The sequence below is a fragment of the Allomesorhizobium camelthorni genome (assembly GCF_011045125.1).
Lineage (GTDB): Bacteria > Pseudomonadota > Alphaproteobacteria > Rhizobiales > Rhizobiaceae > Allomesorhizobium > Allomesorhizobium camelthorni.
The window spans coordinates 1-54,881 of the sequence record NZ_JAAKZF010000031.1; the positions used below are offsets into that span (position 1 = coordinate 1).

The following is a 54,881-nucleotide window of genomic DNA, read 5'->3' on the forward strand; positions in this document are numbered from 1 at the left end:
AAGGATTGCCGTATGGCTGCTCAGAAGGAAGGGCCGCTTCGGGTCCGCGAGTTGTCGTTCCGGCTAGAAGCTCGCCCGTAATGGGAGGCGAAACGCGCCGTTGTCCCACATTGATTAATGTAGGACAACGTCAGCATGATAAACGGCACCAGATATTAGACGTCACTAGGAAGACCGCAGCGGGTGTTGATTGACGCATCAGTGTCGCTGTCACTCATCTTCTCACCTCTTACGCAGTGTCGCGACTACGAAATCGTGTTTGGCATTGCGATAGCCGGCAATGTCATCTTTGAACGCGATCGCGAGGGATTTCTTCAAATCCCCATATGCGCTCGCTGCGTCTGGATGGGCGCGCAAATAATCCCGAAACGACAAAAAAGCTTCCCAACGCGGATTGGAAAGTTCCATGACGTGGACGTGGTGCGTCCAAGGGCCGGAAACTCCCTTTCGAAAAAATAGCTCATCCGGCAACCACGACTCGTATTGCGGGATGTAGGTGTAACCCAAAGCCCGAAGTTGTTTGATGCAGTGAGACCGCGCCTCGGTCAATGTGCGAACACCGACCAGCAGATCGATTATCGGTTTGGCTGCTAACCCAGGCACTGCCGTGCTACCCATGTGTTCAATTGCAAGGATAAGGGTGCCGAGAACGGATTGCAGCCTCGCCCGTTCTTGCTTGAACATCGCGGGCCATGCCGGATCGTAATCCGAGACCGAGATCACTCCGCCGCCATACCGCTCCACACAAATCTCCAAGACGGGAAAACAGTCCAGAGTAGCGCCTCACCCGACATTCCCATGGCTCACCAGCAACCGCACGATCTGCACTTCTTTTGGAAGCTCGATCAGGAACTCGGGATCGCGATCGAGATGGTGAATGCGGGTCGGATCGCTTCCGGCAAAAACGCTCATCGCCTCCACGCTCTCCCAGTATGAAATCGTGATGAATTCGCTTTCGCCGTCGCGGTCCTCGCGGAAAGTCTGCACGCCGAGCGCCTTTTCCATCAGAGGCCTGACCCCGGCTTCGTAATTATAGGCTTCGTATTCGTCCGCGCGCTCGAGCCGGGTGCGGCCGCGCCAGATCCGCGCGATCGCCGGACGTTTGGTGGAGGTCTTCTCGGCCATCGTCTGGCCCTCCCGTTCAGTTTCCGCCCACCACCACGTTCAGCACCTCGAAAGGCGTGGTGATGACGATGTCGGCGGCCGAGGTCAGCGTCTGGCCGATGCCGCCGGTAAGCCTGCCGATCCGGTCGGTCACATCCCGATCCTGCGCACCGAGACTGCTGTCCTGTCTAAGTCGTTCGCCGAGCAGCGTCACCAACGTAGGATTGTCGGCGAATTTGGCGTGGTTGAGGCGGTCGCCGGCGTCCACCTTGGTCAGGTCGACGGCCACGACCCCGTAGCTCGCTATGTCGGCTGCGTCCTCGTAGCCGCCGAGGCGCGGCCTGTTGCCGGCGATCAGTCCCGATACCCGCAACGCGCGGTCGTCGCCGGAAAGAAACAGGATGAACGGTTTGTCGGGCTTGCCGTAGCGCCGCATCTGCGTCTTGAACACGTCCACGTCGATATCGGGCGAGGCCAGCACCACGTCGCCGAGTTTGCCGCCGAGATCGCGGTCATTGGTGATGGCGAGCTGCCGCAGCGCCTCCATCGTCACCCAGTTGCCCATGGAGTGCGCGATGATGTCGACGCGCTTCGCGCCGGAGGTGGCGACCAGCCGCAACGTCCGCTCCAATTGGTCGCGGGCAGCCGTCGCGCTGTTGTTGTCATAGACGTAGTCGACCGTCTTGCCGCCCGAAGCCCATGTAAACAGCACCGGCGTGCCGGAATACTTCGCGTCGTGGGCGATCTGCGTCATGCGATAAACCGCGCCGTCGAAGGAGGTGTTGTATCCGTGGATGAACACCAGCGCGCGTCCCTCATGGCTGGCAATGTCGGCGCGCAGCGCTCTGGAGAAAGCCTCTTCGTCCTGGTAGCCAGCGACGTCTGCGGCCACGAAGAACTTGGCCGGATCGGCCCTCTGGTTCTTCTTGCGGCGCTCGATCTCACCCGTCTTGTGGATGGCCGGAACGGTCATGTCGACATGCGCGAAGTGCAGGTCGGGCGATCGGCCGCCGCTGAATACCTCTTGCTTGTTCTCCGCCTCCGCCCGCGTGGTGGCGACGAAGATCCTGTGCCTGCCGGCAATCTCTAATGTGCTTGCCGCGATCGCCGGGCTTGCGATCAGTTCGCGGGTCTGCTGGCCGGCGCAGCCGGTCAGAAGCAGCGCAAGGACGAGTATGCGAAAAGGCGCGGCCGTGAAGATTGTCATGGATTGCAGTCCGTCCAGCCGCCCCCGGGCCGCCTGGCTTGGTGATACTGGCTGGCTGCGCCGCCGTCCAGTCCGCAACTGCGCCCAGTCAGGGGTCCGAACTCGGGTTAACAGGTCGACGAATTGCGCGTGCCTTGCCGTTTGCTGCCCCGTCCCCACCATCGTCGGGGTCGTCGACCCCGTCATGGCTGGGGTCCAGCGTCCCGCGATAGCCGACCGACCGTAGATTCTCGGGACAAGCCCGAGAATGACGGGATAGAGGCTCCGCCTGTTAACCAGAGTTCGGAGTCTTGGCTCATGCGTTGACGCGAGATTCAGGTCAGGCCGAGCCGAAAATGGCGGATTTCGAGAACCGGAGCGGAGCGTACGTTTAGGTACGTGAGCACCGGAAGCGCAGAAAGCCGCCATTTGCAGGCCGGCATCACCTGAATATCGCGTCAACGAGCCCAGAAGGTCGGTGTGAAGATAACCAGCACGGCGAGGATTTCTAGGCGTCCGAGCAGCATCCAGATCGGGAGCAGCCATTTGGCGGCATCGGGAAGGGTCGAGAAATTGCCTGATGGCCCGACGATATCGCCAAGTCCCGGGCCGACATTCGTAAGCGCGGTCAGAACCGAACTCATGGCCGTCATCAAATCGAGCCCCGTGGCGGCGAGCAGGATCGTGCCGATCGCCCAGATCACGAAAAAGGATGAAATGAAAAGCACCACCGCGCGCTGCATGTCGGGGTCGACCGTGCGGTCGCCGTAGCGAACCGGCAGGACCGTGTGTGGATAGACCAGGCGCCGCAGGCCGTTGGACATAAGTTCGAACAGGATCAGGAACCGGTAAGCCTTGATCCCTCCGGCGGTCGATCCCGAACACCCGCCGAGGAATGTGGCGACGAAGAAGCAGGCGACCGCAAATGGCCCCCATTGCAGGTAATCGGCGCTTGCATAGCCGCATGTCGTAATGATCGACACGAAGTTGAACGCGGAATGGGTGAAGGCATCCAGGAACGGCATGTCGGCGTTCACCCGCAGATATATCGCCACGCCGACGATGAAGACGATGCAGTAGCCGGCGAAGACCCGCATTTGCGGGTCGCCCAGCGCGTCGAGGCGACCGCGCACCAGAAAAAGGATCAGTATGGAAAAAGGCAGTCCGCCAATGAACATGAACAGCGTGCCGACCCAAAGCACCGCCGGCTTGTCGACATAGAAGCCAAGCGAGGCGTCGTGTGTGGAAAAGCCGCCGGTCGCCAGCGTCGTCATCGAGTGGTTCAGCGCGTCGAAGCCGGTCATGCCGGCCATGGCGTAGGAAATTGCGCAGGCGAGCGTAAGCCCGGCATAGATGGCGAGGAAGCTCACCGCATAAGTCGAGAAACGCTCGAACGGGCGATCCTCGATGTCCGAGGATTCGATCTTGAAGTAGGACACGCCGCCGACATTGAGAAAAGGCAACACGAACAGGCCGAGCGCGATGACGCCAAGTCCGCCGAACCATTGGAGGATCGATCGCCACAAAAGCAGCCCGGGCGGCATAGTGTCGAGACCGACCAGCACGGTCGAACCGGTTGTGGTGATCGCCGAGACCGATTCGAAGATCGCGTCGGCGATGCTGATGCCGACGGAAGACGCAGCCAGCGGCACCGCTCCCGCAATCGCCATGGTCACCCAAAGCAGGTTGACCAGAAGGAACGCAAAACGCGTCGTCACCGGCGGCGCGCGTCCTTGGGTTGCGAGCGCCACCGCCATGGCGAGCCCGCCCATGAACAGCGCCGAGAAGGCGAAGACTCGCCAGTCATCATGGCCGAAATAGAGATCGACCGCCGCCGGGATCAGCATTGCGGCGGAGAGATAGAGGGCGAAGACGGCTGCAACGTGGATCGCGGCGCGAACGGCAATTCTATTCACGTAGACGGGACCCCAGACGTGACGCGCCGCCGTCGGGCCAGGCCGGACGGGGCATCGGAGCCGAACAGTGGCTTCATCGGCATGAATATGCAATAGGCCTGCCGATCGGCCCACAGCTATTGCCGGTTGCGCTGACGCGGGGAATTTTTAGCGATGACGAACTTCGCCGAGAAAGTTGCGGCAGCCGCGAGCGGCCTGCGCGAACTCTTTCCCGAGACGCCGCTGCAGGAGAACGACTATCTGTCGAAGAAGACCGGCGCGCGCATTCTCCTGAAGCGCGAGGATCTTTCGCCGGTGCGCTCCTACAAGATCCGCGGCGCGTTCAATTTCTTCCGCAAGGCGCTGGTCGCCGGCAACCATGCCGACCTGTTCGTCTGCGCCTCGGCCGGCAACCACGCCCAGGGCTTTGCCTTCGTCTGCCGCCATTTCGGCAAAAAGGGCGTCGTTTTCATGCCGGTGACGACGCCGCAGCAGAAGATCGACAAGACAAAGCTGTTCGGCGGCGAGTTCGTCGAGATCAGGCTGGTCGGAGATTTCTTCGACGACTGCAATCGCGCCGCGCTGGAATTCACCGAAACCGCCGGCGCGCATATGGTGCCGCCCTTCGACCACAAGGACATCATCGAGGGCCAGGCGACGGTGGCTCTGGAGATCGCCGGCCAGATGCCGGACGGGAAGGCGCCCGACATGATCGTGCTGCCGGTCGGCGGCGGCGGGCTCTCTGCCGGAGTGACGCGATATTTCGCCGAGGCGCAGTGGCCGACCCGCTTTGTGTTTTGCGAGCCGTCGGGCGCGCCGAGCCTCAAGCAGAGCCTTGAAGCCGGCAAGCGCGTCAAACTCGGCAAGGTCGACAATTTCGTCGACGGCGCCGCGGTCGCCGAGATCGGCCGCGAAAACTTCCGGCTGCTCAAGGATTTCTCCACTGAGGCGGTCCGCGAAATTCCGGAAAACCGTCTCTGCGCCACGATGATCGAGATGCTGAACGTCGAGGGCGTCGTGCTGGAACCCGCTGGAGCGCTCGCCATCGATGCCCTCAAGGATTTTCCGCGCAAGGAAATCCGGGGCAAGACGATCGTCTGCGTCGTCTCCGGCGGAAATTTCGATTTCGAGCGCCTGCCGGACGTGAAGGAGAGGGCGCTTCGTTTCGAGGGACTGAAGAAATATTTTGTGTTCCGCTTCCCCCAGCGGCCCGGCGCACTGCGCGACTTCCTCGAATTGCTCGGCCCCGACGACGATATCGCCCGCTTCGAATATCTGAAGAAGTCGGCGCGCAATTTCGGCTCGGTGCTGATCGGCATCGAGACCAAGGACCGCAGGAATTTCGAGGTGCTCGCCAGGCGCTTCCATGAGGCCGGCTGGGCCTACCAGGACATCACCGACAACGAGACGATCGCGGGACTGGTGATATGAGCGAAAAACGGCCGGGGGAGGGCTCTGGATTCACGGGTTTGGAGCGATATCGGCGCCCTGACGGTCGTTGTGAACAAATTCTGACGCTGCGCGACGCCCGATTTGTCTGTTATTATTGATTCCAAACAGTTTTTATCGTGCGGGAAAAGACCGGGGAGGCGATTTTGTCCACATACATCATCCTCTTTCGAGGCGTCGGAGGCGCGACGCAGCTACCGACCAAGCCGCTGCGCGAGGCGCTGACCGAGGCCGGATTCGGCAATGTCGCGACCTATATCAACAGCGGCAATGCGGTGCTGAAAAGCGGTATTTCGCGTGAGAAAACAATCGCTTCGGTGGTCGACATCTGCAAGCGCGAGTTCGGTTTCGCCAAGGATATCCATGCGATCACGCTCGACGAATGGTCGGCGCTGATCGACGCAAATCCGTTCCCCGAGGCGGTCGCCGTTCCAAAGTTCCTGCACGCAGCCGTGCTCGCCGCCCAACCAGAAGAGGGAAAAGTCGAGGCATTGCAGGCCTTTGCAGGGAAAGGCGAACGCATCGCTGTAGTCGGCAAGGTCGCTTATCTCCACACGCCCAACGGGTTCGGAACCTCGAAACTCGCCGAAAAATTCGACAAAGGCATCGGCGTCCCCAACACCGCACGCAACTGGAACACGGTGCTGAAGCTCAAGGAACTGGCGGAAAAGGTGGATTCCTGAGCTCCGAGCGCGCAATTGTTGCGCTGCACAAATAATTCGGTTGCTATTTTCACGATTATCCTCCATATGCCGCTTCATAGGCGCTTGGGCCGGGTTTTCCGGCTTTCCCCTCCGATGGGACTGGTTGCGTCTGTTTTCTCCCTCACCGAACGAAACGGTAAGCGGCGAAAGAGCCCTGCGGACATGAGGTCTGCGGGCACGACAGCGCAGCCGAGCGGACAGGAATGTCCGCCGCCTTGTCGTTTCCACAAAGAATTTCGCCGGCAGGTAGCGCCTTGCCGCGAGTGTTGTTGCTGGCCTGGAGTCCGCGTGAAAGATGAATAAATTGACGAATGAAAACAATGCGGACCTTGAAGGTTTCGCCAAACTTGGAATTACCGGTGCGCTTCTGAAGGCCACCCATGCCGCCGGCTTCGACATGCCGAAGCCGGTGCAGGTGCAGGCCATTCCGGCGCATCTCGCCGGCCGCGACGTGCTCGCGGTGGCCCAGACCGGCTCTGGCAAGACGGCGGCTTTCTCGCTGCCGATCCTGACGAAAATCGTCGCGCTCGGCACCAAGCGGCTGCCCAAGACGGCGCGCGCGCTGATCCTCGCACCGACCCGCGAACTCGCGGTGCAGATCGAGGACACCATCCGCGTCCTGGCCAAGGGCCTGCACGTCTCGACCGCGCTCGTGCTCGGCGGCGTGTCGCGTTACAGCCAGGTCAAGAAGATGGCTCCCGGCGTCGACATCCTCGTCGCCACGCCCGGCCGGCTGACCGACCTCGTCCGTGAAGGCGAAGTCAACCTGTCGGATACACGCTGGCTGGTGCTCGACGAGGCCGACCGCATGCTCGACATGGGTTTCATCCATGACGTGAAGCGGCTCGCCAAGGCGACCCACAAGGACCGCCAGACGGCGCTGTTCTCGGCCACCATGCCCGTCGAGATCGAGGGGCTGGCGCGCGGCATCATGAAAGATCCCGTGCATGTCGAAGTCGCGCCGCAAGGCACGACGGCGGTTGAGATCAAGCAGAGCGTCGTGCTCGCCCGCGTCAAGCAGAAGCGCCAGGTCCTGTCGGCGATGCTCGCCGACGAGGCCATGCGTTCGGTGATCGTCTTCACCCGCACCAAGCACGGCGCCGACCGCGTGACTCGTGATCTCGAGCGTGACGGTTTCGATGCGGCGGTCATTCACGGCAACAAGTCGCAGAACGCCCGCCAGAAGGCGCTGAACGGCTTTCGTGACGGCTCGGTGCGCATTCTCGTGGCGACTGACATTGCGGCGCGCGGCATCGACGTGCCGGGTATCAGCCATGTCGTGAACTACGAACTGCCGGACGAAGCAGAAAGCTACGTCCACCGCATCGGCCGCACCGGCCGCAACGGCGCCGACGGCATTGCCGTTACGCTATGCGATCCGGGCGAGAACGCCAAGCTTCGGCAGGTCGAAAGGATCATCCGCATGAAGCTCGACGTGACGGCTGACCATCTCGGCCAGCCCGATCCGAAGGCCGAGCCGCGCAGCAACGATCGCGCGCCGAGGGAAGCGGCCAACGACCGCAACGGCAACAATCGTCCGCGCGGCGAGCAGAAGCCGCGCAACGGCTTCGGCAAGAAGCCGTTCCAGGGCAAGCCCGGCGACGAACGCAAGCCGTTCCGCGGCAAGCGCCGCTCGTTCGGCTCCGGCAAACCGGCGTCGCGCGCGGCATAACGCTGTGCCGCAATTGACCGGATTTGGTCCAATTGCGTGAACCCACATGATGCGATAGGGCGGCCGAGGCGATTGCTTCGGCCGCCCTTGCATTTTGGATGGAACTTCATGGCCGGCATCGCAGCGCTCGCAATCGCCTATGTGCTCTCGCAGTTCTACCGTTCGTTCATGGCGGTGCTGACGCCGGTCCTCACCGTCGAACTCGGCGCCACCAAAGCCGAGCTTTCGCTCGCGTCGGGCGCATTCTTCATCAGCTTCGCGCTCTCGCAATTTGCCATCGGCGTCTCGCTCGACCGGTTCGGTCCGCGGCGCACGGCGGCGGCCTTGCTTGCGTTTGGCGGCGGGGGCGGGGCCTTTCTGTTTGCCGCCGCAACCCAGCCGTGGATGATCACCGCCGCCATGACGCTGATCGGCATCGGCTGCGCGCCGGTGCTGATGGCGTCGCTGTTCATCTTCGCGCGCATCTATTCGACGGCCCGCTTCGCGGTGCTGACCTCGTGGCTGGTGGCGTTCGGCACCGCCGGCAACGTCATAGGCGCTTCGCCGCTCGCCAATGCGGCGGAGGCTTTCGGCTGGCGGCCGGTGATGGCCGCGCTCGGCGTGGTCACGCTGCTGACCGCTGCGGCGATGATGGTCCTGGTGCGCGATCCCGACAGGCCGAAAGGAATGCACATCTCGGGCACGGGCTTTGCCGGCTATGGTGAATTGATGCGCATGCGCGTTTTGTGGCCGATCATTCCACTGACCGCGATCAACTATGCCGCGACAGCCGGCATACGAGGCCTTTGGGCCGGGCCTTATCTCGCCGACGTCTATGGCGCCGACACGCTGGTGATCGGCGAGGTCACCCTCTTCATGGCGCTGGCGATGGTCGCCGGCTCGTTCATCTACGGGCCGCTGGACACGATCTTCCGGACCCGCAAATGGGTGGCTGTCGGCGGCAATTTCATCAGCCTGCTGGCGATCGTCTATCTCGCGGTGAACACCGTCACCGGCATCCCGTCGACCACGCTCGTGCTTGTCGTGATCGGCGTCTGCGGCATGGGCTACGGCCTCTTGATGGCTCACGCGCGCGCCTTCCTGCCGCCGCATCTGGTCGGGCGCGGCGTGACCCTGATGAACTTCTTCTCGATCGGCGGCGTCGGCCTGATGCAGTTCGCGACGGGCGGCGTGGTCACCGCCTCGATCGTACCTGGCGAGCCGGCAGCCGCCTACACCGCGCTGTTCACCTTCTATGCAGTGGTGCTCGGCCTCGCGCTCGCGATCTATCTGCTGGCGCGCGACGCCAAGCCGGAGAAGCACTGACAAGCTTCGCGATCAGACGCCCGAAACGACGGCCCTTATCCATCGCCGCGCCGTCCTGCCCGTGGCCTTTCAGGCGAGTGTAGAACAGGTTGGCGCCGAGTTCTTCCGCCACCTGATCGGGGAGGGGCCTGACCTCGCCCTTCGATGCCGAAAAGCCGTGGATATAGATGATGGAGATGGGCGTTTTGACATGGGTCATCGGGTCGGCCCAGACGATCTCCTTCTCCAGCCCATCGCGTATGCCCGGAACACGGCTTTCGGAACGGTCGAGATAGCCGGCTGGGTCGTCGCCGATCACTGAAGCATCGAAGGTGATGCGTGTGTCGACGGGAACGCGCGGCCCCGCGGCGTAGAGCACTGCGAGCGAAACGGCCAATACGACAAGAGCGGTCAAAATCCGGCGCCTCACGTAGTTCTCCGACAGCAACGATGGTTGGCGCTGCGGATCTCCCGAAGCACAAGCGCAACGCGCTGAAGGACCTACAGGCTTCCGCATTTCCCGCCAAGCGTCCGGTGGATTTTTCTCCCGTTCTGCGTGTGGCCGGACCAGGCTTGACGTGCAGTTTAAGACGGAGTATTTAACCAATAGGATAATTAACCGAACGGTATATGACGTCATGCCCCCGGACCAACTCGACGCCACCTTTGCCGCTTTGGCCGACCCGACGAGGCGGGCGATCCTGGCGCGCCTCGCTTCGGGGGAGGCCTCCGTCAACGAACTTGCCCAGCCTTTCGCCATGAGCCTGCCGGCGGTTTCCAAGCATCTCAAGGTCTTGGAGCGCGCCGGACTGATCTCTCGCGGCCGCGAGGCGCAGTGGCGGCCCTGCCGGCTCGAGGCCGGTCCGCTCAAGGAGGTTTCCGATTGGGTCGAGAATTACCGCCGTTTTTGGGACGACAGTTTTGATCGTCTCGGCGACTATCTGCATGAACTGCAAACCAGGGAGAAGCCTGATGGCCCAAGCAAATAAGAAAGCCGGGCAAGCCGAATTCGAGCTTGCCATCACCCGCATCTTCAACGCGCCACGCAGCCTGGTGTTCAAGGTATGGAGCGCGCCGGAGCACCTGATGCGCTGGTGGGGTCCGAAGGATTTTACCTGCACGCTGGCCAGGACGGATTTCCGGCCGGGCGGCGCATGGCGCACCTCCATCCGCTCGCCCGAGGGGACCGATCACGGCGCCCGTGGCGTCTATCGCGAAATCGTTGAGCCGGAACGCCTTGTCTTCACTTTCGCCTGGGACGACGGCAGCGAAACGCTGGTCACGGTGACATTCGAAGACCACAACGGCCGAACCAAGCTGACTTTCCGTCAGGCGCCGTTCGAAACGGTCGAAAGCCGCGATTCGCATCAGGAAGGCTGGGGCGAATGCCTCGACCGGCTGGAAGCATACCTGGCGTCCGCGCCCGCAACTTGACGCAACCCATGGGAGGAACCGCAATGTCGCAACCGCTTCGTTCAACTCCTGTCCCGGAACTGCCGCGCCGGATCTTTGACTACTATTCGCGGCCGGAAGGCATGTCGGACGCCGGCAGGCATTCCGGGCTGCTCCAAAACCTGCCGAGTAATGTCGCCGCGCTGACCGAAATCGTCCAGGGACTGGCAATCCATCAATACGCCGTGTCCTACTACGGGGTGACCGTGCCAGAGGCTCGGAAGCGCGAATCCCATATTCGCCCGGTCGAGGCGATCCTGGATGAAATCCTGGCTTTGGACGGTCGGCCGCTCGCCGAGGCGCGGCCGCCCGAAAAGCGCATCGTTGGTGTTTGCCATCACTTCGCGCTGCTGCTCGTAGCCATGCTACGCGCCCACGGGATTCCCGCGCGCTACCGCTCCGGCTTCGGTTCCTATTTCAACGCGCCGTATTTCGAGGATCATGTGGTTTGCGAATACTGGAGTGCCGAGAAGGGACGCTGGGCGTTGGCCGATCCGCAATTCGACGAGAAATGGCGTGCAGGCGCGAAGATCGATCACGACGTGCTCGACGTGCCGCGCAACCGCTTCCTGATTGCCGCCGACGCGTGGTCGCAGTGCCGCGCGGGTAAGGCAGATCCGTCGAAATTCGGCATATTCGCGGGCGACCTGCGCGGCCTCTGGTTCATCGCCGGAAGTCTGGTGCGCGACATTGCCGGCCTCAACAAGGTCGAGATGCTGCCCTGGGATTGCTGGGGCGCGGTGCCGCGGCCCAGGGAGCTTTCCGAGGATCAGTTCGCCTTCTTCGATCGGCTCGCCGAACTGACGCAGGATCCGGACGCGTCATTCGACGACCTGCGCCGGGTCTATGAAAGCGACGAGCGCCTGCGCGTGCCGAAAACCGTGTTCAACGCCGTGTTGCAGCGACCGGAAGCCATGGAAGCTGCATGAACGAGACGACAAGCAAGGACAAAGCGAGATGAAGAAGACCTATCACGGCAGTTGCCACTGCGGCGCGGTGCGCTTCGAATGCAAGCTCGACCTGGCGCCGGCCGGCCGCCGTTCCGAGCCCGAATTGCCGGGCGTGTGGTGGACATCGACCTTCCGCTGCAACTGCTCTTCCTGCATGAAGACCCGGCTGTGGAAGGGTTTTGCCCGTGCGGGCGATTTCCGCCTGATCGAGGGGCAGGATGCGCTTGCCGACTACCGGTATGCCAGCAGGCAAATCCACCATTTCTTCTGCCGGAACTGCGGGGTCCACACGTTCGGCAACGCCAGTTTCGAGCAGATGGGTGGAGCGTTCTATGCGGTGAACATCTACTGCCTCGACGACGCCAGCGACGCCGAACTTGCCGAAGCGCCGATCATCTATGAGAATGGCCGTGACGACGACTGGGAGCATCCGCCCGCCGAAACGCGATATTTCTGAGCCGGCGGCTCCGGTGAACCGTGGGGGCAGCATGAACGACGAAGCGCTCGCCAGGACCTTGCCCCGCGCGCTGCTGGTTCTTCGGATCACGCTCGGCCTCTTCCTGCTGCAATGGGGCGTCGAAAAGTTCATCGTGCCGGAAAACACCGTCGGCATCTGGGGCTTCTTCTACGGCATCAGCGTGCCGCAGATGTCGGCCTATGTTTTCGGCGTCGTCGAGATCGCCATTGCGATCTGCCTGTTCCTCGGCCTGTTCCGCACAGTCGCCTATGGTGCGGCGATGATCCTGCATGCCATCAGCGTCGCCGTTTCCTGGCCGGTCCTGATCCAGCCATGGGCCGATCCGGCAAACCATCTGTTTATCGCCGGAGTGCCGGTTCTGGGCGGCTTCGTCGCGCTGTTCCTCCTGCGCCGTTGGGATCGCGGGCTGCTCGATCGCTGAGCGCCGCCCGCAGCAACAAGCCTTTGTCGGGGATTTTCGTCGCGCGCCCTGCGCCGGTTCGGCTATAAGCCTTGCACGGCGCATCCGGATTCGGCCGTGGGCGCCCGGAAAACTGTTGAAGGACGTTGCGTGACGCACGAGGTGACGAACCAGCCCCCGCCGCTGACGGGAAGCAACGCCTGGCGTGGCGATCCGCTGCTGGTGCAACTGGCCGAGGATTTTTCCGAACCGGTGCGCAAGGAACTCGACCAGATCGGCCGCTTCGTCCTCACGCACGAGGCGCAGGAACTGGCTCGACTCGCCAACACCGAAACGCCCAAGCTCAGAACGCACGACCGGCAGGGCAGGCGCCTCGACATCGTTGAAGCCCATCCGGCCTATCATGCGCTGCTACGCCGCTCTGTGGCCAATGGGCTGCATTCTTCGATCTGGGAGAACGGCAGCGCCGAAACCGGCAAGCGCCATCAGGTGCGCGCCGCGCGCTTCTATCTGACCGCCGAGTTGGAGACCGGCCATCTCTGCCCGATCACGATGACCAGCGCCTCGCTGGCCGCATTGATGGCCAGCCCAAAACTGTTTCGCGAATGGGCTCCGCGCGTCACCACCCGCAAATACGACCAGAGCCAGAAGCCGCCGGTAGAAAAGACCGGGCTGACGCTCGGCATGGGCATGACCGAGAAGCAGGGCGGCACCGATGTGCGGGCCAACACCACCCGCGCCGAACGCGCCGGCAGCGGCTTCTATCGCCTGACCGGGCACAAATGGTTTATGTCGGCGCCGATGTCGGATGCGTTCCTGGTGCTGGCGCAGGCGAGTGAAGGCCTGTCGTGCTTTTTGGTGCCGCGTCTTCTGGGCGACGGTTCCGGCAACGGCTTCCGCTTCCAGCGCCTCAAGGACAAGCTCGGCAACCGTTCGAATGCCTCATCGGAAGTGGAGTTCGTCAACGCCATTGGCGAAATGGTCGGCGAACCCGGGGCAGGGGTGAAGACGATCATGGACATGGTCACCCTGACCCGGCTTGATTGCGCCGTCGCTTCGTCGGCGATCATGCGCGCCGGCCTTGCCGAAGCGGTGCACCACACGCGCCACCGCCAGGTTTTCGGCGCGGTCCTTATCGATCAGCCGCTGATGCAACGGGTTCTGGCCGACATGGCGCTCGACGTCGCCGGCGCGACCGCGCTGTCGCTGCGGCTTGCACGCTCCTTCGACGAGGCCGCCAACGACCGCGGCGAGGCGGCTTTCGCCCGCGCCATGACGCCGGTGGTCAAATACTGGGTGTGCAAGACCGCGCCGGCGCTGCTCTACGAGGCGATGGAGTGCCTCGGCGGCAATGGCTATGTCGAGGAAGCTCCGCTCGCCCGCTATTATCGCGAAGCCCCGGTCAACGCCATTTGGGAAGGCTCGGGCAACGTCATGGCGCTCGACGTGCTGCGGGTTCTCGGCCGCGCGCCGGGTCTTTTCGACGATGTGCTTTCAGGCATAGAGCGCGACCTTGGAGCGAGCGGGCACGGTACGATCGGCGTGCTGCGCGCAGCCATGCAGGTCGCATCCTCGGACGAGGGCTCTGCCCGCATCCTGACCGAGCAGCTGGCGCTGTCGGCCGCCGCGGCCGAGCTACGGCGGCTGGGGGCAGGTCGCATCGCCGACGCCTTCATCGAAACCCGGCTCGCCGGCCAGTGGCGCGGCACTTACGGCATGATCGACGCGCGTCACGATGCGCGCATGATCATCGATACGCTCTATCCCGCCAACTGAGCCGTAATCGCCAAAACCATCGGTATCGTGAAGAAGGCGATGACGGTCTGTATGGTAGTGGCTGCGGCGTAGAGCTCGGCGTCGCCGCCAAGTTGGCGCGCCAGCAGATAGCCGTTCATCGCGGTCGGCACCGCCGCGCAGAGAGCCAGATAAAGGAGCTCCTGGCCTTCGACGCCGAATGTGGTTGCCATCGCGACCAGCAGCGCCGGGAAAAATGCAAGCTTCAGTACCACCGGAACGATGATCGGCGCTCGCGGCCGCAACAGGTCGTGCACCCGCAGCCCGGCGCCGATCGTCACCAGCCCCATACCGAGTGCGGCGCGGCCGAGCAGATCGAGCGTCTCGTTGAGCGGTCCGTAAAGCCCGAAGGGCGATGCGCGCATCAATATCGCCGAGAGCGAGGCTAGGATGAGCGGGTTGGTGGCAATGCCGCGGCCGATCTTCGCCCAGTTTGCCGAGCGGTCGGCGAAGCGCGTCACCACGAACACCGACGCCAGATTGATCGGGATGATGATCACCGCCATCACCAGCGCGACGACCGCCATGCCGGCCGGCGGAAATATCTTCTGCGCTATTGCCAGCGCGATGAAGCCGTTCCAGCGAACGGAGGTCTGGAAGATCGAGGAAAACTCGCTGGCCTTGGCCAGGCCGACCCGTTCGAGCAGCGGCCACAGGCAGAACGTGAAGGCGCACATGGCAAGCACGGCCACGAGCAGCGCTGCGATCATCGCGTTGAGGCCGAGCCCGGAAAAATCCGCGTTGAGGATCGTGATGAACAGCAGCGCCGGATAGAGCACCCAGTAGCCGAGCTGTTCGAGGCCGCTCCATGCCGCCGGATCGACCAGCGGCAGCCGCCGCACGATGTTTCCCGCCAGGATGAGCAGGAAGACCGGCAGGATGCTCTCGAAGATGGCCAGCATTCGGGATTGTTCCGGTGGGGAGAACGAGGGAGGGGTGACGGAACGCCTATAGGACGGATGTGTTTGGCTTATCAACAGAGGAGTCCGTCGCGTTAACCTTAATGAATGGTTTCCATTGCGGGCGACGCCGGCAAGTCCCACTGTCTTCCGGACCAAGCAGGATTCCCATGCCGCGTGTTCTGACATCCTTTCTGACCTTCCACTGGGCCGCCGCTTTCGCCCTTCTGGCGATGGCATGCGTCATGGGCGGTGACGGCGGCGCGGCGCGGGCGCTGGCTATGCTGGGGTTGACCGAGAGCGGTCTGCCCGATTTCGCCAGTGGCTCCGCCTCGATATTTCTCCCGCTGGCCTCGGCCATCTGCGCGATGCTTTTCTTTTGGGCCTTCGCTACATGCATGTTCAGCGACCCGGATGCCGAAGGCGACGGCGATGTCCTGCGCATGGCCTTCGCATCGGCAGCCTTGCTGATCTCGCTGCTGATGATCTGCGGATCGGTGAATTTCGCCGCCGGGCTCTACCCGGCCATCGCCGTTCATCTCGCGGCGCTGCTCGCCTCGTATCTGGCGATACAGGCCGAGCGCCTTGCGGCGATGATGTCGGCGTCTCCAAGCCAAGGCGACATCCGCGCCGCCGCCCGCCTCATGGCGCTCGGCGCCGCCCATATTTCCACGCTGTCGCGCCTCTCTGGACGCGCCGACGCAAATTTCGGCGGAGGCCGCTGATGCGCTACGTGCTCGCGCTCTGGGCCGCGCCGCTGCTCATATTCTGGGGCTGGTACGGCCTTTCCTACAACAACATCCATTTCGGCTATGTCATGCTGACCCGCCAGGCCCATGACCTCGTGTTCCAGCTCTACGGCGAGATGCTTGGCATCGACCCCGAAATCATTCCGGGCATGGTGGCGAAAGCCTGTGTCGTCGACACGCTGTTCCTGCTCGCCATCTACGCATTTCGCCGCCGTCGGCAACTCGCCGTCTGGGCAAAGATCCGCCGTGCGCGTTATCTTGGCGTGATTTCCTCACCAAGCGCGTGAAGCCGATCCAGCACGCCTTGCAGGATGAAGGCGGCCGCCGCCGAATCGATCTTCGTCTTCCGCTTGGCGCGCGACATGTCCATCTCGATCAGCGTGCGTTCGGCCGCGACGGTCGACAGCCTCTCGTCCCAGAAGGCGAAGGGCAAGTCGGTCATCCTTGCGATGTTGCGGACGAAGGCGCGCGAAGCCTGGGCGCGCGGTCCCTCGCTGCCGTCCATGTTGACCGGCAGGCCGATCGCCACCGCACCGGCATTCTCCCGCCTAAGCAGGTCGAGCAGGGCCGCCGCGTCGGCTGAAAACTTCTTTCGGACGATGACCGGGCGCGGATGCGCGAAGGAAAGGCCGCGGTCCGATACCGCCACGCCTATGGTCTTGTCGCCGAGGTCGAGCCCGGCCAGTGTCTTGCCGCCGGCCAGGTGGGCGGGTAGTTCCTCGATTGTCGAGATGCTCAAGGCGCTGTGGCTTTCCTTTGACTTGGATCGCCCGCGTTCTATCCTTTCGGCGAGGAAAAATCGAGGAGACGCCCTGCCATGAAACTCACCTGGTTCGGACATTCGGCCTTTCGCGTGGAGGCCGGCGGCGCCAAGATCCTGATCGATCCTTTCCTTACCGAGAATCCGTCGTGGAAAAAGCCGTGGCAGGGTGCGGCCGAAGGCATAACCCATGTCCTGCTTACCCATGGCCACAGCGATCATATCGGCGACGCCGCGGAGATCCTGAAGGCGACAGGCGCAATGCTCGTCGCCAATTTCGAGGTCTGCATGTTTCTGGTTGGCAAGGGCGTCAGCGGCGACAGGATAAATCCTGGCAATCTCGGCGGCACGGTCGATTGCGGCGGCTTCACCACCACCTTCGTCCAGGCGTTGCATTCCTCCTCATTTCCGGGCGAGGGCGGCCAGAACACCTATCTCGGCAATCCTGGCGGCCTCGTTCTGCATTTCCCGGACGAGCGCACGCTCTACCACATGGGCGATACCGACATCTTCTCCGATATGGCGTTGATCAGTGAGTTGCACGAGCCGAAGATCGGCATCGTGCCGATCGGCGACCGCTTCACCATGGGCGGCGCGGTAGCGGCGCTCGCCTGCCGCCGCTTCTTCAAGTTCGAGACCGTGATTCCCTGCCACTACGCCTCCTTCGGCATGATCGACCAGACCGCCGAAAAATTCACGACCGGCATGGAAGGCTCGGGCGTCGACGTCGTATTGCCGAAGATCGGTGAGGCGCGGGACATTTAGCTCCGAACAGACTGAAACCGGACATCATTGTTGCGCTCCGTTTGCCACGCCGGTATAGCGCGGGCGACCGATCCCCTTCTTGCCCGAGGCACGAATGTCCGTTGATCTTCAGACAGTGAAGCGCGTTGCGCATCTCGCCCGCATTGCGGTGACCAACGAAGACGCCGAGCGCATGACCGGCGAACTCAACGCCATACTGGGTTTCGTCGAGCAACTGAACGAGGTTGACGTGACCGGGGTCGAGCCGATGACTTCGGTCACGCCGATGGAGATGAAGAAACGCGCCGACATAGTCACCGATGGCGGCAAAGCCGGCGACATCGTTGCCAACGCGCCTGCCACTGACGAGAACTTTTTCCTCGTGCCCAAGGTCGTGGAGTAGCGCCGTGTCACTGTCCATCGCGGTCGAGACCCCGCTGCAGGACGACGTGCGCATGCTCGTCGCCGAACTCAACGCTTATCTAATCCCGCTGACGCCGCGCGAGTTTCAGTTCCAGCTGACCGTCGAGCAGATGGACGATCCGACGGTGACGCTGTTCGTCGCGCGCGACGAGAACGGTCGTCCGGTTGGAATGGGCGCTCTCAAGGAGCATGGCGATGGGCTGGGCGAGCTCAAGCGCATGTACACGTTGCCTTCGGTGCGCGGTCAGCGTGTCGGGTCGGAGCTCTTGCAGCGTATCGAGCAGCTTGCGTGTGAAGAGGGAATAACCCGGCTCGTTCTTGAAACCGGCGAAGCCGAAGGTTTTGAGCCGGCCTACCGTGTCTATGAGCGCGGCGGATTTACAGTTTGCGGCGCAGTTTTGGACTATCCAGATTCCGGCTTTTCTCGCTTTTACGAAAAGAAGATTGCCTAATGACCGATCTGACGAGACTGACCATAGCCGAGGGGCGCGAAAAACTTCGCGACAGGGAAATTTCGGCCGTGGAACTGACCAATGCTTATCTTGCCGCGATCGACGCCGCTAATCCCACCTTCAACGCCTATGTCGCCGTCACCCACGAGAAGGCGCGGGACATGGCAAAGGCTTCCGATGAAAAGCTTGGCCGGGGCGAGGGCGGGGCGCTCGAAGGCATCCCGCTCGGCATCAAGGATCTGTTCGGTACCGAAGGCGTGCACACGCAGGCCTGCAGCCATGTTCTGGACGGCTTCAAACCGCGCTACGAATCGACCGTGACGGCCAATCTCTGGGCCGACGGCGCGGTCATGCTGGGCAAGCTCAACATGGACGAGTTTGCCATGGGCTCGTCCAACGAGACTTCCTACTACGGACCTGTGGTGAATCCCTGGCGCCGCTCGCGCGTCGACACTGTGGTCATGCCGACGACCCATCAGGGCGACGGTGGATTCGTCTCCCCGGGCGGTGCGTCGAAGACCCGCACACTCGATAATGCTCAACTCGTGCCCGGCGGCTCGTCGGGCGGCTCAGCGACTGCTGTCTCGGCATGGCTCTGCGCCGGCGCCACCGCAACCGACACCGGTGGCTCGATCCGCCAGCCGGCGGCCTTCACCGGCACTGTCGGCATCAAGCCGACCTATGGCCGCGTCTCGCGCTGGGGCGTCGTCGCCTTCGCTTCTTCGCTCGACCAGGCAGGGCCGATCGCGCGCGACGTGCGCGACGCAGCCATCATGCTAAAGTCCATGGCCTCGACCGACCCTAAGGACACGACTTCGGCCGATCTGCCGGTGCCCGACTACGAAGCCGCCATCGGCCGGCCGATTCGCGGCATGAAGGTTGGAATCCCGAAGGAATACCGCGTCGACGGCATGCCGGAAGAGATTGAGGCGCTCTGGCAGAAGGGCATCGCCTGGTTGAAGGATGCCGGAGCGGAGATCGTCGACATTTCGCTGCCGCACACCAAATACGCACTGCCGGCCTACTATATCGTGGCGCCGGCGGAAGCCTCGTCCAACCTTGCCCGCTATGACGGCGTCCGCTACGGCCTGCGCATTCCCGGCAAGGACATCACCGACATGTACGAGCAGACCCGCGCCGCCGGTTTCGGCCGCGAGGTCAAGCGCCGCATCATGATCGGAACCTATGTGCTGTCGGCCGGCTATTACGATGCCTACTATCTGCGGGCGCAGAAGGTCCGCACGCTGATCAAGCGCGACTTCGAAAATGTCTTCGCCGCCGGCGTCGACGTCATCCTGACGCCGGCCACCCCGTCGGCCGCCTTCGGCATCGCCGACCAGGACATGAACGCCGACCCGGTTAAGATGTACCTGAACGACATCTTCACCGTGACCGTGAACATGGCCGGACTGCCCGGCATCGCCGTGCCGGCAGGCCTTGACGCGCGCGGCCTGCCGCTCGGGCTACAGCTGATCGGCCGGCCCTTCGACGAGGAAACACTGTTCCAGACGGCCCATGTCATCGAGCAGGCGGCAGGGCGGTTCGAACCGGAAAAGTGGTGGTAGAAATCACCGCCGCCATCAATGAGGTGACGGGATGTTCTTCTATCTCTCGAAAATCTTCGGCTTCTTCATCCAGCCGCTGAATTTGTCGATCCTGCTTCTGGTAGCTGGCTTGCTCGCCATTTTTCTGGGCTTGCGGCGCATCGGACTGATGCTCGAGATCGCGGCCGTCCTGATCCTCGTCCTGTCTGCCTGGACCTCGCTCGGCGCGGTGCTGCTCAATCCACTCGAGGAGCGGTTTGCCAAGCCGATCATCCTTCCCGCGGCGGTCGACGGCATCGTCGTGCTCGGCGGTGGTTTTGAGGGCGCGGTCAACCTGGCGCGAGGTGGTTATGAACTGAACAGCAGCGGCGGTGACCGCTTTGTCGAGGCGGCCATTCTCGCCCGCCGCTATCCCAACGCAAAAATAGTCGTCACCGGCGGCACCGGCGCGCTGATCCTGGAAGGCGAGGGCGATGCCGATACCGCCCCGAAGCTGCTGACCGCGCTAGGGGTCGCGCCTGAGCGCCTGATTCTCGAAAACAAGTCGCGCAACACGCATGAGAATGCCGTGTTCACGAAAGAACTGGTGACGCCGCAACCGGGCGAAACCTGGCTGCTGGTCACCTCGGCCTATCATATGCCGCGCTCCTCGGGTCTGTTCAGGAAAGTTGGCTTCAAAGTTCTGCCGTGGCCCGTCGACTACCGAACGTCGGGCAGGGAGGGCTTCGGCATGTTCCGCGACAATGCGACCGATTCATTGCAGAACACCACGGTCGCCATCCGCGAATGGGTCGGTCTGCTGGCCTACTGGCTGTCCGGCCGGATCGACGAGCTGTTCCCCGAACCGGCCTGAACGCTCTCATCGATAACTGCGAGCCTTGCCGCCGAAAAGAACTGCCGGCGCAAGAGCACGGCAAAGAGAAGCGTCGTGGTCAAAGCGAACGCCTCAGGACCGACAAACCAGCCGAGATAGCCGAGCGAAAAGAAGACGCCGCGCAAGCCGGCGTTGAAATGCCGGCCGGCCAGCACGTTCATGCGCGTCGCCCGGCCGATTGCCGCCTCCATGGCGGCGGGGTCGGCCGAGCCCTCCTTGTGCATGGGCACGGCGCCGACCAGGATCGAGCAGTAGTTGAACAGCCGGTACGACCAGCCGAACTTGAAGAAGGCGTAGGCCAGCAGCGCCATCAGCCCGAGCACCTTGATCTCGAACACCTGGCGCGGCGGCGCGTCCGCCAGCGGCAGGTCCGAAAGCACCGACAGCACATCGTTTGACGCGCCGAGCAGGGCAAAGCAGCCGCCGAGCGCCAGCAGCGAACTCGACGCGAAGAAGGCCGTACCCTGCTGCAGCCCGACCATGATGCTGGTGTCGATCATGCGCAGTTCGCGCCGCGCCATGGTGCGCATCCAGGCTTCGCGCTGTGCGTTCATGGCAGTTGTCAACGACACCCGGCCGACCAGCTTGCCGTTGGCGGCGAGGCCATGCACCAGCCAGACCGCCAGGAAAAAAGCCAGCGCCGCAAGATCGGCTCCAGTCAGGAACAGAGAATCGCCCATGGAGAATCACTAGCATGAAAGGTCCTGAAAATCCGCTTAGACCATGCCGTCTAACGCGTCGCAATCCGGTCACAGGTCTTGCCAATGCGTTTACGGCAAATTGCCCGCAACCCTCTGATTTGATTAAAAAGCCCGGCATGGATGCATGGCAGCCATGCGGAATCTGCCCTGCTTTCGCCATTTTTCCCGTTGCGGAACGCCCAGGGAAGGCTTATCTACACGCTCCAGAAATGGGGCCGGGAACAAGACGGCGAAAGCGCCGCTCCCGGGGGCGACAGGTAAACAGGAAAATCATGGACGACGGCATTCAGAAGTCCTGCTGGGGCGTAACCGCCAAAGCAGTAGTCGGGTTTGCAGGCATTCTTCTCTTGGCTTGGCTCATCGGCGGTCCGGAAACCGCGGCGGTCCTGGCGGCAAGCTGATCCCGGCATCGACGGAATTTTTGCAAGAAGGCGCGGGGCTGGTTCCCGCGTCTTTTTCTTTGGCCGGAGCATAGGCCGCGTCGTAGGCGGAGCAGGCGGGGTCGGCTGTCGGGAAGCCAAGTCGTCCAAAACAGCGGAAACATCGCGAGAGATGCGATACGCTGAGTAAATCGCTGCAGGAGCGCCAAGTTTGTTCCTTTCGGTATTCGACCTGTTCAAGATCGGCATCGGCCCATCGAGTTCGCACACGATGGGACCGATGACGGCCGCCGCGCGCTTTCTCTCCGAAATCCTCGGCGACGACTGGCCACGACCGGCGGGCGCGAAGGTCGACCGCATCGCCGTCAGCCTGCACGGCTCGCTCGCCTATACGGGGATCGGTCACGGCACGGACCGGGCGGTCATGCTCGGACTCGCCGGCGAGACGCCGGTAACGGTCGATCCCGACCTTGCCGACGGTATCATCGACAGGATCAAGGCAGAGCGCCGTATTTCGCCGCCCGGGCATCCGTCCTACCGCTTCGACCCTTCGTCCGACCTCGTGCTCGACAAGAAGACGCCGCTGCCCGGCCACGCCAACGGCATGGCCTTCTACGCCTATGATGCCGACGACCGCCTGCTCCTGAAGCGGATCTACTATTCGATCGGCGGCGGCTTCGTGGTTTCCGAGGAAGAGTTGCAGCGTATGAAGATCCGGGCGGCCGCGCCCGCCGGCGCAAAAGTGCCGTATCCGTTCAGGAACGCAGTTGAAATGCTGGACATGGCCAAGCGAAGTGGCCTGTCGATCGCCGAGATGAAGCGCGTCAACGAAGAAGTTCACATGCAGCGCGAAAAGCTGGACGAGGGGCTCGACCGCATCTGGGAGGCGATGCGTGGCTGCATCGAGCGCGGCCTGTCGCAGGACGGCATCATGCCCGGGGGGCTAAAAGTTCGCCGCCGCGCAAGGATGCTGCACGACAAGCTGCAGGAACAGTGGAGCCAGAACCGGCCCAATCCACTGCTCGCCAATGACTGGCTGTCCATCTACGCCATGGCGGTCAATGAGGAGAACGCCGCGGGCGGCCGTGTCGTGACCGCGCCGACCAACGGCGCCGCGGGCGTGGTGCCGGCCGTCATGCGCTACTGGCTGCATTTCCATCCCGAGGCGGACCAGGCCAGCATACGCGATTTCCTGCTCACCGCCGCTGCCGTCGGCGGCATCATCAAGACCAACGCCTCGATCTCGGGAGCCGAAGTTGGCTGCCAGGGCGAAGTCGGCTCGGCCTCGGCGATGGCGGCTGCCGGCCTATGCGCCGTGATGGGCGGTACGCCCGAGCAGGTCGAGAACGCCGCCGAGATCGCGCTCGAGCATCACCTCGGCATGACCTGCGACCCGGTAGGCGGGCTGGTGCAGGTTCCCTGTATCGAGCGCAATGCCCTCGGCGCGGTCAAGGCGGTCACCGCCGCCTCGCTAGCCATCAAGGGTGACGGCACGCATTTCGTGCCGCTCGACGCCGCGATCGAGACGATGCGCCAGACCGGCATGGACATGAACGAGCGCTACAAGGAAACCAGCCTGGGCGGGCTGGCGGTGAACGTTGTCGAGTGCTGACGCGGGGTGCTTAGTCGAGCACAAAGGTCACCTTCATCTCCACGCGATATTCGGAGACCTTGCCGCCCTCGACCTTGGCGACGATCTCCTTGACCCAGACCTGTTTGACGTTCTTCAGCGTCGCGGTGGCACGGTCGACGCCATGGGCGATCGCCGCCTCGATGGTCGAGCCGGATGCGGTAATCTCGGTGTTTTTCGCTACTGACATGGGGTCCTCCTGTTTGCCTGCGCCCAGCAACCGGCGCAAAGATGTGGACCCAACGCATCCAGGCCTTTTTCGTTTCCAATTTGCGGCGTAGTAACGCGCAATGGCCCTGAACCTGATAAAGCTCTGTGTCGGCTGCGACAGCGTCGAGGATCTGGAAGAGTGGATCGCCTTCCGGCTCGACGAACGCCGCCGCGCCGGCGAACCCGTCGAGCAATTCCATACGACGCGCATGATGCCGACGCGGGGCAGCGAACTTTTGGACGGCGGCTCGCTCTACTGGGTCATCAAGGCGCAGGTCCAATGCCGCCAGAGGCTGCTCGAGATCCGGCCTTTCGTCGATCAGGAAGGCATCTCGCGCTGTCATCTGGTCCTCGATCCCACTGTCGTGCGCACCGAATGGCAGCCGCGCCGCGCCTTCCAGGGCTGGCGCTATCTGAAGCAGGCCGACGCTCCTGCCGATATCGGGACCTCGCATGCCGAGCTGATGGCGATGCCGCCAAAGCTGCGCCGCGAGCTGGCTGAGCTCGGCCTGCTCTAGGCGTCGCAGCTTCTCGCGGCCTCACTACGGCTCCGGGCTTGCAAGCAGGCCGGGTTCGCCACATCTTGATCACTATGAGCGACAAGAAAACGCCCGTCAGGATCGACGATCCCGCGCCGCGTTCGGCTTCGGGAGACATAGAAGCGTTCGTCCGTCAGGCGCGAGCCATCGGCGCCGTTGCGGGAAAAGGGCAAGGCCGCCTCGTATTGGCGCTCGACGCCACGATGAGCCGGCAACCGACCTGGGATCTCGCCTGCTCGCTGCAGGCCGAGATGTTCGACGCGGTTGGCAAGGCTGGCGGGCTCGAGGTGCAGCTGATCTATTTCCGCGGCCTCGACGAATGCCGCGCATCCGGTTTCGTGACCGACACAGCCGGCCTGAAGCGCCTGATGAGCAGCATCGAGTGTCGGGGCGGGCATACTCAGATCGGCAAGGTGCTGTCGCACGCGCTGAAGGAAACCGCGCGCGAAAAGGTCAATGCGCTGGTCTATATCGGCGACGCGATGGAGGAGAAGATCGACGATCTTTCGGTGAAGGCCGGCAATCTCGGCTTGCACGGCGTGCCGGTCTTCGTCTTCCAGGAGGGGCACGACCCCGCCGCCGAATCCGCTTTCAAGGAGATCGCCCGGCTGTCGAAGGGCGCATGGTTCCGCTTCGACCGCAACGCCGCCGCGACACTGGCGAAACTGCTTTCCGCGGTAGCGGTATTCGCCACCGGCGGACTCAAGGCGCTTGAGGCGCGCGGGCGGCCCGAGGACCGCCTGATGATCGAGCATTTGCGAGGCAGCAGGTCGCAATGAGCATTTTTCTCGGCATAGTGACCGCTCTGCTGGTCCTGATACTTATCGTTGCCGCGTTCATCAGGCTCGACCCGGGCTCGCTCGCCAGAACGCTGCGCAATGCGGGGCCCGTGGTGCTTGCGATTCTCGGTCTCGCGGCCATGCTCGCCGGTCGGGCCGGCATAGGCGGAATGATGCTTTCCGGGGCGCTCGCCTGGTTCACGTCGAACCGCATGCGGAGCGGGCGCAAGAAGACGCCGGGCAAGCGCTCGACAGTTCGAACGGCGGCGCTCGAGATGGAACTCGACCACGACAGCGGCACCCTGGAGGGAGTGGTTCTGGCGGGGCGCTATGAGGCCCGGACGCTCGGCGAGATGGCTTTGAACGAATTGAAGCAGCTTTACGCGGAACTTCCCGGCGACCCGGAAAGCCGGCAGTTGCTAGAGACTTATCTTGACAGCCGGTTTCCCGTCTGGCGCGAAGACCCGGATACGCATGGTGGCGAAGGGTTGGGTGTTCCGCCAAGTACGGGCGCCATGACTAAGCAGGAGGCCTACAAGATCCTTGGTCTTGAAGCGGGGGCCACCGCGGCGGATATCCGCAAGGCGCACCGCCGCCTGATGCAGCGCCTGCACCCCGACCTCGGCGGAACGTCTTTCCTGGCGGCGCGGATCAACGAAGCCAAGGACGTCTTGCTCACCAATCACCACTAGTCTCCTTCGACACGATACATTTCCGGGAGATCTCCGTTGCGCGGCCTAGTTCTCGACGGCGTAACAGTCGATTTTCTTTCTCTTGAGCGCCGCGCAGGCTTTCCAGGCTGCGGCCTTGGAGCCGAAGCCGCCGAAGCGCGCGCGGTGGTAGGTTACACCATCCTTGTCGAATGTGACGGTGTAGCCGGACGCATGGGCAAGGACGGCGGGCGCAGCCTTGGTGGTTTTGGCCAGGAATGCGTCGGCTTCGGACTTGTTCGGCGACGAGGCGACCTGGATTGCCCAGCCGGAGGGTGCGACCGAAGCCGTCTCGACCGGATCGACGTCGCCGCCAAAACGATCGGGCGAAGGTTGCGCATAGGCCTGCTCTACCGGCGCGGATTCGAGGGTTTCCACAAAGACGGACTTCGGCTTGGGGGTAGGCGCAACCTCCTCTTCGACGGCCGCGACCTCCGATTCTTCCATGGTATCGCCCTCTGCTTCCGCCGCTGCCACGACCTCTTCCTCAGGCCGGGCTTCCGGCGTCGGCGCGTCGTGCTTGGGCAAGAAAACTTTTGCCAGGGCGCTGATCGGCGAACCGCCGGCGCTGGCGATAAGCGGCGCGCCTTTGCCCTTGGTCGATGCCTTGGGCAGATATTTCTGGATCAGGTCGGCCATGTGCTTGTCGCGTGATGCGCCGCTGGTTCCGCCCATCACCACTGCGACGATGCGGCGCTCGCCCTGCGAAACGGATGAAACCAGGTTGAAGCCCGAAGCGCGGGTGTAGCCGGTTTTGATGCCGTCGACGCCCTTGACGCGGCCGAGCAGGCGGTTGTGGTTGGCCATGCGCTTCCGGCCATAGGTGAAGGAGCGCGTTGAGAAATAGGAGTAGTACTGCGGATAATGTTCCTTCAGCGCGATGCCGAGCGTCGCCAGGTCGCGCGCCGTGGAGAATTGCGCCGTATCGGGCAGGCCGTGGGCATTGCGGAATACGGTGCTGGTCATGCCGAGCTTGCGCGCCTTGGCCGTCATCATCCGCGCGAACTCCGCCGCGGAGCCGCCCAGGTACTCGGCCAGCGCAGTCGACGCATCGTTCGCCGACTTGGTCACGAGGGAATAGATCGCCGTTTCGACGGTGATGGATTTGCCGGCTTTGACGCCGAGCTTAGTCGGCGGCTCGGCGGCGGCATTGCGGGAAATCGGAATCGAGGTTTTCTTGGTGATCTTGCCGGCGGCCATCGCCTCGAACACCAGATAGAGCGTCATCATCTTGGTCAAGGACGCCGGATAGCGCCGTGAATCGGCGCTCGACGAAAACAGCGTCTTGCCGGTGTTGGCGTCGACGACGATCGCCGCGTATTTGGAATTCGCAGCAGACGGGCCCGTCGCGGCAAGCCCTAACGCGACAGCCAGCAGCCCGGCGATGGCGGATTTTAATGGAGACGCGATGGAAGAGGCAATGGCCGCAAACGCCTGACGCACTGTTACACCCTTTGAATTTTCATTTGCACCGGAGGCGGCAAAGGCTCCTGCCTCGCTTCCGATGAGCCTAAGGGCGACAGCGTTACCAATCCGTTTATGGTAACCAGGACGTTCACCTTTTTCGTCGGGATTGAGCCAATTTTTAAAACAAGTGCCGCGTTGCGCGGGCCAAATTGACTCTTTTTGCGCTGCACAATAAATTGGGTGCGTCGCACAGGGGGGAGTGTTCCGCGTCAACTCGAAGGGATGATCGAATGACACAAACATTTGAAGACGCCGGCAATTACGGCAAGGAGTTCGTCGACACTGGACTGAAGAGCCTCGCCGCGCTCTCCAAGAGCGCTCAGGCGATCGCGGTTGAATCCGCCGAGTACGCCAAGAAGTCGTTCGAGACCGGCAGCACCGCGCTGGAAAAACTCCTGTCCGCAAAGTCGCTGGAAAACGCGTTCGAGATCCAGGCCGATTACGCCAAGCAAGCCTATGAAGGCTTCCTTGCCGAGGCCACCACGCTCAGCGGCCTTTACGCCGACATGGCGAAGGACAGCTACAAGCCGTTCGAATCGATCGTGGCGAAGGCACGCTGAGCCCTACCGGCAAGCTTCTTCAAACTCCAAAAGCTCACTGGAGAGCCCGGCCGCGTCGCGCGGCCGGGTTTTTTCGTGGCCCTTTGTGTTCCCATATCGCAAATTCCTGAAAAACGACGATGCACATGCTCTCGTCCATATTGTCAGCAAAAAAGAAGGGCTTAAAATTGCGATGAGGCTACCTACATTGGACAGTCGGGTGAGGAACCCGCGAAAGGCAAGGTACTGGTGAAGAACGGCGGGGATGTCACGAAAAAATTCGTGGCGCGCATGCAGAACGGCGAAGACGGGGGCAACAGCCCCGGTCGCGGCACGGCTGTCATCACGCGAACCAAGACCAGGACCAAGAAGCCGAGCCTCTACCGCGTTCTGATCCTCAACGACGACTACACGCCGATGGAGTTCGTCATCCACATTCTGGAACGCTTTTTCCAGAAGGACCGCGAATCCGCCACCCGCATAATGCTCCATGTTCACAATCACGGAGTGGGCGAATGCGGGGTCTATACATTTGAAGTGGCCGAGACCAAAGTGTCCCAGGTCATGGACTTCGCCCGTCAGAATCAACATCCGCTGCAATGCGTGATGGAGAAGAAATGAGGTTTTGAATGCCGGCTTTCTCCCAAGGCCTTGAAAAGGCGCTGCACCAGGCGCTGACTTTCGCCAATGAGCGGCATCACGAATATGCCACGCTCGAACATCTCCTGCTCGCCCTGATCGATGACAGCGAGGCGGGCGCTGTCATGCGCGCGTGCAATGTCGATCTCGACGAGCTCAAGCAGACCGTCCTCACCTACATCGACACCGAGCTCGACAATCTGGTCACCGGCTACGACGAGGATTCCAAGCCGACTGCGGGCTTCCAGCGCGTCATCCAGCGCGCGGTGATCCACGTTCAGTCTTCCGGGCGCGACGAGGTTTCAGGCGCAAACGTGCTGGTGGCCATCTTCGCCGAGCGCGAAAGCCACGCCGCCTATTTCCTCCAGGAACAGCAGATGACCCGCTACGACGCGGTCAACTACATCTCGCACGGCATAGCCAAGCGGCCGGGGGCCACCGAAACCCGCACTCCGCGCGGCGCGGAAGAGGACCAGCAGAATTCGTCCGGCGGCGAGCCGGAGGAGGGCGGCGCCAAGAAGAAGCAGCAGCAGGACGCGCTGACCGCCTACTGCATCGATCTCAACAAGAAGGCGAAGTCGGGCAAGATCGACCCGCTGATCGGCCGCGAAAGCGAGATCAACCGCACGATCCAGATCCTCTGCCGCCGCTCCAAGAACAACCCGCTCTATGTAGGCGATCCGGGGGTCGGCAAGACCGCTATCGCCGAGGGGCTGGCCAAGCGCATCGTCGAAGGCGATGTACCGACCGTTCTCGCCAACGCCACGATCTTCGCGCTCGACATGGGCACGCTGCTCGCCGGCACCCGCTACCGCGGCGATTTCGAGGAGCGCCTGAAACAGGTCGTCAAGGAACTCGAGGATTATCCCGGCGCGGTTCTGTTCATCGACGAGATCCATACGGTCATCGGCGCCGGGGCCACCTCCGGCGGCGCGATGGACGCGTCGAACCTGTTGAAGCCGGCGCTGTCGTCCGGCAACATCCGCTGCATCGGCTCGACCACCTACAAGGAATTCCGTCAGTTCTTCGAGAAAGACCGCGCGCTCGTGCGGCGCTTCCAGAAGATCGACGTGAACGAGCCGTCGGTGGAAGACACGATCGCCATCATGAAGGGCCTGAAGCCCTATTATGAGGACTTCCACAAGGTGAAGTTCACCAATGACGCCATCAAGGCGGCGGTGGAACTCTCCGCGCGCTACATCAATGACCGCAAGCTGCCCGACAAGGCGATCGACGTCATCGACGAAACGGGCGCATCGCAGATGCTGGTGCCCGAAGCCCGGCGCAAGAAGACGATCAGCGTCAAGGAGATCGAGGCGACCATCGCCACCATGGCGCGCATCCCGCCGAAGACGGTTTCGGCCGACGACGAGCAGGTTCTGGCCGGTCTCGATACCGAGCTGCGCCGTGTCGTCTACGGTCAGGACACCGCCATTTCGGCGCTCGCTTCGGCCATCAAGCTGGCGCGGGCAGGGCTACGCGAGCCTGAGAAGCCGATCGGCTCGTATCTGTTCTCGGGCCCGACCGGCGTCGGCAAGACCGAGGTGGCAAAACAGCTTGCCGCCTCGCTTGGGGTCGAGCTGCTGCGCTTCGACATGTCGGAATACATGGAGCGCCACACCGTCTCGCGGCTGATCGGCGCGCCTCCCGGCTATGTCGGCTTCGACCAGGGCGGTCTGCTCACCGACGGCGTCGACCAGCATCCGCACTGCGTGCTGCTGCTCGACGAGGTCGAGAAGGCGCATCCGGACCTGTTCAACATCCTGTTGCAGGTCATGGACCACGGCAAGCTGACCGACCACAACGGCAAGTCGATCGACTTCCGCAACGTCATCCTGATCATGACGACCAACGCCGGCGCCTCCGACATGGCAAGGGCGGCGATCGGCTTCGGCTCGTCCAAGCGCGAAGGCGACGACATGGAGGCGATCAACCGGCTGTTCTCGCCGGAGTTCCGCAACCGTCTCGACGCGATCATCCCGTTCGGCTCGCTGCCGATCCCGGTCGTGCATCAGGTGGTGCAGAAGTTCGTCATGCAGCTTGAGGCCCAGCTTTCGGAGCGCGGCGTTACCTTCGACCTGTCGCCGGAAGCCATCTCCTGGCTTGCCGACAAAGGCTATGACGAGCGCATGGGCGCTCGGCCGCTCGGCCGCGTCATCCAGGAGCACATCAAGAAGCCGCTCGCCGAGGAGGTTCTGTTCGGCAAGCTGAAGAAGGGTGGCACGGTGCGCGTGACCGTCGAGACCAAGGAGACCGGCGAGACCGGCCTGAAGCTCGAATCGATCGCCGACGAGCTTCCGGTGAAACCGAAGAAGGAAGAGCCGAAGAAGGTCCCGGCAAAGAAGCCTGTCAGAAAGGCCGCCAAGCCGGCTGCGCAGAAATCCCGCCCGGCCGCCAACGGCAAGGACGGCGGCAAGCGCAGCCTGGTGCCGCAACTGCCCAGGAAGGGCTGAGCCAACCATCATCTCCTCCCTGAAGTCCCGGGGAGGAGATTTTCTTTTGAAGAACCTATGCTTCGCCGACCGGGATCGGCGGCAGCCTCCGCTCTACCGGCGACGACTGGATGATCGACGTGTTGGTCATCGCGTAGGGGATGATCTGGTCGATCAACCTCTCCAGATCACCCACCGAGCGGAGGTGGGCGCGGGCGATGAAGCAATCCTCGCCGGTTATCCTGTCGCATTCGACGATCTCCGGCAGTCCCTGCAGTATCGCGGCGACCTTTTGAAGCTGGCCCGGTATCGGCCGGATGCGAAGCCAAGCGGCCAGAGGGAGCCCGAGCGCCGCTGCGTTGATCTTGACTGAATAACCTTCGATCACGCCGCACTCCTCCAAGCGCTTCACCCGCTCCGAAATGCTGGGCGCCGAAAGGCCGACTGCCCGCGAAAGCTCGGCGGTGCTCGTCCGCGCGTCTTTGGCGAGCGCGCGCAGGATCTTCACATCGACCGGGTCGATGGCCCCATTTTCATATCGAAGGCGTTTCATTGCCATTCACCGTTGATAGGACCGAAATTTTGTACAATAGCCTATTCTTCAGCATATAGAAGGTCGAATTTGCCTTTCATAATGGCGAGCTCCGGAGCCCGCCATTATGTCAACGTCCAGTCCAGCCCTCGACAGGGCAGCGCAAATTGTCCCGCCGCACGCCTGGTTCGGCGTCAGCGCCATATTCCATTATCTCGGCCCGTCCTTCGCCGTACTTCTCTTTCCCGCCATCGGCGTACTGGGCGTCGCGTGGATGCGGATCGCGTCCGCCGCCTTGATCTTCGCGCCGTTCACAAGGCCTTGGAGGACTATCGCCGAGGCGGATGCCAGGACCCGCTTGCTGCTGGTCGGTCTGGGCGCCTGCCTCGCGATCATGAACGTCGCGTTCTACCTCGCGCTTGAGCGCCTGCCGATGAGCCTGGTAGCCGCGATGGAGTTCGTGGGCACGATCGGCGTTGCGCTCTACGGGCTCAGGACCGGGCGCAATCTCGCAGCGCTTGCACTCGCCGTTGCGGGCGTCTTCGTCCTGATCGACGTGAGATGGTCCGCCGACCTGATCGGGCTCGGCTGGGCGGCGCTCAACGGCGCACTGTTCGTGGCCTACATCGTGCTAGGCCACAAGGCGGCGGAGGGCGGCGCCAGCGGCGGCGTCGAGCGCCTTGGCGCGGCCATGGCGATAGCCTTCGTCTTTGTCATGCCCATCGGCCTGGTGGAGGCGGTCAAGGCGTTCGGTTCGGTCAATCTCGTTCTGGCCGGCATAGGCGTCGGCCTGTGCTCGTCGGTCATTCCCTACATTTCCGATCAACTCGCAATGTCGCGGCTGCCGCGCGCCAGCTTCGCGCTGATGCTGGCGCTTCTGCCGGCGACCGCCGCGATCATCGCCGCTCTCGTGCTCGCGCAGATCCCGACCGGCCGCGATGTTCTCGGCATCGCTCTGGTCATGCTGGGCGTCGCCGCGCACAAGCCTGCACCGTCCGGGACAGGATCGGCATCGCCGCCGGCCCTCCGCCCTGGCCCACGGGAACAGATCGAACTGCCCTGATTTTCGCGTCGCCTCTGGGGGACGCCTGTGTTATCCGGCAAGCCGATGCCTGATGACGCAACCCCCCATGCGCCGACGATTGCCGACCGCCGCCACTGGTATCTGCGCGGCGTCCGAGCGGCAGTGTCGGTTCCCGGACTGATCCTTGCCAGCGCCTTTGTCGGCTTTGCGGGTCTCGCCAAGGAGGCCGGGCTGACGCTCGCCGAGACCGTGTTCATGACCGGTGTGGTATGGGCCTTGCCCGGAAAGGTCGTGCTGATCGGCGCGATCCTGTCGGGCGCTTCGCTGCCGGCGGCCGCCTTCGCGGTCGCGCTCTCGTCGGTCCGGCTGATGCCGATGGTCGTGGCGCTGGTGCCCGAACTCAAAGGCCGGCACACGCCGAAATGGGTGCTCTACGTGCTTTCCCATTTCGTCGCGGTGACATCGTGGGTTATCGCCATGGAGCGCCTCGGCGGCATCCCGCGAGCCATGCGCACGACTTGGTATGCCGGCATCGGCTCGACGCTGGTGCTGGCCAATATGGGTGTCGTCGCCGTCGTCTTTCTCGTTGCGGACAGGCTGCCACCTGCCGTTTCGGCGGCGCTTTTCCTTCTGACGCCGATGTACTTCCTGACCTCGCTCTGGGGCTCGGCGCGCGAATGGGCAGGGCATGTCGCTATGGTTCTCGGGCTGGGCCTGGGGCCGCTTTTTCATATGTTTGCGCCGCAATACGATCTGCTCGCGGCCGGCCTGATCGGCGGGATCGCGGCTTACGCTTTCCATCGGCTGTCGCGGCGGAGGCGCGCCTCATGACATTCACCTCGATTGACGCATGGTGGTGGCCGTTCCTGTTCATTCTAGTCGCGGGCTGGCTTGCCACGGATTCCTGGCGCTTTCTCGGCGTCTATTTCGGCGGACGCATTTCCGAGGATTCAGACCTGCTGGTGCTGGTCCGGGCGGTGGCGACGGCGCTCGTAGCAGCCGTCATCGGCAACCTCATCATTTTTCCCAGCGGTGCGCTGGCGGCGACGCCGCTCGGCCTGCGAATGGGCGCCGCGGCTCTCGGTTTCGCCGCTTATCTTTTCCTCGGCAAGCGCGTTCTGGTCGGCATCGTCGTGGCCGAGGCCGTTCTGGTGGCGGGGATGCTGCTCGGCTGACGGTGTTTGGCTTATGGAAGGGCACGGCCCTCATACATGAAGGCCATCGGCCTCGGGCCTCTGGCATAGCCGGTCTCGATGCGGTCGAGACGGAAGCCGGCGTTCTCGATCAGCGGGCGGATCGCACGGTTGAGATGACAGCCGCCGCCGATGCGCTTCCAGATCGGGGTCAGGCGATTCTGCCATCCGCGCACACCCGCGTCGGGCGACAGGCCATGCTCGACGAAAAGAAGCTGCCCGCCGGGCTTGAGCACGCGACGCACCTCCTGCAAAGCAATTCCGGCTGCCGGCACGCTGCAGAGCGTCCAGGTAGTGACCACGGTGTCGACGCTGGCATCGTCCAGCGGGATCGCTTCGGCCGACCCTTCAACGAGGCTCACCGGCAGCGAAGAGCGCTCCGCCGCCTGCCGTGCCATTGCGGCGAGTTGCACGGAAGGATCCAGCCCAATGATTTCGCTCACCCGCGCGGGGTAGAAGGGCAGATTAAGGCCCGAACCGATGCCGATCTCCAGAACGCGGCCTTCGGCGTCCGACATGACACGCTGTCTGTAGGGCAGGAGATCGCCGTTGCGCATCGACATGTTGATGAGGTGCGGGAGCACGTGATCATGATAGAAGCTCATGCGGATTTCCTTCAGCCAGCTTTCTGCAGTTGCCGCGGATCGTCGGCGTTGACGCCTTTGGCCAGTGGCGGCTTGCCGACGGCGCGCGCGAAGCGCTCGTAGTATAGCGGGTCTTCCGTGCCCATCACGCGGTCCCAAAAAGTTAAATAGAGCCCGAAATTTGTGCGCGCACGAGCATGGTGAAGGTCATGATGTGTGACCGTGGTCATCCAGTCGAAGAGCGGCCGCCCGTCGGCGCGTGCCGGGAAGACTTCGTATCCGCAATGCCCGATTGCATTGCGCAGCATCATATGCGCGGTGAAGATGAACGATGCCAGAATGCTGCTCGGCATCACGATCAGCGCGAGCGGCAGGTAGATGGCGTTGACCAGTGCCTCGCTCGCGTCGAAAGCGTAGGAGGTCCAGGGCGACGGGTTGTGCGAGCGGTGATGCAGCGTATGAAACCAGCCGAAAAGCCGCGGCCGGTGCATAATCTTATGGGTCCAGTAGAACCATGCATCATGGGCGACGATCAGCGCGATGACGTTGGCCATGAAATACGGCCAGCCGCGCTCAGCCGGATCCTCATAGACGTCGAGCAGACCGAGGTTGACCGAAACCGCTATTGCGAGGCCGATCAGCGAAAAGATCATCACCGTCCTGAGAGATGCGAGAATTTCGCGCCCCATCTGGCGCCAGCCAGGCTTGTCCTTGCGGATCTTTCGCCGCGCCAGCCAGCCGGCGAGCAGCGTGTTGACCACCAGGAAGGTTCCACCAGCGCCGATCAGGTAGCGATAAAGGTCGTTCTGAAAGATTATTGGGTAGACATCCGCCGCGAAGCGGGCGAGCGAGGTGAAAAGACAGTCTTCGGGCATGGCTTGCTCCTTCCATGGTATGCGGAAGAAGTTTGCCGGGGCTGCTTGCCGCGGTCTTGTCGCTTCTCAAATCGAGTGGCGATTTGCGGCTTCGATCAGACTTTTCCGGAATCGACCACCCGCGCCAGCATTCGGGAGCGGTATTCCGATGGTGTGATGCCGGTCAGTTGACGGAAGGCGCGGTTGAACGGGGCGAGCGACGCATAACCGAGGCCGAAGGCGATCGACACGATCTGCTCGCGCGACCTCTCGGGATCGGCCAGCCTGAGCTTGGCTTCCGTGACCCGCTGGTCATTCAGAAAGGCGGCGAAGTTGCGATAACCGAGGCCTTTGCCGATCAGGCGACGCAGCCGGTGCTCCGGCACATTTATCTGCCGCGCCAGCGTGCTGAGCGAGAGTTCGGGCTTGAAGCAGGCTCCGCTGGCGATCAAGGTTTTCAGACGATCGAGCTCTATCAGCTCCGGCGGCGTGAGCAGGTCGGCGCGCGGCTGCGGCGCCTCGGCCGGCAACGCGAAAAGCTCCTGTCTCGTCCCGGTTATCCAGAGAGCGAAAGCGAAGGACAGAGTCAGGAGTAGCCCCGCGTGAAGCGGGCTTAACCAGGGCGGCAGCGTGCCGAAAAGCCCGTAGGTCTCGCCAAGAGCGGTGGCGATGCCGGCGAAGGGAAGCGCAAGCGCGGCGACGAGGCGGAATCTGCGCCGCGCATCGACGAGATCATTGCCGAAGTCCCGGATCGCGAGCACCACGATATGGCCCAGCAGCAGGATCAATGCGATCTGGTGAAGCAGATCGCCGGCGAAAGCAGTGTTCTCGCCGGTATGGTGAAGGACATAGAAGGCGAGCAGCAGGAAGGGCGGGATTGCGTAAGCACGCCGCCACTGGAAGGTGTCGCTGAAAAGAGCGATGCCGAACCACCAGAAGAAGGCTGGGGCAAGCACTGCCAGCAGCACGAGCGGCTCGCGGGCAAGCCCCAGTTCTGCGTCGATGTCGGCAGGCGATACGATGGCATAGGAGGCGACAGCGACGCAGAACAGGCAGCCGGAGATCGTGACGAAGCGGGGCGGGCGCACGCGCGCGAACTGAGCGGCCACAAACAGGTTCAAGGCCGCCACAGCCGCGCGAAGCATAAGGTCGGCGATATCATAGGCCACGATCGTCATCGGGTCAGGTAATGACAGTTTGCCGCAACTGGCAACCGTCGCCGGCTCAGGACGGGATCACCCTGTATGAATCCCACCGGCTGTCACGTGCGGCGATAGATCGACTTCGACCCTAAGCGCCCAATTCCGCCAGCGCCGCTCTTATCTTTTCCGCATTCGCTGCAAGGACTTCGGGCTTCTCCATCGGTCCGCCAGGCTGCCCGAGCATCACGCCCTCGAAGCGCGGAATGACGTGGACATGGAGATGGAAAACCACCTGTCCCCCGGCTGGCTCGTTGAATTGCTGCACCGTCACGCCATCGGCGGAAAATGCCTTCACGACCGCCCGGGCTAGTTTCTGCGTCGTGCGCATCACCGCCGCCAGGCTGTCCGGATCGACATCGAGGATGTTGCGCGACGGCTTTTTCGGGAGCACCAGGCAGTGGCCGTCGCCGCGCGGCATGATGTCCATCATCGCGAATGTGTCGGCGTCCTCGTAGAGCTTGTGCGAAGGCAGGTCGCCGCGCAGGATCTTCGCGAAGATGTTGTTGTCGTCATAAGTCGCCATCTGTGCCTCGCCGTCTGTCGATTCCCGCCATATTTGCCGCTGACCAGAATTGATTCAATGGCGGAACTCAAACATCGAGGTCCGGCGACTTGCGGAAGGGGCCGTGCTCCTCGAGATATTCGCTCATCCGCGCCACTTCGGCCCGTTCACGCTCGAGATAGTCGTCGATCGCGCTTCTCAGGCCGGGATGGGCGATGTAGTGCGCCGAATGTGTCGTCACCGGCCTGTAGCCGCGCGCCAACTTATGCTCGCCCTGCGCTCCGGCCTCGACAACCCGCAGACCCTTCTGAATCGCGAAGTCGATGGCCTGATGGTAGCAGACTTCGAAATGCAGGAAGGGATGATCCTCGATGCAGCCCCAGTTGCGGCCGTAGAGCGTATCCGATCCGATGAAGTTGATCGCGCCGGCGATATAGCGCCCGCCGCGCTTGGCCATCACCAGTAAGATGTCGTTGCGCATGCGCTCCCCGACCAGCGAGAAGAATGTGCGGTTGAGGTATGGCCGGCCCCATTTGCGGCTGCCCGTATCCATATAGAAGGCGAAAAAGTCGTCCCAGACCGCTTCGGTCAGGTCGCTGCCGGTCAGCCAGTCCATCGAGATGCCGCTGGCGAGCGCCTCGCGGCGTTCCTTCTTCAGCGCCTTGCGCTTCCGCGAGGCGAGCGTCGCAAGGAAATCGTCGTAGCTCGAAAAGGCTTCGTTGAAGAAATGGAACTGCTGGTCGGTCCGCGCCAGGAACCCGGCGTTTTCCAGCGCCGCCATATCGGCTGCCTCGGCGAAGGTGACGTGCGCGGAGGAAACACCAAGGCGATCTGTCACCAGCTTCAGGCCGGCGGCCAGCGCCGCCTTGACCGCGGCTCCGTTCGCGCCGCGCCTAACGAGCAGGCGAGGGCCGGTCGCCGGGGTGAATGGCACCGACGCCTGCAATTTCGGATAATAGCGTCCGCCGGCGCGCTCGAAGGCGTCGGCCCAGCCATGGTCGAACACATATTCGCCCTGGCTGTGCGACTTCGCATAGCAGGGCAGGGCGCCGAGAACCGTACCGTCGGGAGCTTCGAGCCGCAGATGATGTCCCTGCCAGCCGGAGCGCCGCGCGGCGCAGCCGGATTCTTCCAGGATGCTCAAAAAATCATATGAAACGAACGGGTTGTATGCGGTTCCGGCACAATCGGGCGAAGCGCCGGCAAAACCATCCCATTCCTCGCGCGTGAAGGCGTCGATGCTGGCCGCGATGCGGATCGCATATTCGCCATTCGCAGCGTTCATTCCGGCTTCGTCTTCGCTGATGGTCATCCGCCCTTATCTACGATCGAAATGTGGTTGCGCAAGGTTATGCGGCCAGCACTGCTTCAGGCATGAAGCCTTCGAAAGTCATCTGGTCGGCATGCGCGAATGTCCGCTCCACCGCCGGTTCGTCGCGAACCGTCCAGGTGATGACAGGCATGCCGAGCCTCTCCCGCATGAAGCCGGCGAAACGGTTGGGTAAGCAGTCGACGGCGTAGGAAACGAAGGAGATGCCGTGCGCCAGCATGGAGAAATGCGCTTCCAACTCGTGATCGGCCTCACCCCAGGCGGTCAGTCCGGTCGGGATGTCTCGGGCGTGCGCGGCAAACTGCCGGATCAGCCAGTGGTCGAATGACATGATTGCAGTCTTGCCGCCGTAATCATGCAGCAGCGCGCAGACCCGCTCGACAAGGCCGGCATCCCTGCCGGGAACGCCCTTGAGTTCAACGACCAGCGGCACACGCCCATGCACCAGATCGAGCATCTCCTTCAACGAAGGCGGGTGGTCGCTGGTGCCGCCGATGCGCAGCGCAGCCATCTCGCGCGCTGTCCTTTGCCAGACATGGCCGTCGGTTCCCGTCAGCCGGAACAGGCCCTCATCGTGGAAAATCACCGGCACACCGTCGTTGGTCAGGCGCACGTCGCACTCGATGGCATAACCTTTCGCCGCCGCCTCCTCGAAGGCGGGAAGCGTGTTTTCCCAGACCAGATTGTTGCAATCGTGCAGGCCGCGGTGAGCGATCGGCTGCGCGGTCAGCCAGGACAGATTTTTCATGCTCACCTCACGCAACTTCGATCACAGCTTCGATCTCGACCGCCGCATTGAGCGGCAGCGAGGCGGTTCCGACCGCGGCGCGCGCATGCTTGCCGGGCTCTCCCAGCACCTCGACCAGGAAGTCCGACGCGCCGTTGGCGACAAGATGCTGCTCGGTGAAATCGGGCGCAGAGGCGACGAAGACGGTGATCTTCACCAGCCGCCTGATCTTCTCCAGATCGCCGATTGCGGCCTTTGCCTGCGCCAATATGTTGATCGCGCAGAGTTTTGCCGCTTCCTTGCCGGCGGCTATGTCCACGTCCCGGCCGAGCAGGCCCGTTGCCTGCAGCTTGCCATCCTTGAGCGGAAGCTGCCCCGCGGTGAAGACCAGATTGCCAGTCCGCATGAAAGGCACGTAGTTGGCGGCGGGCGCCGCGGCCGCCGGCAGTGTGACGCCGAGTTCGCTCAGCCGCTTTTCGATTGTTTCGCCCATTGTCTTTCCCTATGTCTTGGTATGATGCGGTCGCGTGGTCGAACCTGCTATTTTTGCCTCGCTTCCGCCACGACTTTTTTTAGACTGCACAGCATGAAGCGGCCAAGCCGCGCAATGCGGACCGGAGTGATTACATGCGCGCAATGCGCCTTGCCCTGCTAGCCCTTGTTTCGCCGTCGGCGCTGATCGCCGCGCCGGCTTTTGCCGCCGCGCCGCTTGTGCCGCACCGCGCGGTCTACGACCTCGTGCTCGACGAAGCCTCCGATAAATCCGGCATAACCGGTCTATCCGGACGTATGGTCTATGAATTCAACGGCTCTGCCTGCGAAGGCTATACGGTCAAGTTTCGTTTCGTCACGCAGATCGACACCAGCGAGAATTCGAGCCTGACCGACCAGCAGACGACGACTTTCGAGGACGCCGACGGCAAGACCTTTTCCTTCGTGACGAAATCCTTCACCGACCAGACGTTGGAGCGCGAGCTCAAGGGCACCGCCCGGCGCGAAGCGGACCGGTTGAAGGTCGACATCGAGAAGCCGGAACCGAACAGCGTTGAACTGGAGGGCACCCAGTTTCCAACGCAGCATCTCGTCGAACTGATCGGCAAAGCCAATACCGGCGAGAATTTCTACGAAACCAGCGTCTTCGACGGCTCCGAAGACGGTGACGAGGTCATGACCACCACCGTCGTGGTCGGCAAGAAGGAACCGGTGGAGAAGAGCGACCCGGAAGCCCCGGCGCTCGCCGGTCTCGCCACGGAGAAATTCTGGCCAGTCGACATCGCCTATTTCGACGAGGCGACCGGCGGCGGCGAGGAAGTGCCGGAATACCGCATCAGCTTCAAGCTGCACGAAAGCGGCCTGACGCGCGATCTGGTGATGGATTACGGCGAATTCTCCATGACTGGCAAGCTGGTCAATCTGGCGCTGTTCGATCCGGCCCCGCAGAACTGCAATCAGTAGCGGATTTCTCCCGCGTGGCCGTCTATGTTGACGAGGCGATCTGGCGCTTTGCGGGCCGGCGCTGGTGCCATCTGATGGCCGACGATCTGGCGGAACTCCATGCTTTCGCGGCAAAGCTCGGCCTGCATCGATCGTCCTACCAGGGCCCGCCGAAAACCGCGGCGCCGCACTACGACATCACCGCATTCGAGCGTGATCGCGCGGTGCGGCTCGGCGCAGTCGCCTGCAGCCGCAGCGAGATTGTGGCCGTTTGCCGCCGCGTGCGCGTGAAGAATGGCAAGGCTTCCGCCGTTATCCCGGCCGCAAGCGCATTTCCAGCGATCATAAACCAATCCCAGAAATTTCCTGAACATCGTTCAAATTTGACTTGAGCCCGCCTCAATTCCACAACAGCGTGCATTTGAGCAACTTGTTCGCGGGAGGCAGATTTGAGCAGGCTCGACACTTTCGTGGCGCCCGAACCCAGCGTGCCGCTGATCAAGGCGATGACGGTGGTGAACCGCGTCCTGATGCTGCGGGGCGTCCTCGGCTTCCGTGACATTCCCCCGTTCAACAGGATCGCGGGCCTGCGCGGCATCGCCAATGTCCGCCACATCGATTTTCCCGAAGCCGACCGCGCCCGGCTCGCCGGCGTATGCGGGCAGGGGAAGGCGACCTTCATCACGCCCAACCATCCCGAATTCTTCACCGACTGGATGATCGACAAGGAGATCGCCTCGCATGCCTGTCCGCTTGCCGCGTTCTGGGCGACCAACGGCGTCGTCAACGGCCTCGGCAAAGCGGCGCAGAAATTCTGGCTCGCCAACAATCTGATCGCGCAGATTCCGGGAAACAGCCAGGCCGCGCGCGAGCTTTCGGTCTCCTGGGCGCTGAAAGGACACGGCGTACTGCTGCATCCTGAAGGCAGCGTTGGCTGGCATGGCGATTTTGTCGCCCCACTGATGCCCGGCGCCGCCGAGATGGCGCTGGAGGCGCTGAAACGCAGCCGCGAAGCAGGGCGCGAACTCGAGGTCTGGATTGCGCCGATTGTCTGGAAACTGGCTTTCACCCGCAACGTCGAAGCGGATCTGATGAAGGAATGCGCCTATGTCGAGCGCAGCCTGAAGATCGAGCCGGCGCCGCGATCGGTCGCGCTTCCCGACCGGGTCTACCGCATCTACGAGACTTTGCTGTCCCGGGATGAGGAAAAGCACGGCGTGGAGTCGGATGGCCGTGCGCCGTTCGCGGACCGCCAGGAAGCGTTGCTTTCAGCCATGCACGACCGGCTATGCGAACTCCTGCCCGAAACTGCCTCGCCGGCGAGCCGCGGCGAGATCATGCGAAACGCACGGCGCTTCCTGCGCGAGAACTCCGCCGATCCGGAACTGCGCAAGCAGGTGAAATCGCTGTCGGATGCGATCTCGTGCGTCCAGCGCGTCGGCGATTTCGCCTTTGCCAGCAAAACTGTGACGCAGGAGGGGATCGCCGAACACATCAAGCGCATCCGCAATGACTACTGCAAGGGCACGATGCGGGACACGCTGAACCGTTTCCTGCCGCAGCCGGCCGGACCGCGCCGCGCCCATATCCGGGCGCCGGAACCACTCGCGATGCACGATTTTCAAGGCGCACCCGGCGAAGCCATGGCCGAGATCCGCCGCCGCATGCAGGCGGCGCTGGACGAGATCAATGACGGATTGCGCGCGAGCGGAAGTTTGAGATTTTATCCCAATCCGTTCCATCATTCCCGGAATCCTGGATTGGCGAGGTAGCGGATTCGTTATGAAGGCGAAAATAAGCAGCGGGCCGCTCGTAAGAATGGCGGAACTCGAAATCGACCTGCCTCAACTTGACGCATATACGGCCTTGCTCCGGGAAGAGATCGAAGCCTCGGTCAGGATCGAACCAGGGGTGCTGATGCTGTACGCCATGTCGGTCAAGGGAAACCCGACGAATATCCGAATCCTTGAGGTCTATGCCGATCAGGGAGCTTATGATGCCCATCTGCAGTCATCTCATTTTCTCAAGTACAAGACGTTGACATCGACCATGGTCAGGTCTCTCCGCCTTGTCGAAACGGACCCGATCATCCTGAGCGCGAAGTCTAAGGTGTAGCGATTTAAACTGCCTGGCCACCGATTGGCTGGCTCGGGTTGCATTGTCGCGCTGTTGCCTCTATATGCGCGCTCATTCCACACACGGACTTTGGTGTCTGCCCGGGAGAAATCCGGCTGAAACCTCCGGTGGCGTCAAGGGAACTTTCCCAAAAACGTCAAGTGTCCGTGGAGGCTAACCGGAAAGGACAAAGAATGGCTCTGCCTGATTTCAGCATGCGCCAGCTATTGGAAGCTGGCGTTCACTTCGGCCACCAGACCCACCGCTGGAACCCGAAAATGGCTCCGTACATCTACGGCGCCCGCAACAACATCCACGTCATCGACCTCTCGCAGACGGTGCCTTTGCTGCACCAGGCTCTGAAGCAGGTTTCCGACGTCGTCGCCAAGGGCGGCCGCGTGCTGTTCGTCGGCACCAAGCGCCAGGCTTCCGACATCATCGCCGATGCGGCCCAGCGTTCGGCCCAATACTACGTCAATTCGCGTTGGCTCGGCGGCATGCTGACCAACTGGAAGACGATCTCGAATTCGATCCAGCGCCTGCGCAAGCTCGACGAGATTCTGGCCGGCGAAGGCAGCCGCGGCCTCACCAAGAAGGAGCTTTTGAACCTTCAGCGTGAGCGCGAGAAGCTCGACAAGGCGCTCGGCGGCATCAAGGACATGGGCTCGACGCCGGACCTGATGTTCGTGGTCGACACCAACAAGGAAGCGATCGCCATCCTCGAGGCCAAGCGTCTCGGCATTCCGGTCGTGGCCGTCATCGATTCCAACTGCGACCCGGACAAGATCGACTTCCCGATCCCGGGCAATGACGACGCCGCGCGCGCGATCCAGCTCTATTGCGATCTGATCGCCAAGGCCGCGATCGACGGCATTGCGCGCCAGCAGGGCGCTCTCGGCGTCGATATCGGCGCTGCCGCCGAAGCGCCTGTCGAGCCGACGCTCGACGAGACCCCGGCAGCCAGCGCTCCCGAAGCGTAAATCGACGGGGCCGGGCATCGGCCCTAATTCTCGCGACGCGGATTGCCGCGTCGCCGGCAGGCGCATCATCGAGCACTCGGTGGTGCGCTCGCACATTTCGATCCAAGAGGCAAAAATGAGCATTACGGCAGCACAGGTCAAACAACTCCGCGACATGACCGGCGCGGGCATGATGGATTGCAAGGCGGCGCTCGCCGAGACCAATGGCGACATGGAAGCGGCCGTCGACTGGCTGCGCGCCAAGGGAATCGCCAAGGCCGACAAGAAGGCCGGCCGCACCGCGGCTGAAGGCCTGGTCGGCGTCGCCGGCGATGTGACTTCGGCCGTCGTCGTCGAGGTCAACTCCGAGACCGACTTCGTCGCTCGCGCCGAGTCCTTCCAGGAGATCGTGCGCAATGTAGCGCAGGTGGCGCTGGCGGTAGGCGGCGAGACCGAAGCCGTCGCCAACGCGAACTATCCGGGCACCGACAAGACCGTCACGCAGGCCATCAAGGATGCCGTCGGCACTATCGGCGAGAACCTGTCGTTCCGCCGCTCGGCGAAGCTGTCGGTCGGCGCAGGCGCCGTCGCGACCTATGTCCATAACGCGGTCGCCGAAAACCTCGGAAAGCTCGGCGTGCTGGTCGCGATCGAGACCGCGGGCAATGCCGACGCCGCCCGCGCCTTTGCCCGCCAGGTTGCGATGCATGTCGCGGCCACCAACCCGCTGGCGCTGACCGCCGAGCAGATCGATCCGGCCGCCGTTGCGCGCGAGCGGGCGATCTTCACGGAGCAGGCACGCGAATCGGGCAAGCCGGACAACATCATCGAAAAGATGGTCGAGGGCCGCATGCGCAAGTTCTACGAGGAAGTCGTGCTCCTGAAGCAGTCCTTCGTGCTCAACCCCGACATCACGGTCGAGGCTGCGCTCAAGGAAGCCGAGAAGGAAATCGGCGCGCCGGCCAAGATCACCGGCTTCCTCCGCTTTGCGCTCGGCGAAGGCATCGAGCGCGAAGAAAGCGACTTCGCGGCGGAAGTCGCGGCTGCGGCGAAAAAGTAACGCTGCATCAAACCCTTCATAGTGTCTTATGAGAAGGGCATCGCGTGACAACGCGGTGCCCTTCGTGTATCGCGCGAATGAACACGATACCGACGAGGAAGCGATGACGAAAAAACCCCTGTACCGGCGCGTGGTTTTGAAGGCGTCGGGCGAGGCGCTGATGGGCGATCAGCATTTCGGCATCGACGTTTCGGTTGTCGACCGCATCGCCTCCGACATTGCCGAGGCGCGGGCGCTCGGGGTCGAAGTGGGCGTCGTCATCGGCGGCGGCAACATATTTCGCGGCGTGGCTGTCGCCTCCAAGGGCGGCGACCGCGTCACCGGCGACCACATGGGCATGCTCGCCACCGTCATCAATTCGCTGGCGCTGCGCACTTCGCTGGTCAAGCTTGGCGTCGACGCGGTCGTATTGTCGGCGATCGCCATGCCCGAACTCTGCGAGAGCTTTTCGCAGCGCCAGGCGACCGCCTATATGAACCAGGGCAAGGTCGTGATTTTCGCCGGCGGCACCGGCAATCCCTTCTTCACCACGGATTCTGCCGCCGCATTGCGCGCTGCCGAGATCGGCGCAGACGCGCTGTTCAAGGGCACGCAGGTCGACGGCGTCTACTCCGCCGACCCGAAAGTGGATCGTTCCGCGGTGCGTTACAGCCGTATCAGCCATGCCGATGTCATCAATCAGGGCCTGTCTATCATGGACACGGCCGCAATTGCGCTTGCGCGCGAAAACAACATCCCGATAATCGTTTATTCGATCCACGAGAAGGGTGGTTTCGGTGAAATCCTAACCGGTGGCGGTCACTGCACGATCGTCGCCGACACCTGAAGACGAAATTGGTCCGATTGTAGGGGCCAAGGAGAGTGAAAAATGACCAGCGGGGCAGACTTCAACGACATTCATCGCCGCATGGACGGAGCGATCAACGCGTTCAAGCACGATCTGGCTTCGCTGCGCACCGGCCGCGCGTCCAGCAACCTGCTCGACCCGATCATGGTCCAGGCCTATGGCTCAGCCATGCCGATCACGCAGGTCGCAACCGTTTCGGTGCCGGAGCCGCGCATGATCTCGGTTTCCGTATGGGACAAATCGATGGTCGGCGCGGTCGACCGCGCCATTCGTGAATCCAATCTCGGCTTCAACCCGATCATGGATGGAACCACGCTGCGCATTCCGCTGCCGGAACTCAATGAGCAGCGCCGCAAGGAACTGGTCAAGATCGCGCACACCTATGCCGAGAACGCGCGCATCGCCGCCCGGCATGTCCGCCGCGACGGCATGGATCACCTTAAAAAGGCTGAAAAGGACGGCGATATCAGCGAAGATGATCATCGCAAGCAGGCCGACCGCATCCAGAAGCTGACGGACGAGACGATAAGCTCGATCGACAGCCTGCTGGCGGCGAAAGAAGCCGAGATCATGCACGTCTGATGCGCGGCATTGCCGCGGCCGAAAGCGAAGAAATGACAGCGCCCGCGCATGTCGCGATCATCATGGATGGAAACGGCCGCTGGGCGAAGGCCCGCGGCCTTCCACGCCTCGCCGGGCATCGCGCGGGCGTCGAGGCGCTGCGCCAGGCCGTGCGGACAGCCGGCGAATTCGGCGTCTCCTGGCTCACTGTTTACGCCTTCTCGTCGGAAAACTGGTCGCGGCCGAAATCCGAAGTCAGCGACCTGATGGGGCTCCTGAAGCTGTTCATCCGGCGCGATCTCGCCGAGCTGCACCAGAACGGCGTGCGCGTAAAAATCATCGGCGAGCGCGCCGGGCTGCAGGGCGATATCAAAGCGCTGCTCGAAGAGGCCGAGGCGCTGACCGCCGGTAACGATGCGCTGAACCTCGTCATCGCCTTCAACTATGGCGGCCGCGACGAGATCGCGCGCGCCGCGCAAAAACTGGCCGCCGCCGCGGTTTCGGGAAGCATTGTTCCCGGCGACATCACGGCGGAGCTCGTTGCCGAGGCGCTCGACACGCGCGACATCCCGGATCCGGACCTCGTCATCCGCACCAGCGGCGAAATGCGGCTGTCGAACTTCCTGCTCTGGCAGGCGGCCTACAGCGAGCTTGTTTTCCTTCCCTGCTACTGGCCCGATTTCACCCGCGAGCATTTCGCCGATTCGCTCAGGGAGTTCGCGGCGCGCGAACGGCGTTTCGGCGGCCTGTCGGCCCGGGATGTGGCGCTGTGAGCGCCGCCCAATTAAGCAACCTGCAGCTTCGCGCCCTTTCGGCGGTCGTGCTGGCGATTGCGGTACTGGGGCTGACCTGGCTCGGTGGACTGCCGTTCCGGTTGCTCGCTGCGTTGATTAGCGCCGCGATCTTCTACGAATGGTGCGCCATGTCCCGCACTGTCGCCAACGCCTCCTACCAGATGCTGACGGCGCTGTTCCTGGCGGCCGTTCTTTTGGCGTTGCTGGCTGGCCTGCCGGCCGCGACTGTACTGCTCGTCTTGGTTGGCGCCCTGGTAGCTTCGATCGCGGTGGGACTCATTCGCGGGCAGGGATCGTGGCCGACGATCGGACTCGCTTATGCCGGGTTCTCGGCCGTTTCACTGGCTTTTCTTCGCGGCAGCGATCATTCCGGGCTGGTCGCCATCCTGTTCTTGTTTGCGACTGTCTGGGCCACCGACATCCTTGCCTATTTCGTCGGGCGTACAATTGGCGGTCCAAAACTTGCGCCGGCGATCTCGCCCGGCAAGACATGGAGCGGCGCGATCGGCGGCGCTGTCGGCGGGCTTGCCGCGGGGCTCATCGCCGCAGCTCTTGCCGGCGTCTCCAACCTGCCCGTCCTTGCTTTTGCCGCCCTGCTTCTGTCCGTCGTCTCGCAGATCGGCGATCTGTTCGAATCCTGGGTCAAGCGGCGCTGTGGTGTGAAGGATTCGGGCACCGTCATTCCCGGCCATGGCGGCGTCATGGATCGCGTCGACGGGCTTGTCGCGGCGGCGTTTGCCCTATACGTCATCAGCTGGATGGCGGGCGGCGCCGATCATCCGGCGCATGGCCTGTTTCCGCTCTGAGCGGAACACCACCCGGGTTTTCAGGTATATTGACGCCACGGATTCGCCGGGATTGAGGTCACAGTCCGCGGCGCGATCGCGTCGCATTGGCGGTTTTGATCGAGGACACGATTTGAACGAGTTGTTTTCAACGCTGTTCGGCTTAGACAGCCTGCTTGTCGGCACCATCGTGCCGTTCCTGTTCGTGCTGACCGTCGTCGTGTTCGTGCATGAGATGGGCCACTATCTCGTCGGCCGCTGGTGCGGCATTGGCGTCAAGGCCTTCTCTATCGGCTTCGGACCCGAAATCTTCGGCTTCAACGATCGCCGCGGCACGCGCTGGAAGCTCTCGGCCATCCCGCTCGGCGGCTATGTCAAATTCGTCGGCGACATGAATGTAACCAGCACGCCCGATGCCGAGGAAACCGAGAAGCTGACGCCGGCCGAACGCCAGGTGGCGTTCCACACCCAGCCGGTCTGGAAACGGGCGGCGACGGTCGTCGCCGGGCCGCTGTTCAATTTCCTGCTGACGATCGCCGTGCTTGCGACGTTCTTTATGACCTACGGCCGCGTGGTGTCGGAGCCGATGATCGCGGAAGTTCAGGCCGGCAGTCCCGCCGAAATCGCCGGCTTCATGCCCGGCGACCGTTTCGTCAGCGTCGACGGCAGTCCGGTGCGGACCTTCGCCGACGTCCAGTACCGTGTCTCCGGTCGCGCCGGCGATCCGCTCGTTTTCGTGCTGCTGCGCGACGGCAAGGAGATCGAGCTGACGGCAACTCCCAAAGTCACCGAGCAGAAGGACGCCGCCGGCAACACCTTCCGCATCGGCGTCATCGGAGTGGTCAACAACAACGAAGTCGGCCAGTTCCGCGTCATCGAATACAGCGTGCCGGGCGCGGTGGCGGAAGCCGTGAGCGAGACAGGCCGCATCATCGTGCGCACAGGGCAGTTCCTGAAGCGCTTCGCGATCGGGCGCGAGGACAAATGCCAGCTCGGCGGCCCGATCAAGATCGCCGACATGGCAGGCAAGGCCGCCAAGCTCGGCTTCGAGCGGCTGGTCGAACTGATCGCGCTGCTCTCCGTCGGCATAGGATTTTTGAACCTTCTACCGATTCCCCCGCTGGACGGCGGCCACCTGGTTTTCTACGGCATAGAGGCCGTCATCAGGCGTCCCTTGTCGGAGCGTATGATGGAGGCGGTGTATCGAACGGGGATGATTCTTGTGCTCGCCTTCATGGCGTTCGTTTTCTGGAACGACCTGTTTGGGTGCTGAAAACATGAAGAAATTTGGGCTGGCGACGGCCGTTGTTACGACGGCGTTTACCATCGCGGGGAATATGCGTGACGCGAAAGCCACGCGGAATGGCGAAGTAAACGCAAATTAACCAGAAGCCTTGCGTGTAGGGAAAATCCGGTTAATACGGTATGGGAAATTTACCGCACGTCCGGTTTTCTCGCCGTGGGGACTTCGAGAAAAGGTTTTTAAGCCCGATGAAGGCAGTTACGAAGTTTTTGAGCGCCGCTTCCGCGGTGGCTGTGTCTGCTGCTCTGGCAGTTCCTGGCGCAGCCGTTTTACAACTTGCATCAGTTTCGATGGCCGAGGCGGCGGTCGTCAGCAGCATTGACGTGCGTGGCAATCAGCGTGTCGACGCCGAAACCATCCGCAATTATCTCTCCATCAGCCCCGGCCGGTCGTTTTCCAACGCCGACATCGACGAGGCCGTAAAGCGCCTGTTCGGCACGGGCCTGTTTTCCGACGTTCGCATCAACCAGGTCGGCTCGACGCTGGTGGTGCAGGTTTCGGAATATCAAGTCGTCAATCAGGTCCTTTTCCAGGGCAACAAGAAGATCAAGGACGCGCAGCTCGCAGGCACCGTCCAGCTCAAGCCGCGCGGCACGTTTTCGCCCGCCGCGCTGGACACCGATGCGGAAGCGATTCGCGCGGCCTACCAACGCATTGGCCGCAACGACGCCACCGTCACCCCGAAAACGATTGACCTCGGCGACAACCGTGTCAACGTCGTCTTCGAGATCAACGAAGGCGACCGCACCAAGATCGCCTCGATCAATTTCACTGGCAACAACGCCTTCAGCGATCGCCGGCTCTCCGACGTCATCGCCACCAAGCGCTCAACCATTCTGTCGTTCCTGCTGCGCGACGACATCTATGACGAGGAGCGCCTGCGCGCCGACGAGGAAGCGCTGCGCCGCTTCTACTACAACCGCGGTTATGCCGATTTCCAGGTCGTCTCGGCCTTCGGTGAGCTCAACGAGACAACCAACGAATACACGGTCTCGATCACGGTGGACGAAGGCGAGCGCTACACCTTCGGTGATGTGAGCGTCGAGAGCTCGATCACGGGCGTCGATGGCGAATCACTGCGTTCGCTGGTCGAGACCAGCCCCGGTTCGGTCTACAGCGCCAAGGATGTCGAAGACTCCATTATCGCCCTTACCGAGCATGTCGCCGGTCTCGGCTATGCTTTCGCGCAGGTCACTCCACGCGGCGACCGCAATTTCGAAAACCGCACCATTTCGGTTGTCTATACGGTCGACCAGGGTCCGAGAACCTATGTCGAGCGCATCGAGATCCGCGGCAACACCCGCACGCGCGACTATGTCATCCGCCGCGAGTTTGATGTCAGCGAAGGCGACGCGTTCAACCAGGTGCTGATCCAGCGCGCGAAGAGGCGGCTCGAAGCCCTTAATTACTTTGAGCGCGTCGAGATCGCGACCGCCCCCGGCTCGGAGCCGGACCAGGTGGTGCTCGTCGTCGATGTTGTCGAGAAGTCGACCGGTGAATTCTCGATCGGCGCCGGCTATACCACCGGCGGTTCGACCCCTGGCCCCTCGATCGAAGGCGCGATCACCGAGCGCAACTTCCTCGGCCGCGGCCAGTTCATCCGGCTTTCGGCCGGCGGTGGCAAGGATTCGCGCGATTTCATGCTGTCCTTCACCGAGCCCTACTTCCTCGGCCGGCGCATCGCGGCAGGCTTTGATGTCTTCCGCCAGACCCGCCGCTACGACGATTACGAGAGCGAGCTGACCGGCGCCACCGTGCGTTTCGGCCTTCCGATCACCGAGAACATCAGCACGCAGCTTGCGTACAATTTCACGCAGGAAGAATACGAGTTCCGCGAAGGCTGTGACGATCCAGACGTTCCCGGCACGCCGGACCCGGACTGCGACGTCTCGGAAGCCATTATCGACGGAGTCGAGAACAGCCCCTGGAACAAATCGTCCGTTTCGGGCGGGCTCGTCTACAACACCATCGACGACGTGAAGAACCCCCATGCGGGCATCTACGCGAACTTCACGACTGAAGTCGCCGGACTTGGCGGGGATGCGGAGTACGTAAAGCTGACGGGGCGTGGCAGCTATTATCACACGATTTCGGAAGAGATGGACATTGTCGGCCTGGTCAGTGCCGGCGGCGGCCATATCACCGGATTCGGCTCCGAAAGCGATCTGCGGATTTTCGATCACTTCAAGAGCAACGACCGCATGATCCGCGGCTTCGAGTATGACGGCATTGGACCATATGATGCTGACTCTGGTGACCATCTCGGCGGCACCACTTACTTCAATGCCTCGGTCGAGGCGCAGTTCCCGGTTCCGGTTGTGCCTGAGAGCTTCGGCTTGCGTGGCGCGGTCTTCGCGGACGCGGCGACGCTCTACGGCAACGACATCGATCGAACAGCTTCGGACGGCAGTACGATCAATATCACCGGCACCGGCATGGAGTGGCGCGCGTCGGTGGGCGCCGGTCTGATCTGGGCCTCGCCCTTCGGTCCGTTGCGCATCGACTACGCGGTTCCGGTCGTCAAGGAAGAGAACGACGAGGAACAGAACTTCAATTTCGGTATTTCGACCCGCTTCTGATTGGTTGGAACCATGCTTCCGGGCCTGAATGGCCCGGAAGAAAAGGCTTGCATGTCAGACCCGGTCTTCTTCGTGCCGTCACGACGCTATTCGGCGGGCGAGATCGCAAGCCTTACCGGCGCCGAACTTGCCGACGGCGCCCACTCCGATACCGTCATTTCGACCATCGCGTCTGCCGCCACCGGAGGTGAGGGCGCGCTTGTCTTCGTCGAAGGCAAGCGCAATGCCGCGCTGTTGGATAAATTGGACGCTGCGGCGGTTCTGGTGACGCCCGACATAGCCGGTCGCGCGCCTTCCGGTATCGCCGTGCTGGTCACGCCGACGCCGCAGCGCGCTTTCGCCATGGTCGGCCGCCTCCTTTACCCCGATGCGGCGAAACCCGGCGCAATAACCGGCGAGACTGGCATCTCGCCCGCGGCCCATATCGACCCGACGGCGCATCTCGAAGCCGGCGTCGTCGTGGAAGCCGGCGCGGTGATCGGGGCAGGGGTCGCGATCGGAGCCGGCACAATAATTGCGCCGAACGTCGTGATAGGCCGAAATTCGCAGATCGGCCGCGACGCCTATATCGGGCCCAACGCCACCATCCAGTACGCGCTGATCGGCAACAACGTCATCATCCACGCCGGCGCAAAGATCGGCCAGGACGGCTTCGGCTTTGTCGCCGGCCGTGGCGGGCCGGAGCGCATTCCGCAGATCGGCCGCGTGGTCATCCAGGACAATGTCGAGGTCGGAGCAAACTCGACCATCGACCGCGGCGCCATGGCCGATACCGTCATCGGCGAGAACACCAAGATCGACAACCTAGTCCAGATCGCCCACAACGTCCGCATCGGCCGCGGTTGCATCATTGCCGGCCTGACCGGCATTTCCGGCTCGGTCACTATCGGCGACAATGTCCTAATGGGCGGCGGCGTGGGACTGGCCGACCATGTGGTGATCGGCGACAGGGCGCAGCTTGCCGCGCGAAGCGGGTTCATGCACGACGTGCCGGCCGGCGAAGTCTGGGCCGGCTATCCGGCGAAGCCGATGAAGGAAGCCATGCGCGAATTTGCGATGATCCGCAAACTGGCGCAGGTCAGGCCGAAAAAAGGTGATGATAATGGCTGATACGATGCCGGCGACGCTCGACACCGTCGATATTCTCGGACTGATGAAGCTCTTGCCGCATCGTTATCCGTTCCTGCTGGTCGACAAGATCATTGAGATCGACGAAGACAATTCCGCGATCGGCATCAAGAACGTCACCATCAACGAGCCGCATTTCCAGGGCCATTTCCCGGAGCAGCCGGTCATGCCCGGCGTGCTGATCGTCGAAGCGATGGCGCAAACGGCCGGCGCCATCTGCATCCGCAGCCAGAATACCGACAAGCCGTCGCTGGTCTATTTCATGACCATAGACAACGCAAAATTCCGCCGCCCGGTCGTGCCGGGCGACCGCCTTGAAATCCACGTGAAAAAGCTGAAGAAACGCGGCAATATCTGGCGCTTCGCCTGCGAGGCCATGGTCGACGGAGCGAAGGCCGCGGAAGCCGAGATATCGGCGATGATGTCGCCGCCGACTGCCTGACCCGGAAAGACTTGATGCAGACTGACACATTTATCCATCCCTCGGCCGTGGTCGAGCCGGGCGCAAAGATCGGCGCCGGCGCATCCATCGGGCCGCTTTGCCATATCGGCGCGGATGCCGCGATCGGCGCTGGCACGCGCCTCGTCAGCCATGTCACGGTCATCGGAGCGACCACGATCGGCGAAAACTGCGTCGTCTATCCGCAGGCAGTTCTAGGCGGCCCGCCGCAGAATACCGGTCACAAGGGCGGGCGCACGACGCTGACCATCGGCGAAAATTGCACCATTCGCGAATTCGTCACCATGCACACCGGCACCGACAATGCCCGCGGCGCGACCATTGTCGGAAACAACGGCAATTTCCTCGCCTATTCGCATGTCGCGCATGACTGCATCGTCGGCAACAACGTCACGCTGACCAACGGGGCGACCCTGGGCGGCCACTGCGAGATCGGCGACAACGTCGCGATAGGCGGCTTGAGCGCGGTCCACCAGTTCGTCCGCATAGGGCACAACGCTTTCCTGGCCGGCGGCTCGATGCTGGTCGGCGATCTGATCCCCTACGCCATCGCGATGGGCAACCGCGCCAAGCTGCGTGGGTTGAATGTTGTCGGGCTGAAGCGCTCCGGTATGTCGCGCGCCGAAATCCTGGCGCTGCGGCGCGCCTATCGAACTATTTTCGACCCTGCGCGTCCGGTTGCCGAAAATGTCGAGATCGCCCGCGCCGAATTCGCCGAATTCGCCGCTGCGATGAAGATCGTCGACTTCATCAGCGCGCGCGGCAAGCGCCACTACGCGGTGCCGCCGCTGAAAGCCGGCGCCGATGACGCCGACGATGACGAGAGCTGACGCGGAACGACGCATCAAGCTTGCCGCCGGCGACAGGGTCGCCGTGGTCGCCGGCAGTGGCAGGCTGCCCGTCAACGTCGCCGAGAGCCTCGCCGAGGCCGGCCATTCGCCTTTCATCGTGATGTTGGCCGGCGAGGCGGATGACGATCCGAAACTGGCGTCCTTCGAGCATGATAGGCTGGCTCTGGAAGAGATCGGCTCTCTACTGCCGCTCCTGAAGCGCCGCAAAATCACCCACGTCGTACTCGCCGGCGGGGTAAGCCGTCGCCCGCACTGGCGGCAAATCCGGCCCACTCTTGCCTTGTTTCGTATTCTGCCCAAGATCCTGATGGCGCTGGCGCGCGGCGACGACGGGTTGCTTCGGGTCATCATCGGCGAGATCGAAGCCGAAGGCTTCAAGGTGGTCGGCGCCCACGAAATCGTTGCGGACCTGCTCGCATCCGAAGGGCCGATGACCCGCGCTAGGCCGCGGAAGGGTGATCTGGCCGACCTTGACGCTGCACTCGCTGCCGCCCGCGCCATCGGTGCGCTCGATATCGGCCAGGCGGCGGTGGCGATCGGCGGCCGGGTGGTAGCGCTGGAGGGCGTGGAAGGAACGGACGGGCTGCTCGAGCGGGTGAAGGACCTGCGCCATCACGGCCGCGTCGGCGGCAGGAAGCGCGGCGTTCTTGTCAAATGCGCCAAGCCCGGCCAGGAATTGCGCGCCGACCTTCCTGGGATCGGCCCGGCCACCGTCGATGCCGCCCACGCTGCAGGCCTTGTCGGCATAGGGGTCGAGGCCGGCCATTCGCTGGTGCTGGACTTCGGCGAGACGGTCAAACGCGCCGATGCGCTCGGCCTGTTCGTGGTCGGTCTGCCGGCGGGCGGCGAACCATGAGCGAAACCCGCCCGCTCAAGATCGCCATCATCGCCGGCGAGGAATCCGGCGACCTCCTGGGCGCCGACATCGTGCGTGCTCTGCAACGCCTCACCGGCCGCGAGATCTGGCTTGTCGGGACCGGCGGCCGGCATCTTCAGGAACTCGGCCTTGCGCCGCTATTCGATGCGAGCGAAATCGCGCTGATGGGCGTCAGCGCTATCCTGCGCGATCTGCCGCGGCTGATCCGCCGCGTCGGCGAAACCGCGCGGGCCGTCGTCGCCGAAAAACCCGACTGCCTGATTACCATCGACAGCCCCGATTTCACGCTGCGCGTCGCCAAAAAGGTGCGAGCACGGGATCCCTCCATCCCGATCGTCCAC

62 protein-coding genes and 1 pseudogene (1 of these 63 running past the window's edge) are annotated in these 54,881 nt (G+C 62.9%); 45 read left to right on the top strand and 18 right to left on the bottom strand.

What is annotated here, in order from left to right:
• Positions 1-222: 222 nt before the first annotated feature.
• The 4 genes from G6N73_RS19745 to G6N73_RS19760 all read right to left on the bottom strand — a co-directional run bounded on the left by G6N73_RS19745 (position 223) and on the right by G6N73_RS19760 (position 4,206).
• Positions 223-744 carry a GrpB family protein gene (locus tag G6N73_RS19745; protein ID WP_165030672.1) on the bottom strand — a complete coding sequence of 174 codons (522 nt, stop codon included), beginning with the start codon at positions 742-744 and terminating at the stop codon, positions 223-225.
• Positions 745-783: 39 nt separating this feature from the next.
• Entirely contained in the window at positions 784-1,125 is a 342-nt protein-coding gene (locus G6N73_RS19750) for an antibiotic biosynthesis monooxygenase family protein (protein ID WP_165030674.1), read from the bottom strand.
• A 16-nt stretch (positions 1,126-1,141) separates the two neighbouring features.
• Positions 1,142-2,311 carry an alpha/beta hydrolase gene (locus tag G6N73_RS19755; RefSeq protein ID WP_165030676.1) on the bottom strand — a complete coding sequence of 390 codons (1,170 nt, stop codon included), beginning with the start codon at positions 2,309-2,311 and terminating at the stop codon, positions 1,142-1,144.
• Positions 2,312-2,748: 437 nt separating this feature from the next.
• On the bottom strand, positions 2,749-4,206 hold the full coding sequence (locus G6N73_RS19760) for a potassium transporter TrkG (protein ID WP_165030678.1): 1,458 nt from the start codon (positions 4,204-4,206) through the stop codon (positions 2,749-2,751).
• A gap of 153 nt (positions 4,207-4,359) precedes the next feature.
• On the opposite strand from G6N73_RS19760, the gene ilvA reads away from it, so the two are divergent.
• The 4 genes from ilvA (at position 4,360) to G6N73_RS19780 (ending at position 9,315) form a co-directional block, all read left to right on the top strand.
• Complete coding sequence (gene ilvA / locus G6N73_RS19765; protein ID WP_165030680.1) at positions 4,360-5,616, top strand: threonine ammonia-lyase IlvA; 1,257 nt, start codon at positions 4,360-4,362, stop codon at positions 5,614-5,616.
• A 164-nt stretch (positions 5,617-5,780) separates the two neighbouring features.
• The gene (locus G6N73_RS19770; protein ID WP_165030682.1) at positions 5,781-6,317 is read left to right on the top strand and encodes a DUF1697 domain-containing protein; all 537 of its coding nucleotides are present in this window, start codon (positions 5,781-5,783) and stop codon (positions 6,315-6,317) included.
• 316 nt (positions 6,318-6,633) lie between these two features.
• On the top strand, positions 6,634-8,010 hold the full coding sequence (locus G6N73_RS19775; protein ID WP_165030684.1) for a DEAD/DEAH box helicase: 1,377 nt from the start codon (positions 6,634-6,636) through the stop codon (positions 8,008-8,010).
• A 108-nt stretch (positions 8,011-8,118) separates the two neighbouring features.
• On the top strand, positions 8,119-9,315 hold the full coding sequence (locus G6N73_RS19780; RefSeq protein ID WP_165030686.1) for an MFS transporter: 1,197 nt from the start codon (positions 8,119-8,121) through the stop codon (positions 9,313-9,315).
• Here G6N73_RS19780 and G6N73_RS19785 read toward each other — a convergent pair.
• Positions 9,236-9,724, bottom strand: coding sequence for a hypothetical protein (locus tag G6N73_RS19785; protein WP_206078968.1), 489 nt, complete (start codon positions 9,722-9,724; stop codon positions 9,236-9,238). The genes G6N73_RS19780 and G6N73_RS19785 overlap by 80 nt on opposite strands.
• 208 nt (positions 9,725-9,932) lie before the next feature.
• On the opposite strand from G6N73_RS19785, the gene G6N73_RS19790 reads away from it, so the two are divergent.
• From G6N73_RS19790 to G6N73_RS19815, 6 genes are all read left to right on the top strand, one after another.
• On the top strand, positions 9,933-10,283 hold the full coding sequence (locus G6N73_RS19790; protein ID WP_165030688.1) for an ArsR/SmtB family transcription factor: 351 nt from the start codon (positions 9,933-9,935) through the stop codon (positions 10,281-10,283).
• Positions 10,267-10,728: an SRPBCC domain-containing protein gene (locus tag G6N73_RS19795; RefSeq protein ID WP_165030690.1), complete on the top strand. Its 462-nt coding sequence runs from the start codon at positions 10,267-10,269 to the stop codon at positions 10,726-10,728. The genes G6N73_RS19790 and G6N73_RS19795 overlap by 17 nt, the downstream gene beginning before the upstream one ends.
• A gap of 23 nt (positions 10,729-10,751) precedes the next feature.
• Positions 10,752-11,675, top strand: coding sequence for a transglutaminase-like domain-containing protein (locus G6N73_RS19800; protein WP_206078969.1), 924 nt, complete (start codon positions 10,752-10,754; stop codon positions 11,673-11,675).
• Positions 11,676-11,703: 28 nt separating this feature from the next.
• On the top strand, positions 11,704-12,153 hold the full coding sequence (locus tag G6N73_RS19805) for a GFA family protein (protein WP_165030692.1): 450 nt from the start codon (positions 11,704-11,706) through the stop codon (positions 12,151-12,153).
• A 31-nt stretch (positions 12,154-12,184) separates the two neighbouring features.
• Positions 12,185-12,595, top strand: coding sequence for a DoxX family protein (locus tag G6N73_RS19810; RefSeq protein WP_165030694.1), 411 nt, complete (start codon positions 12,185-12,187; stop codon positions 12,593-12,595).
• Between the two features lie 129 nt (positions 12,596-12,724).
• Positions 12,725-14,350 carry an acyl-CoA dehydrogenase family protein gene (locus G6N73_RS19815; RefSeq protein WP_165030696.1) on the top strand — a complete coding sequence of 542 codons (1,626 nt, stop codon included), beginning with the start codon at positions 12,725-12,727 and terminating at the stop codon, positions 14,348-14,350.
• Here the strand turns inward: G6N73_RS19815 and G6N73_RS19820 are convergent.
• Complete coding sequence (locus G6N73_RS19820) at positions 14,335-15,270, bottom strand: AEC family transporter (RefSeq protein WP_165030698.1); 936 nt, start codon at positions 15,268-15,270, stop codon at positions 14,335-14,337. The two genes, G6N73_RS19815 and G6N73_RS19820, sit on opposite strands and share 16 nt — an antisense overlap.
• A 167-nt stretch (positions 15,271-15,437) precedes the next feature.
• On the opposite strand from G6N73_RS19820, the gene G6N73_RS19825 reads away from it, so the two are divergent.
• Both G6N73_RS19825 and G6N73_RS19830 read left to right on the top strand, forming a co-directional pair.
• On the top strand, positions 15,438-15,992 hold the full coding sequence (locus G6N73_RS19825; RefSeq protein ID WP_165030700.1) for a hypothetical protein: 555 nt from the start codon (positions 15,438-15,440) through the stop codon (positions 15,990-15,992).
• On the top strand, positions 15,992-16,303 hold the full coding sequence (locus G6N73_RS19830; protein WP_165030702.1) for a DUF6105 family protein: 312 nt from the start codon (positions 15,992-15,994) through the stop codon (positions 16,301-16,303). Before G6N73_RS19825 ends, G6N73_RS19830 begins: the two co-directional genes overlap by 1 nt.
• Here the strand turns inward: G6N73_RS19830 and ruvX are convergent.
• On the bottom strand, positions 16,270-16,755 hold the full coding sequence (gene ruvX, locus G6N73_RS19835) for a Holliday junction resolvase RuvX (RefSeq protein WP_165030704.1): 486 nt from the start codon (positions 16,753-16,755) through the stop codon (positions 16,270-16,272). The genes G6N73_RS19830 and ruvX overlap by 34 nt on opposite strands.
• A 78-nt stretch (positions 16,756-16,833) precedes the next feature.
• Here ruvX and G6N73_RS19840 point away from each other — a divergent pair, with 78 nt between their 5' ends.
• The 5 genes from G6N73_RS19840 (at position 16,834) to G6N73_RS19860 (ending at position 20,792) form a co-directional block, all read left to right on the top strand.
• Positions 16,834-17,541, top strand: coding sequence for a metal-dependent hydrolase (locus G6N73_RS19840; protein ID WP_165030706.1), 708 nt, complete (start codon positions 16,834-16,836; stop codon positions 17,539-17,541).
• Positions 17,542-17,635: 94 nt separating this feature from the next.
• Positions 17,636-17,923: an Asp-tRNA(Asn)/Glu-tRNA(Gln) amidotransferase subunit GatC gene (gatC, locus tag G6N73_RS19845; RefSeq protein ID WP_165030708.1), complete on the top strand. Its 288-nt coding sequence runs from the start codon at positions 17,636-17,638 to the stop codon at positions 17,921-17,923.
• A gap of 4 nt (positions 17,924-17,927) precedes the next feature.
• Complete coding sequence (locus G6N73_RS19850) at positions 17,928-18,395, top strand: GNAT family N-acetyltransferase (RefSeq protein ID WP_165030710.1); 468 nt, start codon at positions 17,928-17,930, stop codon at positions 18,393-18,395.
• On the top strand, positions 18,395-19,960 hold the full coding sequence (locus tag G6N73_RS19855) for an amidase (RefSeq protein ID WP_165030712.1): 1,566 nt from the start codon (positions 18,395-18,397) through the stop codon (positions 19,958-19,960). The genes G6N73_RS19850 and G6N73_RS19855 overlap by 1 nt, the downstream gene beginning before the upstream one ends.
• 31 nt (positions 19,961-19,991) lie before the next feature.
• Positions 19,992-20,792: a YdcF family protein gene (locus tag G6N73_RS19860; protein ID WP_165030714.1), complete on the top strand. Its 801-nt coding sequence runs from the start codon at positions 19,992-19,994 to the stop codon at positions 20,790-20,792.
• Here the strand turns inward: G6N73_RS19860 and G6N73_RS19865 are convergent.
• Entirely contained in the window at positions 20,744-21,493 is a 750-nt protein-coding gene (locus tag G6N73_RS19865) for a DUF599 domain-containing protein (protein WP_165030716.1), read from the bottom strand. The genes G6N73_RS19860 and G6N73_RS19865 overlap by 49 nt on opposite strands.
• A gap of 293 nt (positions 21,494-21,786) precedes the next feature.
• On the opposite strand from G6N73_RS19865, the gene G6N73_RS38010 reads away from it, so the two are divergent.
• A complete protein-coding gene (locus G6N73_RS38010; protein ID WP_281352919.1) occupies positions 21,787-21,915 on the top strand; it encodes a hypothetical protein in 129 nt (42 codons plus the stop codon).
• A gap of 190 nt (positions 21,916-22,105) precedes the next feature.
• Positions 22,106-23,506: an L-serine ammonia-lyase gene (locus tag G6N73_RS19870; protein ID WP_165030718.1), complete on the top strand. Its 1,401-nt coding sequence runs from the start codon at positions 22,106-22,108 to the stop codon at positions 23,504-23,506.
• A 10-nt stretch (positions 23,507-23,516) separates the two neighbouring features.
• Here G6N73_RS19870 and G6N73_RS19875 read toward each other — a convergent pair whose 3' ends face one another.
• Positions 23,517-23,714, bottom strand: coding sequence for a dodecin family protein (locus G6N73_RS19875; protein WP_165030720.1), 198 nt, complete (start codon positions 23,712-23,714; stop codon positions 23,517-23,519).
• Positions 23,715-23,814: 100 nt separating this feature from the next.
• Between G6N73_RS19875 and G6N73_RS19880 the strand changes: the two genes are divergently transcribed.
• The 3 genes from G6N73_RS19880 to G6N73_RS19890 all read left to right on the top strand — a co-directional run bounded on the left by G6N73_RS19880 (position 23,815) and on the right by G6N73_RS19890 (position 25,744).
• Positions 23,815-24,252, top strand: a complete 438-nt coding sequence (locus tag G6N73_RS19880) for a DUF1489 family protein (RefSeq protein ID WP_165030722.1) — start codon at positions 23,815-23,817, stop codon at positions 24,250-24,252.
• Between the two features lie 74 nt (positions 24,253-24,326).
• A complete protein-coding gene (locus tag G6N73_RS19885; protein ID WP_165030724.1) occupies positions 24,327-25,052 on the top strand; it encodes a vWA domain-containing protein in 726 nt (241 codons plus the stop codon).
• On the top strand, positions 25,049-25,744 hold the full coding sequence (locus G6N73_RS19890; RefSeq protein WP_165030726.1) for a DnaJ domain-containing protein: 696 nt from the start codon (positions 25,049-25,051) through the stop codon (positions 25,742-25,744). Before G6N73_RS19885 ends, G6N73_RS19890 begins: the two co-directional genes overlap by 4 nt.
• A 45-nt stretch (positions 25,745-25,789) precedes the next feature.
• On the opposite strand, the gene G6N73_RS19895 is transcribed toward G6N73_RS19890, so the two are convergent.
• Positions 25,790-27,205: an SPOR domain-containing protein gene (locus G6N73_RS19895; protein WP_165030728.1), complete on the bottom strand. Its 1,416-nt coding sequence runs from the start codon at positions 27,203-27,205 to the stop codon at positions 25,790-25,792.
• Positions 27,206-27,459: 254 nt separating this feature from the next.
• Between G6N73_RS19895 and G6N73_RS19900 the strand changes: the two genes are divergently transcribed.
• The 3 genes from G6N73_RS19900 to clpA all read left to right on the top strand — a co-directional run bounded on the left by G6N73_RS19900 (position 27,460) and on the right by clpA (position 30,860).
• Positions 27,460-27,789 (top strand): phasin family protein, encoded by a 330-nt coding sequence (locus tag G6N73_RS19900; RefSeq protein ID WP_165030730.1) that lies wholly within the window; start codon positions 27,460-27,462, stop codon positions 27,787-27,789.
• A 270-nt stretch (positions 27,790-28,059) separates the two neighbouring features.
• The gene (gene clpS / locus G6N73_RS19905) at positions 28,060-28,389 is read left to right on the top strand and encodes an ATP-dependent Clp protease adapter ClpS (protein WP_165030813.1); all 330 of its coding nucleotides are present in this window, start codon (positions 28,060-28,062) and stop codon (positions 28,387-28,389) included.
• Between the two features lie 8 nt (positions 28,390-28,397).
• Entirely contained in the window at positions 28,398-30,860 is a 2,463-nt protein-coding gene (gene clpA / locus G6N73_RS19910; RefSeq protein WP_165030732.1) for an ATP-dependent Clp protease ATP-binding subunit ClpA, read from the top strand.
• A 55-nt stretch (positions 30,861-30,915) separates the two neighbouring features.
• On the opposite strand, the gene G6N73_RS19915 is transcribed toward clpA, so the two are convergent.
• Positions 30,916-31,392, bottom strand: coding sequence for an Lrp/AsnC family transcriptional regulator (locus G6N73_RS19915; RefSeq protein WP_165030734.1), 477 nt, complete (start codon positions 31,390-31,392; stop codon positions 30,916-30,918).
• Between the two features lie 106 nt (positions 31,393-31,498).
• Between G6N73_RS19915 and G6N73_RS19920 the strand changes: the two genes are divergently transcribed.
• The 3 genes from G6N73_RS19920 to G6N73_RS19930 are packed head-to-tail and all read left to right on the top strand — an operon-like array spanning position 31,499 to position 33,570.
• On the top strand, positions 31,499-32,434 hold the full coding sequence (locus G6N73_RS19920) for an EamA family transporter (RefSeq protein WP_165030736.1): 936 nt from the start codon (positions 31,499-31,501) through the stop codon (positions 32,432-32,434).
• A gap of 45 nt (positions 32,435-32,479) precedes the next feature.
• Positions 32,480-33,226 (top strand): AzlC family ABC transporter permease, encoded by a 747-nt coding sequence (locus G6N73_RS19925; protein ID WP_165030738.1) that lies wholly within the window; start codon positions 32,480-32,482, stop codon positions 33,224-33,226.
• The gene (locus tag G6N73_RS19930; protein ID WP_165030740.1) at positions 33,223-33,570 is read left to right on the top strand and encodes an AzlD domain-containing protein; all 348 of its coding nucleotides are present in this window, start codon (positions 33,223-33,225) and stop codon (positions 33,568-33,570) included. Before G6N73_RS19925 ends, G6N73_RS19930 begins: the two co-directional genes overlap by 4 nt.
• Before the next feature lie 11 nt (positions 33,571-33,581).
• On the opposite strand, the gene G6N73_RS19935 is transcribed toward G6N73_RS19930, so the two are convergent.
• The 7 genes from G6N73_RS19935 to G6N73_RS19965 form a co-directional block, all read right to left on the bottom strand.
• Positions 33,582-34,193 (bottom strand): class I SAM-dependent methyltransferase, encoded by a 612-nt coding sequence (locus tag G6N73_RS19935; protein WP_165030742.1) that lies wholly within the window; start codon positions 34,191-34,193, stop codon positions 33,582-33,584.
• A gap of 11 nt (positions 34,194-34,204) precedes the next feature.
• Positions 34,205-35,047: a sterol desaturase family protein gene (locus G6N73_RS19940; RefSeq protein ID WP_165030744.1), complete on the bottom strand. Its 843-nt coding sequence runs from the start codon at positions 35,045-35,047 to the stop codon at positions 34,205-34,207.
• Positions 35,048-35,142: 95 nt separating this feature from the next.
• Positions 35,143-36,195: a helix-turn-helix domain-containing protein gene (locus G6N73_RS19945; RefSeq protein ID WP_165030746.1), complete on the bottom strand. Its 1,053-nt coding sequence runs from the start codon at positions 36,193-36,195 to the stop codon at positions 35,143-35,145.
• Between the two features lie 121 nt (positions 36,196-36,316).
• Positions 36,317-36,751: an HIT family protein gene (locus tag G6N73_RS19950; protein ID WP_165030748.1), complete on the bottom strand. Its 435-nt coding sequence runs from the start codon at positions 36,749-36,751 to the stop codon at positions 36,317-36,319.
• 67 nt (positions 36,752-36,818) lie between these two features.
• A complete protein-coding gene (locus G6N73_RS19955) occupies positions 36,819-38,042 on the bottom strand; it encodes a GNAT family N-acetyltransferase (RefSeq protein ID WP_206078970.1) in 1,224 nt (407 codons plus the stop codon).
• A gap of 37 nt (positions 38,043-38,079) precedes the next feature.
• Positions 38,080-38,808 (bottom strand): glycerophosphodiester phosphodiesterase, encoded by a 729-nt coding sequence (locus tag G6N73_RS19960; RefSeq protein WP_165030750.1) that lies wholly within the window; start codon positions 38,806-38,808, stop codon positions 38,080-38,082.
• Between the two features lie 7 nt (positions 38,809-38,815).
• A complete protein-coding gene (locus tag G6N73_RS19965; RefSeq protein WP_165030752.1) occupies positions 38,816-39,280 on the bottom strand; it encodes a RidA family protein in 465 nt (154 codons plus the stop codon).
• A gap of 134 nt (positions 39,281-39,414) precedes the next feature.
• Here G6N73_RS19965 and G6N73_RS19970 point away from each other — a divergent pair, with 134 nt between their 5' ends.
• From G6N73_RS19970 to lpxB, 17 genes and pseudogenes are all read left to right on the top strand, one after another.
• A complete protein-coding gene (locus G6N73_RS19970; RefSeq protein ID WP_165030754.1) occupies positions 39,415-40,242 on the top strand; it encodes a cell envelope integrity EipB family protein in 828 nt (275 codons plus the stop codon).
• Positions 40,243-40,256: 14 nt separating this feature from the next.
• Positions 40,257-40,526, top strand: a pseudogene (locus G6N73_RS37040) (DUF4031 domain-containing protein); the annotation flags it as partial.
• Positions 40,527-40,670: 144 nt separating this feature from the next.
• Positions 40,671-41,993: a lysophospholipid acyltransferase family protein gene (locus tag G6N73_RS19980; protein WP_165030758.1), complete on the top strand. Its 1,323-nt coding sequence runs from the start codon at positions 40,671-40,673 to the stop codon at positions 41,991-41,993.
• 22 nt (positions 41,994-42,015) lie between these two features.
• The gene (locus G6N73_RS19985) at positions 42,016-42,336 is read left to right on the top strand and encodes an antibiotic biosynthesis monooxygenase (protein WP_165030817.1); all 321 of its coding nucleotides are present in this window, start codon (positions 42,016-42,018) and stop codon (positions 42,334-42,336) included.
• A gap of 194 nt (positions 42,337-42,530) precedes the next feature.
• Positions 42,531-43,316: a 30S ribosomal protein S2 gene (gene rpsB, locus G6N73_RS19990; protein WP_165030760.1), complete on the top strand. Its 786-nt coding sequence runs from the start codon at positions 42,531-42,533 to the stop codon at positions 43,314-43,316.
• Positions 43,317-43,431: 115 nt separating this feature from the next.
• Entirely contained in the window at positions 43,432-44,355 is a 924-nt protein-coding gene (tsf, locus tag G6N73_RS19995) for a translation elongation factor Ts (protein WP_165030762.1), read from the top strand.
• Between the two features lie 103 nt (positions 44,356-44,458).
• Complete coding sequence (pyrH, locus tag G6N73_RS20000) at positions 44,459-45,181, top strand: UMP kinase (RefSeq protein ID WP_165030764.1); 723 nt, start codon at positions 44,459-44,461, stop codon at positions 45,179-45,181.
• 42 nt (positions 45,182-45,223) lie between these two features.
• Positions 45,224-45,784 (top strand): ribosome recycling factor, encoded by a 561-nt coding sequence (gene frr, locus G6N73_RS20005; RefSeq protein ID WP_165030766.1) that lies wholly within the window; start codon positions 45,224-45,226, stop codon positions 45,782-45,784.
• A gap of 32 nt (positions 45,785-45,816) precedes the next feature.
• A complete protein-coding gene (locus G6N73_RS20010) occupies positions 45,817-46,536 on the top strand; it encodes an isoprenyl transferase (protein ID WP_246252288.1) in 720 nt (239 codons plus the stop codon).
• On the top strand, positions 46,533-47,363 hold the full coding sequence (locus G6N73_RS20015) for a CDP-archaeol synthase (RefSeq protein ID WP_165030770.1): 831 nt from the start codon (positions 46,533-46,535) through the stop codon (positions 47,361-47,363). Before G6N73_RS20010 ends, G6N73_RS20015 begins: the two co-directional genes overlap by 4 nt.
• Positions 47,364-47,475: 112 nt before the next feature.
• Positions 47,476-48,615, top strand: a complete 1,140-nt coding sequence (rseP, locus tag G6N73_RS20020) for an RIP metalloprotease RseP (protein WP_165030772.1) — start codon at positions 47,476-47,478, stop codon at positions 48,613-48,615.
• A 218-nt stretch (positions 48,616-48,833) separates the two neighbouring features.
• Positions 48,834-51,224 (top strand): outer membrane protein assembly factor BamA, encoded by a 2,391-nt coding sequence (gene bamA / locus G6N73_RS20025; protein ID WP_165030774.1) that lies wholly within the window; start codon positions 48,834-48,836, stop codon positions 51,222-51,224.
• Positions 51,225-51,275: 51 nt separating this feature from the next.
• A complete protein-coding gene (lpxD, locus tag G6N73_RS20030) occupies positions 51,276-52,334 on the top strand; it encodes a UDP-3-O-(3-hydroxymyristoyl)glucosamine N-acyltransferase (RefSeq protein WP_165030776.1) in 1,059 nt (352 codons plus the stop codon).
• Positions 52,327-52,794: a 3-hydroxyacyl-ACP dehydratase FabZ gene (gene fabZ / locus G6N73_RS20035; protein WP_165030778.1), complete on the top strand. Its 468-nt coding sequence runs from the start codon at positions 52,327-52,329 to the stop codon at positions 52,792-52,794. Before lpxD ends, fabZ begins: the two co-directional genes overlap by 8 nt.
• A gap of 14 nt (positions 52,795-52,808) precedes the next feature.
• Positions 52,809-53,642: an acyl-ACP--UDP-N-acetylglucosamine O-acyltransferase gene (gene lpxA / locus G6N73_RS20040; protein ID WP_165030780.1), complete on the top strand. Its 834-nt coding sequence runs from the start codon at positions 52,809-52,811 to the stop codon at positions 53,640-53,642.
• A complete protein-coding gene (locus G6N73_RS20045) occupies positions 53,629-54,519 on the top strand; it encodes an LpxI family protein (protein WP_246252281.1) in 891 nt (296 codons plus the stop codon). The genes lpxA and G6N73_RS20045 overlap by 14 nt, the downstream gene beginning before the upstream one ends.
• Positions 54,516-54,881: the 5' end (the start) of a lipid-A-disaccharide synthase gene (gene lpxB / locus G6N73_RS20050; protein WP_165030784.1), read on the top strand. 804 nt of this gene lie beyond the right edge of the window; the window shows 366 of its 1,170 coding nt (coding positions 1-366); its start codon is at positions 54,516-54,518; the stop codon falls past the right edge of the window. Before G6N73_RS20045 ends, lpxB begins: the two co-directional genes overlap by 4 nt.

What these genes read in the sequence shown, in the direction of transcription:
- G6N73_RS19750 (WP_165030674.1), bottom strand. Translation starts at nt 1,125, where the DNA reads ATGGCCGAGAAGACCTCCACCAAACGTCCGGCGATCGCGCGGATCTGG.
- G6N73_RS19755 (WP_165030676.1), bottom strand. Translation starts at nt 2,311, where the DNA reads ATGACAATCTTCACGGCCGCGCCTTTTCGCATACTCGTCCTTGCGCTG.
- ilvA (WP_165030680.1), top strand. Translation starts at nt 4,360, where the DNA reads ATGACGAACTTCGCCGAGAAAGTTGCGGCAGCCGCGAGCGGCCTGCGC.
- G6N73_RS19775 (WP_165030684.1), top strand. Translation starts at nt 6,634, where the DNA reads ATGAATAAATTGACGAATGAAAACAATGCGGACCTTGAAGGTTTCGCC.
- G6N73_RS19780 (WP_165030686.1), top strand. Translation starts at nt 8,119, where the DNA reads ATGGCCGGCATCGCAGCGCTCGCAATCGCCTATGTGCTCTCGCAGTTC.
- G6N73_RS19790 (WP_165030688.1), top strand. Translation starts at nt 9,933, where the DNA reads ATGCCCCCGGACCAACTCGACGCCACCTTTGCCGCTTTGGCCGACCCG.
- G6N73_RS19795 (WP_165030690.1), top strand. Translation starts at nt 10,267, where the DNA reads ATGGCCCAAGCAAATAAGAAAGCCGGGCAAGCCGAATTCGAGCTTGCC.
- G6N73_RS19800 (WP_206078969.1), top strand. Translation starts at nt 10,752, where the DNA reads ATGTCGCAACCGCTTCGTTCAACTCCTGTCCCGGAACTGCCGCGCCGG.
- G6N73_RS19805 (WP_165030692.1), top strand. Translation starts at nt 11,704, where the DNA reads ATGAAGAAGACCTATCACGGCAGTTGCCACTGCGGCGCGGTGCGCTTC.
- G6N73_RS19810 (WP_165030694.1), top strand. Translation starts at nt 12,185, where the DNA reads ATGAACGACGAAGCGCTCGCCAGGACCTTGCCCCGCGCGCTGCTGGTT.
- G6N73_RS19820 (WP_165030698.1), bottom strand. Translation starts at nt 15,270, where the DNA reads ATGCTGGCCATCTTCGAGAGCATCCTGCCGGTCTTCCTGCTCATCCTG.
- G6N73_RS19825 (WP_165030700.1), top strand. Translation starts at nt 15,438, where the DNA reads ATGCCGCGTGTTCTGACATCCTTTCTGACCTTCCACTGGGCCGCCGCT.
- G6N73_RS19830 (WP_165030702.1), top strand. Translation starts at nt 15,992, where the DNA reads ATGCGCTACGTGCTCGCGCTCTGGGCCGCGCCGCTGCTCATATTCTGG.
- G6N73_RS19840 (WP_165030706.1), top strand. Translation starts at nt 16,834, where the DNA reads ATGAAACTCACCTGGTTCGGACATTCGGCCTTTCGCGTGGAGGCCGGC.
- gatC (WP_165030708.1), top strand. Translation starts at nt 17,636, where the DNA reads ATGTCCGTTGATCTTCAGACAGTGAAGCGCGTTGCGCATCTCGCCCGC.
- G6N73_RS19855 (WP_165030712.1), top strand. Translation starts at nt 18,395, where the DNA reads ATGACCGATCTGACGAGACTGACCATAGCCGAGGGGCGCGAAAAACTT.
- G6N73_RS19860 (WP_165030714.1), top strand. Translation starts at nt 19,992, where the DNA reads ATGTTCTTCTATCTCTCGAAAATCTTCGGCTTCTTCATCCAGCCGCTG.
- G6N73_RS19865 (WP_165030716.1), bottom strand. Translation starts at nt 21,493, where the DNA reads ATGGGCGATTCTCTGTTCCTGACTGGAGCCGATCTTGCGGCGCTGGCT.
- G6N73_RS38010 (WP_281352919.1), top strand. Translation starts at nt 21,787, where the DNA reads ATGGACGACGGCATTCAGAAGTCCTGCTGGGGCGTAACCGCCAAAGCA.
- G6N73_RS19875 (WP_165030720.1), bottom strand. Translation starts at nt 23,714, where the DNA reads ATGTCAGTAGCGAAAAACACCGAGATTACCGCATCCGGCTCGACCATC.
- G6N73_RS19880 (WP_165030722.1), top strand. Translation starts at nt 23,815, where the DNA reads ATGGCCCTGAACCTGATAAAGCTCTGTGTCGGCTGCGACAGCGTCGAG.
- G6N73_RS19885 (WP_165030724.1), top strand. Translation starts at nt 24,327, where the DNA reads ATGAGCGACAAGAAAACGCCCGTCAGGATCGACGATCCCGCGCCGCGT.
- G6N73_RS19890 (WP_165030726.1), top strand. Translation starts at nt 25,049, where the DNA reads ATGAGCATTTTTCTCGGCATAGTGACCGCTCTGCTGGTCCTGATACTT.
- G6N73_RS19900 (WP_165030730.1), top strand. Translation starts at nt 27,460, where the DNA reads ATGACACAAACATTTGAAGACGCCGGCAATTACGGCAAGGAGTTCGTC.
- clpS (WP_165030813.1), top strand. Translation starts at nt 28,060, where the DNA reads ATGCAGAACGGCGAAGACGGGGGCAACAGCCCCGGTCGCGGCACGGCT.
- clpA (WP_165030732.1), top strand. Translation starts at nt 28,398, where the DNA reads ATGCCGGCTTTCTCCCAAGGCCTTGAAAAGGCGCTGCACCAGGCGCTG.
- G6N73_RS19915 (WP_165030734.1), bottom strand. Translation starts at nt 31,392, where the DNA reads ATGAAACGCCTTCGATATGAAAATGGGGCCATCGACCCGGTCGATGTG.
- G6N73_RS19920 (WP_165030736.1), top strand. Translation starts at nt 31,499, where the DNA reads ATGTCAACGTCCAGTCCAGCCCTCGACAGGGCAGCGCAAATTGTCCCG.
- G6N73_RS19925 (WP_165030738.1), top strand. Translation starts at nt 32,480, where the DNA reads ATGCCTGATGACGCAACCCCCCATGCGCCGACGATTGCCGACCGCCGC.
- G6N73_RS19930 (WP_165030740.1), top strand. Translation starts at nt 33,223, where the DNA reads ATGACATTCACCTCGATTGACGCATGGTGGTGGCCGTTCCTGTTCATT.
- G6N73_RS19935 (WP_165030742.1), bottom strand. Translation starts at nt 34,193, where the DNA reads ATGAGCTTCTATCATGATCACGTGCTCCCGCACCTCATCAACATGTCG.
- G6N73_RS19940 (WP_165030744.1), bottom strand. Translation starts at nt 35,047, where the DNA reads ATGCCCGAAGACTGTCTTTTCACCTCGCTCGCCCGCTTCGCGGCGGAT.
- G6N73_RS19950 (WP_165030748.1), bottom strand. Translation starts at nt 36,751, where the DNA reads ATGGCGACTTATGACGACAACAACATCTTCGCGAAGATCCTGCGCGGC.
- G6N73_RS19955 (WP_206078970.1), bottom strand. Translation starts at nt 38,042, where the DNA reads ATGACCATCAGCGAAGACGAAGCCGGAATGAACGCTGCGAATGGCGAA.
- G6N73_RS19960 (WP_165030750.1), bottom strand. Translation starts at nt 38,808, where the DNA reads ATGAAAAATCTGTCCTGGCTGACCGCGCAGCCGATCGCTCACCGCGGC.
- G6N73_RS19965 (WP_165030752.1), bottom strand. Translation starts at nt 39,280, where the DNA reads ATGGGCGAAACAATCGAAAAGCGGCTGAGCGAACTCGGCGTCACACTG.
- G6N73_RS19970 (WP_165030754.1), top strand. Translation starts at nt 39,415, where the DNA reads ATGCGCGCAATGCGCCTTGCCCTGCTAGCCCTTGTTTCGCCGTCGGCG.
- rpsB (WP_165030760.1), top strand. Translation starts at nt 42,531, where the DNA reads ATGGCTCTGCCTGATTTCAGCATGCGCCAGCTATTGGAAGCTGGCGTT.
- tsf (WP_165030762.1), top strand. Translation starts at nt 43,432, where the DNA reads ATGAGCATTACGGCAGCACAGGTCAAACAACTCCGCGACATGACCGGC.
- pyrH (WP_165030764.1), top strand. Translation starts at nt 44,459, where the DNA reads ATGACGAAAAAACCCCTGTACCGGCGCGTGGTTTTGAAGGCGTCGGGC.
- frr (WP_165030766.1), top strand. Translation starts at nt 45,224, where the DNA reads ATGACCAGCGGGGCAGACTTCAACGACATTCATCGCCGCATGGACGGA.
- G6N73_RS20010 (WP_246252288.1), top strand. Translation starts at nt 45,817, where the DNA reads ATGACAGCGCCCGCGCATGTCGCGATCATCATGGATGGAAACGGCCGC.
- bamA (WP_165030774.1), top strand. Translation starts at nt 48,834, where the DNA reads ATGAAGGCAGTTACGAAGTTTTTGAGCGCCGCTTCCGCGGTGGCTGTG.
- lpxD (WP_165030776.1), top strand. Translation starts at nt 51,276, where the DNA reads ATGTCAGACCCGGTCTTCTTCGTGCCGTCACGACGCTATTCGGCGGGC.
- fabZ (WP_165030778.1), top strand. Translation starts at nt 52,327, where the DNA reads ATGGCTGATACGATGCCGGCGACGCTCGACACCGTCGATATTCTCGGA.
- lpxA (WP_165030780.1), top strand. Translation starts at nt 52,809, where the DNA reads ATGCAGACTGACACATTTATCCATCCCTCGGCCGTGGTCGAGCCGGGC.
- G6N73_RS20045 (WP_246252281.1), top strand. Translation starts at nt 53,629, where the DNA reads ATGACGAGAGCTGACGCGGAACGACGCATCAAGCTTGCCGCCGGCGAC.